This is a genomic window from Verrucomicrobium spinosum DSM 4136 = JCM 18804, assembly GCF_000172155.1.
Lineage (GTDB): Bacteria > Verrucomicrobiota > Verrucomicrobiia > Verrucomicrobiales > Verrucomicrobiaceae > Verrucomicrobium > Verrucomicrobium spinosum.
Window position 1 is genome coordinate 5,989,528 of record NZ_ABIZ01000001.1, and the last position, 57,126, is coordinate 6,046,653.

Genomic DNA, 57,126 nt, shown 5'->3' on the forward strand with positions numbered 1-57,126 from the left:
AGCTCTCTTCACGCCCCAGGATGTCACAGGCCTCCGCCAGGGAGATCACATTGGCGTGCCCGTCCAGCAACCGGCTTACGGGAGTGATGCGGTCATTGAGCACATAGAATCCCAAGCCAAAAATCGACTTGCCCGGCTTGAAGCAGGCGGTGCCCCCTTCAAGACGGAAGGACTCCACCGCGGCCGTGAATTCGGCCACCGTATTGACCTTGATGTAGCGCGAAACAAGCGCCACGTCTTCCGGTATCCTGGCCAGGAACTCAGGTTTGTCTTCGAGCAGCCGGAGAGTATCGGCATCGGCGGCCACCAGCACCTGGGTGCCCAACGCCTCAAACTCCGCGCGCCTGGCTGAGATGCTGGGCCGGGCCCGACCCGGCACCAGCAACTGAATGCGGCGAGTGCGACAGACTTCCAGACACCAGTCCACGTAGGCATCCCCCTGGAGCCCATCGGGTTCTAGGAAAGCCTCATCCGCTCCGCACATGGCGGGAGCGTCCCACTGGGGGTGGCTCACCAGGAGATGGAGCCCGCCCCCCGCTGTGGGTTGCTTGAGCAACCCCAGCAAGGGGTGCAGGCTGGAACTGGCCCTGCTAAACCAGACACAAGGTTTGGTCATCAGAGCTCAGGAAGGTGGGGCGTGGAGCAGAAAACTGGCAGCATGATACTGATGAAAGCCTGTTAGAGGCTGGCCTTCATGGCTGGCAGCAGATCCTGAAAGGTGCGACCGGAGGTATTGTCCCCGATGGCATGCATCTTCCACTCGCCATTGTGGCGGTAAACTTTGGCCATGACCATGGCGGTGTGCGAGCCGTTGCAGCTCAAGTCATACTTCGCCAGTTCCTGGTTGTTCCCCCCGTTGATCACCCGGCAGAAGGCATTTTCAATCTCCGCGAAACTCTGGCCGGTGAAGCTGTTCACCACAAACACCAGGGATTTCACCGAGGGTGAGACCTTGGAGAGGTCCACTACGATCTGTTCGTCGTCTCCGTCTCCAGCTCCTGTGCGATTGTCACCCGTGTGCCGGATCGATCCATCGCGGCTGGCCAGCTGGCCAAAGAAGACGATGTCCACCGGTTGATTCTGCTCGTCGAAAAGCGCACAGCTCGCATCCAGATCGATTTCCTGGTCCTTGCTGCCGAGGCCGAAGAAGGTCTTCTTCTTTTTCGCATCCCAGCCCAGACCCATGATGATCTTGGTGAGGCTGCCACCCGCTTCTTTTTCAAGCGAGATTTTTTGTCCTTTTTGAAGGCTGATGGCCATATGAAAAAATGGTTGAAGGTGATGAAACAAGGTCACTCCCCACGTGATGGAGAGGTGACCCGGGCAGGCACACTGTTACAGTCCTAGATGTTGACACCGTAGTTCTTGGCCATGGCCCCGAGGCCACCCTGGAAGCCCTGGCCCACAGCGCGGAACTTCCACTCACCGCTGTGACGATAAACTTCACCGAAAACCAGTGCGGTCTCAATGCTGAAGTCTTCGCTCAGGTCATAACGCACAATCTCCGTGCCGTCGGCCTCATTGACGACGCGAACGAAGGCCTGGCTCACCATGCCGAAGTTCTGCTTGCGGGCTTCAGCGTCGTGAATCGTCACGGCGACGGAGATCTTGTCCACATCTGCGGGCACACCAGCAAGGTTGACTTTGATCACTTCGTCATCGCCATCCCCAGCACCCGTGGTGTTGTCACCCAGGTGTTTGACCGAACCGTCTGCTGATTCCTTCTGGTTGAAGAAGATGAAATCCGCATCACTGCGCACTTTTCCGTCCGGATTGAGAAGGAATGCGCTCGCGTCAAGGTCGAAACCCGCACCATCCGTGGAGCGGGCATCCCAGCCAAGGCCGATCAGGATGTTCGTCAGACCAGGAGCCGTCTTGGAGAGGGAAACGTTGCCGCCTTTGCTAAGTGAGATTGCCATGGTTTGTATGGATGTATGGTTTGGTCTTGTTTTTGAGGAAACTGTAGGACCGATAACACGAGGATCGGTTCAAAATCAGATGTAGCGACGCGGATTGTTTTTGTTGAACGCCGCAGCCTTGCCGGCAAGGCTGCCCTTGAAGACAGCAGGGCCGTCCATGGTAACCCTCAGCCCACCCTGCGCCGTCCACTGAAGCCAGGGGGTGTTCTCACTGCCCGGCAGAGAAGTGAGGCCGGAGGGTTCAAGGGTAATACCCTCGGCATCGATCACCGCCAGCCCGATGACGTAGCTGTAAACCGTGTCATCCTTCGACGCGGCAATTTTCATGAAGTCAAAGGCGCATTCCACCACCTGGCTCCCGTATTCCATCTTCATGATGGGTCGAAGGGACGCCACGGAGACTGCGCCGTTGGACACTGCGGAATAAACGCTGAACACCATGCCCACCCTGCCGCCGAGGCGCTGGGCGATCGCCGGATTCACCTCCACCGTCTCGGTGGCGGGGGCATGAAGTGACGCCGCTGTCACATCCCCCAGATGGCGGGCGAATGGCATGGAGTCGAAGCTGCCCGCAAAATCGGGAGCCTGAATGAACTTCATTCGCCCATCAGGCAGCAGCATCCCCACCCGCAAATCGAGGTCGTCATTGCTGTCGGAGTCATCGCCGTTGTCCGTCCAGCTCGCCTTGACAATCAGCTTGGCGGGGGCACCAGCACCCTTTTCCAAAGAGACGCGATGAGTCTGCCCGGGTTTGGTCAGCGTGATTTTTGACAGGGACACCTTCGCGGGCAGAGGTGGAGGCACGACAGCTACAGGATTCTGTTTCTCCTCCGCCACTTCACCCCCAAAATGCTTGAGCAGGGCTGCCAGGCCCCCATTGAAACCCTGGCCAGTGGCAGCGAGTCGCCACTCCTCCTTCCAGTAGAGCTCGATCAACATCAGGGCTTTTTCCCCTGCGTAGTCCGTGGGCTGGAGGCGAAATTCCGCAACCGTCCTGCTGGAATCCCCCACCTGAACATACCCGGTGGAAATGTCCTTCATGGTGGCAGCGCCATCAATCGTGGCCGTGAATACCAGCCTTTTGATCCCGGCGGGCAGGGCCGCGAGATTCAACCCAAACGTTTGATCCACGCTGCCTACTGCCCCAGTGGCCCGGATGGAGCCACAAGGCGATGCTGGCTGATTGTAGAAGACGAAGTAGCGCTCGTCTGAAAGACGCCCTTGGGCATCCAGCCCGAAACAGCTCAAATCAACCGTCGAAGGTGCCGGGACTCGCAGGGTCACCTGCACCTTCAACCCTGAAATCCCAACGCCAAGGCTGGAAAGGGTGGATTTTTGGCCGCGCGCAAGGGGGGTCATCGGAACTGGTATAGTCCGTTGCGTGGAGGGTCAACTGAAGGAGGTCACGGGAACCTCCCCGAATGGAATGGCGCTATCTTGTCTAGAGATCGAAATCCGCCGGGCTGATGCCGACAGCAGAGCAGGCCTCTTTGACGGCCTTCTTCTCGTCAGAGTCAAAGTTGCCGTCCGAACCGCCAATGATGATGCCAATCTGAATCACCGCACGAGCCTGATCCGGTTTGCTCTTGAGCTTGGCAATAGCCTGGATGGCCTCAACTTTGCCAAAGTCGTAGTCGGCAGTCATCTTGTCGCAGAAGTGATCAAACTTCTGTTTCAGTTCAGCCGCCGGGAAGATCTTGAGCATCTCATTGTTCGTGATCAGGGTGGCGATTTTGCCCTTCTCCTGACCACTTATCGTGCCGTCTGCCGCCGCGATCATGGCGCACATGGCCATGGTCCCGTTCGCAAAGTCAGCATTTTTGAACTTGCTGATGTTCGTCTGCAGGGATGCGTTCATCCCGGCCACTTTGTCTTTAAGATTGTCCCAGAAGCTCATGTGTTTATGACTTCATCATACAAGTTACAAACCTGTCGAGCAACATTTTGACAAATTTTTAAACAGAACCGTTCTGCAAGATGAGATGGCTGCTCTCAGTATCAAAATCTCGTCCGCCCCAGACCAGATCTGCATAATTTTTTAATTTAAGTATTCAACTGGCACACATGCGTCCCTTTCTCTGCTCCACTTTCGCCATCCTGGCTTCTGTATTGCTCCAGCCTGTGCACAGTGCCCCTCCTCCCAACGTGCTCATGATCGCCATCGACGATCAGAACGACTGGCTGGGGTCCCTGGGCGGGCATCCGCAGGTCAAGACTCCCCACCTGGACGCGCTGGCCGCAAGAGGAACCAATTTTACCACTGCCCACTGCCAGGCCCCATTGTGCAATCCTTCACGCACCAGTCTTCTCACGGGACTGCGCCCCGGCACCACGGGAGTTTACGGCCTGCAGCCGGGATTCCGGCAGGTGGAGTCACTCAAGCATCATATCACCCTGCCACAGGCCTTCATGAGGGCGGGCTACTACACTTACTCCTGCGGTAAGATCTACCACGACGGCTCCATCAAGCCCAAAGACCGCACGGGGGAGTTCACCGAATTCGGCCCCGCCCCAGCCATCCCCAAACCAGAGCAACCGATCGCAAACCTCCCTATTGTGGGCCGTCATCCGGCCATGGACTGGGGCGTGTTTCCCGAGCGGGATGAAGATCAGGCCGACTGGAAAATCGCAGATGCGGCCATCGAGAAGCTCAAAACGGTGCCGCGTGATCGCCCGTGGCTCATTGCGACCGGCTTTCGGCTGCCTCATGTGCCCTGCTTTGCTTCGAAAGCCTGGTTCGACCTTTACCCTACGGCAGACGTGAAACTGCCCCTGGTAAAGGCGGACGACCGCGACGATTTGCCGCGGTTCGCGGGATACCTTCACTGGAAGCTTCCGGAACCTCGCTTGAAGACCTTGCAGGACCTTGAGGAATGGCGCCCCCTGGTGCGGGCCTATCTGGCCTCCATCAGCTTCATGGACAGCCAGGTTGGCCGCGTGCTGGAGGCTCTCCAGGCATCTGGTCAGTTGGACAATACCATCATCGTGGTGTGGGGTGATCACGGCTGGCACCTCGGGGAAAAAGGGATCACGGGGAAAAACACCCTCTGGGAACGCAGCACCCGCGTGCCGTTCATCTGGGCCGGGCCAGGCATCACGAGAGGACAGCGCTGCTCCCGACCGGCGGAACTGCTCGACACCTTTCCCACCCTTCTGGATCTGGCCGGACTGCCTGCGCGGCCGGACCTGGAAGGTCACAGCCTCGTGCCGCAACTCAAGGACGCCCGGGCACCCCGGGAGTTCCCCGCCATCACCACCCACAACCAGAACAATCACACCATTCGCACGGAGCAATGGCGCTACATACGGTACGCTGATGGCAGTGAGGAATTGTACGATGAAACAACTGACCCCAATGAGTGGACCAACCTGGCCCATGACCCTGGCCGGGCCGCCGTCAAACAGGAACTCGCAAGGTGGCTGCCCAAGAACAATGCCCACGCCGCCCCGGGCAGCGCCAGCCGCGTGCTGACCTATGACAACGGCAAGCCAGTGTGGGAGGATGAAGCCATCGAGCCAGACGACGACTTCCCTCTCGATGTCCTCATCAAGTAGCAGTCGCCGTCTATTTCATGACCGGGCCAACCGTGAGGATGCGCAGTTGAAGCTCGATGACGTCATTCACCAAATGTCCGGCGAGTCTGCGGAAATAACGACCAGATCCGTAGAGCACGCCCCACTCCGTCCGGTCCAGCGGCAGTGACGCCTGCAAGGCCGCCTTCCCCTCCGGCGTGAAGCCCGCCGCGGCCGCGATCGTGAGGGGATGCGACTCCCCGCGCAACGTCAGCGTTCCATGCAACTTGAGATTCTGGCAGCCGGGGGCCTCAGCGCAAACCTCCGCGTGCTCGAAGGCAAATACCGCCTCAGGGTGATTTTCCACATCAAAGAAGTCGTCGCTTTCCAGATGGTGAATGAGCACATCATGCAGCGGTCCCCCCGCCAGGTCAGCGCAGGTGATCTCCCGCAGATCCACCGTCACCGCCCCGGACACAGGCACCCCTCCGTGAAAATTGACGTGCCCCTCGCTGATGGCCACATGCCCCCAGTGATGGTTGATCAAGTTTCGCCCCACCCAGACCACCTTGCTTTCCCCCAGATCCAGCGGGAACTTGCCATCCCGGACAATCGGCGTGTCCGACGACACTGAGGGAGCCTCCAGCGGCCGACCTTCCGCCCGCCAGGCCTCCAACCCACCACGAAAGTCATATACCTGCCCGTACCCGGCCCTCTCCAGCTTGGCCGCAGCGGTGGCGGATTCCCGGCTCTCAGGAGCCACTCCATACACGCACACCGGTTGGTCGCGACGCTCGACTTTGCTGGCCAAATCGGTCAAAAACACGACCTCAAACACACACTGATTGATCGCCCCGGGCAGATGCCCCTCCTGGTAGTCTTCCGCCAGCCGGACGTCGAGCAGGGCGAGTTCAGGGTGCAGGGCGCGCAGGGCGTCGAGTTCAGCGGGAGTCTGGATCAACTGGGGCATGGGCGGGAAGAGTCAGGGTCCGTGGTAGTATCACTTCGCACGCCGCGCCTCCCGCGGCCGGGCAAAAGCGGGTGAACCTTGGCGCAAATATTTGCCCCCGCCTCGCGTTTAGTTTGCCTGTGCGGGCAATTCCCGCCAGCATTTCCGCTTTGCCTCACCCACTCATGAAACGCCGTCTCTTCCACATCACCTCCATCGCCGCCCTCGCGCTTTCAGTCGGGCTCGCCCCCTTCTTGACCGGTGCTGAGTCCGCCAAGCCCAAGCCGCTGCGCGTGCTCCTCGTCACCGGTGGCTGCTGCCACGACTACGCCAAACAACGCCTGATCCTCGCCGAGGGCCTCAGCGCCCGGGCCAACATCGAGGTGGAGTTCGCCCACACCGATGACAAGAGCACCAAGGCCAGCTTCGACATCTACAACAAGGCTGACTGGGCCAAGAACTACGACGTGGTCATTCACGACGAATGCTCGGCCGACGTGAAACAGCAGCCGTATGTGGACAACATCCTCAACGCCCACAAGGATGGCGTCCCCGCCGTGAACCTCCATTGCGCCATGCACAGCTATCGTGTGGGCAATTTCCGCGATCCCGTGCAGTCCGGCTCCCCGGATGCCCTGTGGTTTGACCTGATCGGACTCCAGTCCAACGGCCACGGTCCGCAGGAGCCCATCGCCATCACCTTCACAGACAAGGAACACCCCATCACCAAGGGTCTTGGCGACTGGACCACGATCAAGGAAGAGCTCTACAACAACATCAAGATCCTCACCGCCCACCCTCTCGCCTCCGGCAAGCAGACGGTGAAGAACAAAGATGGCACCACCAAGGATGTGGAGACCGTCGTGGCCTGGACCAATGAATACGGCCCCAAGAAGACCCGCACCTTCAGCACCACCATCGGCCACAACAATGAGACCGTGGGCGATGCCCGCTACCTCGATCTCGTGACCCGTGGCGTCCTCTGGTCCGCCGGCAAGCTCGGTGATGACGGCAAGCCCGTCGCCGGCTACGAGGCCAAGCAGAAGTGAGTTGGAAGTTCTCAGTTTCAAGTTTTCAGATCTATGAAACGACGTTTGTTACTTCCCGTGCTGGTAGCTACGGCCACCGGCCTTGGCATCTGGGCGGCAGAGGCCCCAAAGGAAAAGCCCAAGCCCCTGCGTGTGCTCATGGTGACTGGGGGCTGCTGCCATGACTATGAAAACCAGAAACGCATCCTCGCCGAGGGTCTGAGCTCCCGCTCCAATGTGGAGTTCACCATCGTGCATGAGGGTCCCGACCCCAAGGCGAAGGACGCCCGCAATCACAAGGTGAGCATCTATGAAAAAGATGACTGGGCCAAAGGTTACGACCTCATCCTGCACAACGAGTGCTTCGGTGCCGTGGATGATGTGGCCTTTGTCGAGCGCATCGCCAAGCCTCACTTCGACGGCGTACCTGCCGTCATGCTTCACTGCTCCACCCACAGCTACCGTGCTGCGAAGACAGACGAATGGCGCAAGGCACTGGGCCAGACCAGCATGAGCCATGAGAAGAACCGGGACCTCCTGGTGAAGACGGTCAATGCCGAACACCCCGTCATGCAAGGCTTCCCCAAAGAGTGGCTCAACAAGGCAGATGAACTCTACAAGAACGAAAAGCTCTGGGAGAACTTCGTGCCGCTGGCCCAGGCCTATGGTGAAGAGACCAAGAAAGACCACGCCGTCATCTGGGTGAACACGTACGGCAAGGGCAAGGTCTTCGGCACCACCCTGGGTCACGGCAATGCCACCATGGAAGATCCCGTCTTCCTGGACCTCGTCGCCCGCGGTCTCCTCTGGGCCTGCGGCAAGCTCGATGACAAAGGCAAGCCTCTTCCCGGATATGAATCCCAGCAGAAGTAACTGCTGAGTCAAAAGTCATTGGTCAAATGTGAAAAGAGGGGCTTCAGGAGACTGAAGCCCCTCTTTTTCATCAGGCCCAGCCCCCACTTTTTCAACCAAGCCTCCCATGTCCCATTCTCCTTTCCGAATCACCCTTGCCTGCGCCGCGCTGCTCCCTCTCAGTGGTGCCAGCCTCCGGGCCCAGGCCCCAGCACCCCCCACTCCAGCAGCTGCGCCCGCCAGTCAGGCGGAACAGGCGGCCCTTGCCAGCATCCCCTCCTTTACGATGCGCGACGGTCTGCCCAACTTCACCCGGATGGTCGCCAACAAGGAGGAAGTTCGCATCTCCTACTTCGGCGGTTCCATCACCGCCGGGGCAGGATCAAGCAAATCCGAATATTGTTACCGCGAACTCCTCCACTCATGGCTGAAGAAGCAGCATCCCGACACCCGGTTCACGGCCTACAATGCCGCCATCGGCGGCACGGGTTCCTGGCTCGGGGCCTTCCGCTGCTGGAATGATGTCGGCTACCAGCGCCCGCACCTCGTCATTGTGGAGTTTGCCGTCAATGATGGCGGCACGCCGGAAGATCAGGTCATTGCCAGCATGGAGGGGATTGTCCGGCAGCTTCGTCTGAATACGCCTTCCAAGCCTGACATCCTGTTTGTGTACACCCTGGTCAAGGGGCATCTCGACGACCTCAAGGCGGGCAAACTGCCCCCCACCATGCAGTACCATGAGAAGGTGGCTGCCCACTACGGCATCCCCAGCGTTGTGATGGCCAAGAGAGGAGCGGAAGAAATCCTCAGCGGTCGCATGTCCATGGAGGCTTTCGCCAAGGACAACGTGCACCCGACGGATGCCGGATATGCCCTCTACCTGGAGGCGTTGAAGCCCTTCTTCAGCCAGGTCTTCGCCACGCCGGCCCCCGCCACCGCTGTGAACAGCAAAGTGCCCGCTGCACTCTCGCCCAAGGCCATGGAGAAGGCGAAGCTAGTTTCCTATGACTGGACTACTCTCGACGAAGGCTGGCTCGGCTGGCAGCTGAGTTCCACCAGCCAGCTCCCCCATCTGGCTGTGAGCAACAAACCTGGCTCCACCATCTCCTTCAAATTCAAAGGATCCCAAGTGGGCATCTACGACATCATCGGCCCGGATACGGGGAACCTGGAGTTCTCCCTCAACGGAGGCGACTGGCAGAAAAAGGTGAACTTCGACAAATACTGCCTCACCTACGCCCGCCCCCACGCCACCCCTCTGGTGCAGAACCTTGATCCCTCCAAAGAGCACGAAATCAAGATCCGCATCGCCGCCGAAAGGCCGGAAGGCAGCAAGGACATCTACACCCGATTGGGCTGGTTCCTGGTGGACGGCACCGTGGAAGATCCCAACGCTGGAATCGACCCGCTGAAGCGCATTGACAACATCTATGCCTCGATGAAGCCAGTCACCTGGGCAGCCCCGGAAGATCGCTGGACGAATCTGGAGAAGACCCGGGAAAAGCTCGCCAGCGGCCCCGCCTTCACCATGGTATTGCTCGGTGACAGCATCATCGGTGACACCTCCGCTTCCAACTTCGAACTGCTCATGCAGCGGGACTATCCCAAGAGCAGCATCAAGAAGGTGCTCAGCCTCAGGGGTTCCACCGGTTGCTGGTGGTACAAAGATGAAAATCGCGTGGAGAGCTACGTCATCCAGCACCATCCGGATCTGCTCATCATCGGCGGCATCAGCCAGCGCGATGACATCGAGGCCATCCGCTCCGTTATTCACCAGAGCCGGGCCAAGCTGCCCAACCTGGAAGTCCTGCTTCTCACCCCGACATTCGGGTCCAACAACAGCGTCATGTTACAGAATTACACCCTGAACCCGGACGCGAAAGCCTACCCCTACCGGGCCAATCTGCAGAAGCTCGCCCAGGAGGAGAAGTGCGGTTTCTTCGATATGACCGCCCCCTGGTGGGAATACATCAAGTCCAGCGGCTATGCCACAGACTCCTTCAAGCGTGACGTGGTCCACGCCAATGCTCGCGGAAGCCAGATCTTGGGCCGCCTCATGCAAAAGTTCTTTGCGCCCTGAGGCAATCATCAATCCTTCTTGATCAGCCGGCATCCGCCACCGGGAATTCTCTAGTGGCGGATTCTTTATGCCCCACCTCATCCAAATATGAAAGGGTGTGGTTGCCGGAGGTCGCGACATTTGGGAAGATTTCCTCCCGTCCGCGATTTTTTCCCAGGATCAAAGCTACCGCTCCGTCCTTTCTTTTACCTCTCCGGCAATCACACCAGTTATACTTTACAAAAAACGAGAAGAAATGTCGATACTAAATTGGAGGAATTTGCCGGAGGAGATTCGGGATGGAAGTGCAGGAGCCTAAGCTCTCTCCCTCGTGGCCAAAGGGCACCCCTTGGGCGCGCAACCGCACTCCACGAAACAGACGTCGCGTGCGGGGAAGTTGGTGCCTCCTCACGCCGACAACGACGACCGGCACACCCCGACGGCTCACGCCTCTACTCCCCCCCCTGGTGTTTGATCACCAACCATCCAGCGCCCTTGTAGTTGTCGACGTGAGGAGGCACTAGCTGAAGCGTCTGCAAGCTTCGCTATTGCGCTCACCTCACCAAGCACCGACAGACACTGTGCCCCACGGAAAGCGAGCGGCTTCCCGGGCTCACTGCTCCGCTCACTTCACCAGTGGCTTCCCAGGAACTGAATACGAAAAGGGCTCCCGCTCTCCGAACCACACGCGGTAGATGTCATAGTTCGTTTTCATCATCTCCTCCAGCAGAGCCTTCCAAGGACGGTCCGTCACCGAGATCACACCGGAGTTGGATCGTTCCCCATCGAAGCCGGAGAACCAGCGCCCGGTCACGGACTGATCCACCAGGGTGAACCACTCCGTTCCAATCACAAATCCCAGTGAAGCGCTCTGCTCCACATAGTTGCGATACATCAGGCCGCGCTCCTGCTGGCTGCCCACCTCGCGACCACCATCCAGGCCGCTGTCCTTGGGTGAGGACCAGAAGAACTCACTCAGCATCATCGGCAGTCCGCCCGTCCACTCGTACACATTGCGCAGGTGGTCCTTGTCCACGCCATAGGTGTAGTAGTTATAGGACATTACATCCAGATGCGGCCCCATCGCACGGCAGATCCACTCGTGACTGATCGTGCCCGGTTGAAGCCTGCTGCCGATGAGCAGGTGGTTCGGGTCATGCTTGCGGAAGGAGGTCTTCACCAGCTTCAGGTATTCGTCCAGGAAGTGGGTGGCAAAGGCTTCCGCATCCGCCTTGGCTGCGGGAGCCGTCACCGTCAGCCCCACCTCCAGCAGGGCATCAAACGAGGCAGCATTGGCTTCCCAGGCTTTGTTGAACGCCCCTATGGACTGGTACTTGTTCTGGAGCCACTTCACCAGCTCACGTTTGCAGGCATGCTCGCTCCCCTTCAGGGACGGCACCACATGGGGGATTTGCTCATAGATCGGCTCATTCACGATAAAGTACCCGATGATCAACGGATCCTTAGCCTTGGCCGGAAGCTCACGGGCCATGTTCGCCTCGATCATTGCACGCGTATTTTCATCGAACGGGTCAAACGTCTCGTGAATGCCGGAGATCCGCGGCACCCCCTCCCACACGTTGATGGGCAGATGAGCCACCGTGGGGAATTTTGCTGCGGCCCGGGCCTTCTCGCCCCCCGAGGAAAAGGCGCCAATGGAGTTGAAGCCCCACCGCTTCATGCGGCCGATCATCCTGGCTGTATAGGATTCATCGTTGTAGGGCTCGCCATACTTCCTCACTTGATTGATCAGGTGATAGGAAAGAATCGTTCCGTTGCTTCCCGGACGGAATACCGAGGCGTACTCACCCTCCGGTTTGGGCAGCCATTCATACGCCGACTCACGCCCCTTCACCAGGGTGTAATCGTCATTGGGATTCACGACACACAGCCCCAGGTGGAAGAAGGCATTTCCCAATGGGTTCACCAGTATCCAGCGGTCGCCCTTCTTTTCCACCCGGAAATAGCCAGTCGCCTTGAGCCCCAGCTTTTCCTTGCTCCAGGGCAGTCCACCATATTCGTCCGTCACCGGGGGATTTAGACCCTCGTAGTATTTCTTCTCGGCCGCCACATCCGCCTTCAATTCTTCCAGGCTCTTCACCTTGCCCACCCACTCCTCACGGGTGGACTGGCCAAAGCTGTCCACCAGTGGTTTGGCCACCGCTGCCGCCCCTGATTCGACAATGCCGTACACGAACTCCGGCTTGTTCACGTCATAAGGCGTGAAGCTGTGCCAGTGAAAGATCGACCAGTTCCATTCACGGTTGTCAGACAGTTGCAGAAAGCTGTTGTCCGGCACCTGCACCGTGAGCGTGCGACCTTCGTAGTTCTTCAACGCCAGCTCCGGCGCATGCCCCTGGTAGAGATGCGGACTGGCTGGCTTGGATTTGGGAAACTCGCCTGACTTGCCTCCCATTTTCCACGAACCACCCTGGTTGTAGGCGATCGGCAGCTGCAGAGACGTGCCAATGTTCTTCACATCCGCCGGGACCTGAGTCACCTTGCAGGAAAGCCTGCCATCGTTTCCCAGTGTCACCTCGGCCACGCCACCGCCCTCATAGCGGAGTTTCACCGTCTTGCCGCTGATGGTTGTTTCCACCACCTTGTGAAGGGGCTGGTTTCCTGCATCCAGCAGCTGGGGATATTCCAGGGTCAATCTCCCCAGATTGCCCGCGTCGATCTCCAGGCCTTCGTTGACAAACTTGAAGCTGGCGCTGTAGGCGGCACCAGAACACAGGGTGGTCCAGACGAGGAACATGGCGAGAGAGCGGTGCATGGCGGTGGTCCCCTTGAAATGGGCGCGGGCATCTCACCACGCCCCTCCTGAACCCGCAAGTCAAATGACAGCGGTTCCCGGAACGAGATGACTCGAAAGAATGATCCCCCCACGGCCTTAGATGGGAATTCGCCATGCCTCGGATTGTCTGCCTCCTGCCCTTTTTCCTTCTCCCGGCCCTCGGAGCCTGCCTGCTGCACGCTGAGTCTCCCTCGGGCGGACGTCAGTTGCAGGTCAATCCCCGCACCGGGCTGGACACCCATGATGGCATTACCCAACCGGTAAAAACCATCGCTCGCGGTGTGCGCCTGGCACAACCCGGAGACACGCTGCACCTCGCCCCAGGAATTTATCACGAGAGCCTTGACCTCTCCCTCAAGATGGGAGAGCCGGACAACCCCATCACCGTGGATGGCCACGGTGCCGTGCTGGATGGCAGCGAACCCGTACGTGCCGCAGAATGGGAGTCACTCGGCCAAGGCCTCTATCGCAAGATCAAAATCATCCCCTCCATGAATCCCGCGGTAGTCGGACGGTGGTTCTTCCTCTGGAACGGCAGGATGAATCACATGGGCCGCACCTCTAAAGGTCCCAGCGCCGCTTTGAAAAAGCCCGGCGACCTCATGAACGACGAATGGACCTATGTCGCAGAGGAGGATGCCTTCTACCTGAAACTGCCGGAGGGACAGGACCTCGACACGGCCAACATCCGCTATCCCGCCCGCAGCAACGGCGTGGTCCTCGCCGGCAAGGGGGCGCACGTGACCGTCCGGAATGTGACCAGCACCCATGTGTGGAACGACGGCTTCAACGTCCATGGTGCCCAGCGCAGCCTGCGGTTCGAGAACATTGCCGCCATCGAGTGCGGCGATGACGGCTTCAGCGCACATGAAGACGCCCAGTGTGAGATTGACGGCTTTATCAGCATGGGGAACTCCACCGGTCTCTGTGATGTAGGCGAGAGCGTGACGCACTATCGCAATGTATTCATCAAGGACTGCATCGGGCATGATGTTTTTTTCATCGGACTCGATCACTCACTGGAAAATGCGGTGGTGGAGAGCAGCGCCAGCTCAGCCTTCAGCTTTGACGGCGGCCGTCTGCCCGAGGGCAAGAACGCGAATCTCCGCGTGAAGAATCTGCACCTCCGCCGCACGGGGGACGGGATCAAGGAAATACGGCTTGGTTCCCGGGGCAAGTTTAAGGCAGACCGTTGCACCTTCGAGGGGTTGAACATCACCGCCACACCCGGGGCCTCCGTCCGCTTCCAGTCCTCCGTAGTCACCGGCACCCGCAAACCCAACATCGTGATCTGGGCGAACACCATCTGGACGGGCGGCACCAACGTCTATGACATCGCCGGCTTGAGACTGGACAAGGCCACGTTCACAGCCTCCACCTTCAGCGAGTTTCAGAAGCTCGTCTTCAGCGAGACAGACTCAAGATGGGACGCCGCCTCCACCGCTCCCGCCTCTATTGGCGCTGACCCCGCCGTCCTCGCCAAGCTCCGTCGCGAGTAGCCATCCCGTGCGTGATCGACACTCTGGGAGGGGTCCGTCCAGGGATTGATGGAGTACGCACCCCATAGAAGTCCGGCGGGCAGAACAACGCCCGGTTCATGAAACCAGCGCCAGGCCCTTCATCCCCCCCACCCACCATATTGCCTGGCCCGGCCCGCGCAAATGTCACCACAACCCCGCATATTGTCCTCTGCTTGGAACGTTTGCCCCGGCCGGCCCCGTAAGCGATTCCCATGAAGCCACTCCATGCCCTGTGCCTCACGCTCGTCGCCGGCTTGTCCACCAGCGCATTGCTCTGGAAAGCCTCTGCCGCCGCGCCCAGCGTTGCCACCGCAGGAACGAAGCCTTCGCCGGAAGCACTCTCCAAGGTGAAGGCAGGCTTCGCCGAGCGGGACATCACTCCGGCCATCGGCATGGAGCAGCCCGGCGGCTACGGCAAGTCCTACCACACCACGTTCCACGATCCCTGCAAGGTGCGCATCGGCGTCTTTGACGATGGTACCAAGCGGGTCGCCCTCGTCGGCCTGGATGCCCTCATCGTACCCCGCAGCGTGGTCCTGGCTGCCCGTGAGCAGATCACCAAGAAATGCGGCATTCCCGGCGAGGCCATCATGATCGGGGCCTCACACTCCCATTCCTCAGGACCCGTCGGGATGATCCAACCGGGGGAACTCGACTTCGCCAGCGATCTGGTCAAGAAGCTTGCTTACGAAGAGTCCTCCTGCGCCGACCCCGGCTATCTACAGACCGTCATCAAGGCCATCGTGGAAGGCGTGGGCTGGGCCGACAAAAACAAGGTTCCCGCCCAGCTTGGGTTCGGCGTCGGCACAGAGGACAAGGTCGCCTTCAACCGCCGAGTCAAAATGAAGAACGGAGAAGCCTGGAGTCACCCAGGGCCTGGCAATCCCGACAATGTGGACTACGCCGGCCCCATCGATCCCGATGTGGGCGTGGTGGCCGCATGGGACATGTCGGACAATCTCCTTGGCGTCATGGTCAATTTCTCCTGCCATGCCACCACCAACCCCGGTGGTATTTCCGCGAACTGGATCTATGACCTGGAGCAGACCATCCAGGGTGCCCTTCATACCCGGGTGCCGGTGGTCTTCCTCCAGGGAGCCTGTGGCGATGTCACCCAGGTGGACAACTTCAGCAAGTTCCAGCGCCCCGGCCCCGAGGAGTGGAGCCGCCTGGTGGGTGGCCGCGTGGGTGCGGAGACAGTGAAGGTCATCTTCTCCATGCCCAAGACCACCGAGGCCCGGCTCGACGCCAGACAAAAGGTCTGGAAGATCAAACGCCGCATCCCCTCCCCCGAGCGGGTCAAGGAAAGCACGGACCTCGTGCAACAGCCCAAACCCAAAGGCGACACCACCGCCTGGATGTTCGCCAAGGAGATCGTGATGCTCAACGCCCTCGTGCAGAAGGAACCCGAGTGCGAGGTGGAGGTGCAGGCCCTCCAGGTGGGCCCGCTCGTCTGCGTGAGCAATCCTGCGGAATACTTCGTGGCCAACGGGCTGCGCATCAAGAAAGAAACCGGCTTCCCCATGACTTTCCCCGTGGAGCTCGCCAACGGCTGCTCCGGCTATGTGCCCACGGAGGAAGCCTTTGGCCCCAACGGCGGCGGCTATGAAACCCGCCTCACCTATTACAGCAACCTGGAAGTCACCGCAGGCACGCAGATGGCCACCGCAGGCATCGAGCTCGCCCGGCAGATGACGCCAGACAAGATGCCCGAGCGCCTCCCGGCACCGCCCTTTGGCCGGGCGTGGACGTATGGCAATGTGAAACCCGAGGTGAAATAAAGACCGTCCAAAGGTGCCTACCCCAGCTCCGTCGCAGCCTGCTCTATCTGGTTCAGGCCTTCCCGGAGCATCTCCGGCCATTGCTCCACCAGCATTTTCTCCACGAGTTGCAGGAAACCATCCGTGCCATCGGCCCCGGCACTCCAGTCCAGGACCACGTACTTCTCACTGGTAGCCTCCGAGTACCAGTGCAGCGTGCGCATGGGATTGCCCAGCCCCAGCACGTGCCCTGGCTCCGTGGCATCATTTGCCCGGTCCTTCTCCTGCTCCCTGACTGCCGTCACCAGAGCATCCAGCTTCTCCACCACGTGTTCCGTCAGGCAGTTGCCCAGCACGAACACCCCCTGCCGTGCGCTCCGGGTCATGAAGGCGCAGCTGCGATCCCGCAGGTTGGCCCAGATGCGCGGATTGCCGCCTAATTCAACGGTGATGTACTTTCTTGACATAGGTGGATCGAGCGGGGTCAAGCACCTCTCATGCCTCTTCGCGGACGCGATCGCGCTTCGCACTTAGCAACTCCTCAATCCTGCCCAGCGGCAGGCAGTTCACCACATCCGACCGGGTGAGCCAGCCTTTTCGCGCCAGCCTCACCCCGTAGAACACATCGTGAAGTCCCCGGGTCGAGTGGGCGTCGGGGTTGATGGAGCACTTCACGCCTTTCTCCTTGGCGAGCTTCCACCAACGCCAGTCCATGTCGAGCCGCCAGGGGTTGGCGTTGAGTTCGATGATGGTGCCTGTAGCTGCCGCCGCCTCAATGATGGCCGGCACATTCACTGCATACGAGGGGCGCTGCAAAAGCAGACGTCCTGTCAGGTGACCCAGCATGGTCACATGCGGATTCTCAATGGCACGGATGATACGCTTCGTCATCTCCGCCTCCGGAAGGGTGAAGACGTTGTGCACGGAAGCCACCACATAGTCCAGCTCCGCCATCAGATCGTCCGGAAAGTCCAGTGATCCATCCTTCAGAATGTCCACCTCACTTCCGGCAAACAGCCTGAACCCCTCATAGGTGGCATTCAGCCGCCGGATCTCCGCGATCTGTGCGCGCAGCCGTTTTTCATCCAGCCCGTTGGCCTGGAAGGAGGCCTTGCTGTGGTCAGCGATTCCCAGGTACTGTAGCCCGAGCTCCTGAGCCTCCTCCGCCATTTCCTCCAGTGAATTCACGCCATCGCTGGCGGTGGTGTGATTGTGAAACACCCCGCGCAGGTTCGTGATCTCCACCAGCTTGGGGAGGTCACCTTCTTCAGCGGCCTTAATCTCCCCAGTATTCTCCCGCAGCTCAGGCTCAACGAAGTCCAGGCCCAGGGCCCGGTACACATCGGCCTCATCGTAGCATTCGGGACTCTCCCCACCCGGCTGCGTGGGGGTCAGCGCGTATTCGTTGAGCGACAGACCACGTGCCAGCGCACGCTGCCGCAGGGCCACATTGTGCTCCTTGCTCCCGGTAAAGTAAACCATGGCGCAGGCAAATTCCACACTGGTCACCGCACGCAGATCGCACTGCACACCGCTCTGGAGCAGCACGCTCGATTTCGTCTCCCCTTGTGCCAGGATCTTGGCCACCATCGGCATCTTCACAAAGTCCTCCATCACCGGGCCAGGCTTCTTGGTGGCAACGAGGAAGTCCAGGTCATGCACCGTCTCCTTGGCCCGGCGGTAGCTGCCCGCCACCCCGGCACGCGACACGTTGGGATGCTCCCGCAGCATCTCCAGGATCCGTTCCACCGTGGGAGCCACCTGTTCCAGGCGGAACTCGTCCGCATGGCTTTCACGAAACGCCAGGGACTCCAGGATCTTCGCTGCCGTCTTCTCCCCAAAACCCGCCAGCTTGGCCACAGCACCGCTTTCACAGGCCGCCTTGAGGTCCGCCAGCGTGCCCACCTGGAGTTGCTCCCACAGCACCTTGATTTTTTTGCCCCCCAGCCCCTGCACCTCATAGAGCTCCAGGATCCCCTCCGGAAACTCCCCCCGCAGCCTTTCATAGAACTCCAGCTTCCCCGTGCTGGCCAGCTCGTTCAGCTTCTGCTGCAGGGCATCACCCAGGCCTTTTACCCCCTTGAGATCGTTGGCTGCGGCGCGGGCCACAATGTCACCACTAAAGGTCTCCACGATCTCCGCTCCCGTATTGTACGCCCGGGTCTTGAAGGGGTTTTCCCCCTTGAGGTCGAGCAGGAGCGCGATGTTTCGCAATACAGTGGCCATCACTTCAGCAGTCATAGTGCGAAGAGTGGCGATGAACTCCGCCGACGCAACGAAATGTGCGCCACAGCGCAAACCACCACATTTTTATACGTCCGCGCCACGCGTTAGACGCAAATCGAGTGACAATTGGTCAATTTTTAGACCTACACAGCTCTAAAAAATATCACTTTGACCAAAAAACTGCAACTTTCGATTGCTGAACAGACCATTCATGCGAGATTGACCCCCTAATTTCGCACTTTTCAGGAGACCAACTCATGACCACCGAAAAATTGGACGGCGCTCAAGCGCTCATCAAGACACTCGACCAATTGGGGATCGAGTACGTGTTCGGGTATTCCGGCGGGGCCGCCCTGCCCATCTTCGACGCACTGGAAACCGTGAAGTCGAATATCAAGTTCGTCCTGGTGCGTCACGAACAGGGTGCCGTGCACATGGCTGACGGTTATGCCCGCGCTACAGGCCGGCCCGCAGTGGTGCTGGTGACCTCCGGCCCCGGCGCTGGCAACACCGTGACGGGCATTATGACCGCCCAGATGGACTCCGTGCCCATGATCATCGTTTGCGGCCAGACCGTGTCTTGGATGCTGGGCAAGGACGCCTTCCAGGAGGCGGACATTTTCAACATCACCACACCAGTGTGCAAACACAACTACCTGGTGAAGAACACGAATGACCTCCCGCGCATCGCTCGTGAGGCCCATCACATCGCCACCACCGGCCGCCCCGGCCCCGTGCTCATCGACATTCCCAAGGACATCAGCCAGGGCCCCTTCACCGGCGACCTCAATGCGGAGATCGACCTCCCCGGCTACCATCCTGAAGAGTCCCTCAGGATCGACAAGAAGTCTGTGCAAGAGGCCGCCAAGCTCATCATGCAGTCCAAGCGCCCGCTCATCCTCGCCGGCCACGGCGCGATGATCGCCCGCGCTGACAAAGAGCTCATGGCCCTGGCCGAGACCCTCAACTGCCCCGTGACCAACACGCTGCTGGGCAAGGGTGTGTTTCCTGAAACTCACCGTCTGAGCCTGGGCATGCTGGGCATGCACGGCACCGCCTACGCCAACAAGGCCATCTGCGAGTGCGACTGCATCATCAACATCGGCTCACGCTTCGATGACCGCATCATCGGAAAGCCAAGCGCGTTCGCCCGCAATGCCAGCATCGTCCACTTCGATATTGATGAGGCCGAAGCCAACAAGATGATCAAGGCGGATGTGTTCGTGAAGGGCGATGCCAAGGCCGCCCTGAAGGAACTGATCCCTCACCTCAGCCCGATCGACACCGCCGCGTGGAACGAGACGCTGGACGGCTACAAAAAGAAATACCCCCTCAGCTACAAGAAGCAGGGCGGCCTGCGCATGCAGCAGGTGATCGACGAGCTCTACCAGCTGACCAAGGGCAAGGCCATCGTTTCCACCGACGTGGGCCAGCACCAGATGTGGGCTGCCCAGTTCTACAAGAACGATGAAAGCTTCAAGTGGCTCAGCTCCGGCGGTGCCGGCACCATGGGCTTTGGCTTCCCCGCAGCCATCGGCGCACAGCTTGGCTGCCCGAATGACATCGTGGTTTCCATCAGTGGCGACGGCGGCTTCCAGATGACACTGTTTGAACTGGCCACCGCTGCCATCCTCAAGCTCCCCATCAAGATCATCGTGCTCAACAACCACTACCTCGGCATGGTTCGCCAGTGGCAGGAGTTGTTCTTCGACAACCGCGAAAGCGGCGTGGATCTCATCGGCAACCCTGACTTCGTGAAGCTTGCCGAAGCCTATGGCATCAAGGGCTTCCACATCCGCCGCCCCGCCGATGTGGAGCGCGTCCTCCAGCAGGCGCTCGAATACAACGACGGTCCCTGCCTCATTGAAGCCGAGTGCATCAAGACCGAAAACGTGTTCCCCATGATCCCCGCCGGCGCGGCCCTGGAAGACATGTTGATCGAGCCTCCGAAACACAAGATGGAGAAGCCCGTGGGTTCGACTTAGTAGAAAGAGGGAAGAGGGGCGAGGGATCAGGGTTAAGGAATCCCCCTCCTCTTCATGGCACCGCCTTCTGCGAAATGAGCGAGATCAAGAGTTATCGAGATCTGATTGTCTGGCAGAAGGCGATGCAGGCTGCGACCAGCATCTACGAAGCCAGCAGGACCTTCCCCCGGGAAGAACAGTTTGCACTAACTTCGCAGCTTAGGCGCTCAGCGGTTTCCATTCCCTCTAACATCGCTGAAGGCTACGGTCGCGGTTCAAAGCCAGATTACGTCCGCTTTTTGCAAATAGCCCGGGGCTCTCTGTTTGAAGCGCAAACTCAACTCGAACTTGCCATCCAGCTTCGTTTCATTCCCTCCTCTGCATCGCCTGAGATTCAAGATCTGCTCCAAGAGATTGAGCGCATGCTCAATTCCATGATCTCCAAGCTCAGCTGCTAATTCCCTTATCCCTCTCCCCTTAACCCTTTTCCCTCTTTCACCCATGTCCGACCGTACCATCATCACTTCCGACCGCAAACCGGCCCCTCAGCCCGACATTGTGAACGTGCACACCCTCAGCATGTATGTGTCCAACAAGCCAGGGGTGCTCGGCCACATCTGCCAGGTGTTCAGCCGCCGCGGTTTCAATATCGACTCACTCGTGGTTTCCCAGGGGCGTGACCCCCGCTACTCCCGCATGACCGTGGGCGTCAGCGGCCATCCCGAGGGCCTGCACCAGATCATCATGCAGTGCAACAAGCTCATCGATGTGATCCACTGCTATGAGCACACCGACAAGGATTCGGTGGTAAAGGAACTGGTCCTCATCAAGATCCTTGCCACTGCCGAGCACCGCACCGAGATCCTCCAGATCATCGAACACTTCAACGGCAAGACCGTGGACCTGCAGGAGCAGTCCATGGTCATCATGATCACTGGCAATAGTGACAAGGTGGATGCCGCCGTGAATCTGCTGGGTCGCTTCGAGATCATCGAGACCGTGCGTACCGGCAAGGTCGTGATGGCACGTGGCGTGGCCGAGACCTAGGCCGTCAGGCATCGCCAGAGAATTTCTCCTCCCCATCCACTATGCCCCGCCTGCCCCGCGCAAGCGGGGCATTTTTTTGGGCAGGCGCAGCCGCACCACCAAAGGGGTATTCAGAGGGTTCCGGCCCCATCGCCTCGGGTCCCGACCATCCGCCAATACCCAACTACGTCCTTGCCAAGCGGCAAAGCGTTTGGCTAATATTAGCATACGTGGATCAAATTCGGGGGAGATAAGCATTATGAACAGTGACGAAGCCGACCTGAAAAGCTTCTTCGATCACTCGCTGGATCTGATGTGCATCGCCGGGTTTGACGGCTATTTCAAGAGGCTGAACCCTGCTTGGGAACGCACCCTCGGCTACTCCACAGAGGAGCTCATGGCCCAGCCCTACCGTGCCTTCATCCACCCGGATGATTTTGCCCGCACCGAGGCAGAGGCCGCTCGCATCAATACCGGAGCCAACACCATCGCTTTTGAAAATCGCTACCGGTGCAAAGACGGCACCTACCGCTGGCTGGAATGGCGTGCCCGGCCAGACATGGAACGGCAAATCATCTTCGCCGCCGCTCGCGACACCACCCGCTTCAAACAGCTCGAGGATGAACTCCGCGCCAACAGCGCCCTGCAACGCGCCATGCTGGACGGGGCAAATCTTGCCATCATCTCATGCCGTCCCGACGGCATCATTCAAGGGTTTAACGTGGGTGCAGAGCAACTCCTGGGCTACAAAACCGCAGAGGTCATCGGAAAAAACAGCCCCTCCATTTTTCATGATCCGCAGGAGATCGCCCGCCGCGCCGCTTTCCTGACTCAGGAGCTCGGCTACCCCGTGGAGGTTGGCTTCCAAACCTTTGTTGCCAAGGCCCTCCTCGGTCCTCCAGACGAGAACGAGTGGACTTACATCCGCAAGGACGGCAGCCGGATCCCAGTGATGCTCACCGTCACGATCATGAGGGATGACTCTGGCCAGACCACGGGCTATCTGGGCATTGCCAGCGACCTCACTGCCAAGCGACAGGCAGACCGCGCTCAACTGGAGTTGGAAGCCCGCCTTCAAGCCATTCTCGACAACACCACCGCAGTCGTCTTCCTGAAGGACAGGGAAGGAAACTATCAGACAGTGAACCGGCGTTTCGAAGAACTGTTTCATCTGACCAGGGAGCAGATGGCGGGCAAAAACGACTACGACATCTTCCCCCCGGAGTTTGCCCGGGCCTTTCGCGACAATGATGCAAAGGTGCTCGCCACCGGACAGGCCATGGTCCTGGAAGAAATCGCTCCCCATGCCGGTGTGGCCCACACCTATGTCAGCGTGAAGTTTCCGGTGCTGGACTCTGAAAACCAGATCATCGCCCTGGGCGGAATCGCCACCGACATCACGGACCGCAAGCGCGCAGAAATGGAGCTCCGCGACCGCGAAGCTCGCCTCAGCTCCATCCTTGAAACAGCCGTAGAGGCCATTGTCACCATGGACGAGAAGGGGCTCATCCAGTCCATCAATCCGGCTGCCGCCGAGATCTTCGGCTATCAGCGTGGAGAAATCATCGGTCGCAATATCAGCGTCATCGTCCCTGCACCCAATCTGCTCTCCCCCTCCCTCACAAGCCAGAACGTCCCCCCTGCCCCAGACACCGAACGGGCTGGACAGAGCCGGGAGCTCCTCGGACGCCGCAAGGACGGCAGCATCGTTCCACTCATCCTGTCGGTGAGCCAGACCCACACCGGAAACCGGGTCATCTACACCGCCATCATGCACGACATCACGATGCGCAAGCGGTTCGAGGAAGATCTTCGACGTTCCAACAAGGAGCTGGAGCAGTTCGCCTACATTGCCTCCCACGATCTTCAGGAACCCCTGCGAATGATCACCAGCTACCTGCAACTGCTGGAACGCAGGTACAAGGGCGAGCTCAATGAGGAAGCAGGCCAGTTCATTGCCACAGCAGTGGATGGTGCCGCTCGCATGCGCAACCTCATCCAGGACCTGCTCTCCTACTCACGCGTCGGCACACAGGGGCGGGAGCTGGCCCCAGTCTCCTGCGGCCAGCTCATCCAGTCTGTTCTGGGGGATCTTGAAGTCTCCATCAAGGAGTGTTCCGCAGTCATCACCGTAGAGACGCTCCCCACCATAGTCGCAGACGAGCTCCAGCTCCGCCAGGTGTTCCAGAACCTCATCGGCAATGCTCTCAAGTTCCGCAGTGAGCAGACGCCGCGTATTCACATCAGTGCCCAGCCCTGTCGGGGAGAGTGGGTCATCTCCATACGGGATAACGGCATTGGCATTGAGCCCAAGTTTTTTGAGCGCATCTTTGTCATCTTCCAGCGCCTGCACGCCCGGGAGCAATACCCGGGGACGGGCATTGGGCTGGCTCTCTGCAAACGCATTGTGGAGCGTCATCATGGCCAGATCTGGGTGGACTCATCAACTGGAAAAGGAGCAACGTTTTTCTTCAGCCTCCCCAGCTAGATCCCAAACCTTTGATCTTCCATCCACTTATTAAATTGCATTCCTGAATAAATCGGCCATTAATCTCTACACTCCCACGAGCCCCATCCACACTCCATGCTAATGCATCGTTGAGAGGCCAGAGCGCCTTTCTCCACTCCTGGCCCGTCTCCGCGTGCTGCACGGGGCGCTGATTGTTGCGCGTCTCCCGTTGTTTGAGGACTTCCTTTACGTGCTCACATGAACGCAGAAGAAACGTTGACGGAAAGTGCCCAGTTAAAGGCCACGGATCTTGCCCGCCTACCCATCCGCATCCTCTGCATCGAGGACAACGACTCCGACTTCCTCCTCCTCCAGGAGCACCTTAAAGACGCTCCTTTCGAGAAAACTCCTCAATTGATCCACGCCCGCTCTTTGCGCGATGCCAGCGCCAAGCTGGGGCAGGCGGGCGAAGATCCCTTCCACGTCATTCTGCTGGATCTCAATCTCCCCGACGGTCATGGACCGGAGACCTATCACCGGGTGAGAGAACTGGCTCCACTCACTGCCATCACCATTCTCAGCGGCACCACGGATCACGAGCTCGCCCTGACCTTTGTGCAGCAAGGTGCCCAGGACTATCTCCCCAAAGATTCAATCAACGGCGATCTGCTCATGCGCTCCATCCTCTACGCCGTGGAGCGCCAGCGCCACCGCCGGGAGATGGCTGAACTCAACGAACGCCTCCGTGCCGCCAAACTGGAACTGGAGACTGCCCAGATGCAGCTCATCCAGGCGGAGAAGCTCGACTCCCTGGGCCGCCTGGCCGCCAGCGTGGCCCATGAAGTGAAGAATCCTCTCGCCACCATTCAGATGGGGGTGGACTACTTTCAACGACGTCGCACCACGTTGCCAGAGCCCGCCTGCACCATGATCGACTACATGCAGGACGCGATTACCCGTGCTGAACGCATCATCCACGAGATGCTCGACTTCTCCCGTTCAGAGACGTTGCAGATGCGGCCCTGCTCTATGAACGATCTTGTGACTGACGCCATTCACATGGTGCAGCATGAACTTACCCGCCGGAAGGTACGGGTGGAGACGGAACTTACCGAATATGTGCCCGAAATCCGGGCGGATCGGTCCAAACTGGTCCAGGTCATCATCAACGTGATCATCAACGCCGCACAGGCCATGCCGGATGGAGGCGTTGTGCAGGTCCGTACCATGCATGGCGAGCTGATCACCATGCATCGCAACGAAGGCCTGCGTGAGATGGACTTGCCGCGCCCCGGAGACCAGGTGGTTTTGCTGGAAGTGATCGACCATGGGCCCGGCATCCCGCCGGAGGTATTGCGGCGCATCTTCGAACCCTTCTTTACCACCAAGCCCACTGGTGAAGGCACTGGCCTCGGACTTCCCGTTGCCAAACGCATCGTCGAACTGCATCGCGGCCACCTTCAGGTGAAGAATCTTGAAGAAGGCCCAGGGGTGAGAGTGCGAATCATGCTCAAAGCAGACTTCACAAACATCTCCAGGCTCCTGCCCACTGTGGAGCCGCCGGCCGAAGGCGTCGCGCATTGAGTCGCAGGATGAGGTTGCTTTTTTGCATGCTTGAACTCTTGAGCTTCCCAACTTATGTCATTTCCGCCATCCCTTAATGCGGCCAGCAAACAATGGCCGCGGAATAATTGAACTCGTACCATGCTCTGGCCCACCAAGCGCCTCGTCAGGCTCCCCTGTGCGCCCCTGCTGGATTTCTTTCCCTAGGTCGAGCGGGATCTATCCCGGGACCCCGGCAAGGAGGCGGAGCTTGTCATTCGGGGTCGCGAGGTGGAGATGGACAAACGCGTACTGCAGGAGCTCAAAGATCCGCTGCTGTATCTCGTGCGCAATGCCATGGACCACGGGATCGAGGACAAACAAGTCCGTCGCGATCGGTGAAAGCCGCCGGGCGGCAGCCTGGCAATCACCGTCACTCCGCAAGATGGCAACAAGGTGGAGATTCGAGTGGAGGATGACGGTGGCGGCATTGACACCGCCCGCATCAAGTCGGCTGCAGTCTCGGCCGGATACCTGACCAGCGAGCAAGCCACGCTCTCCGACGATGCGACAGCTCGCCAACTGGTCTTCTCAACATGAAAAATGTGGTGGTCCTAAACAATACGAGGAGGAGTTCCTTCTCACTTGCATCCAGTATGTTCTTGCCAATCTCGAACTGCGCCGCCCCTCAGCAGGCTCCCAGGTCAGGGAGAACTCTTTTGCAGGCCACAAGTACGAGCTCAATGCCGGACGAATACACTCCATTGATCTTCTCCTTTCCACCTACGAAACCGCCGTTCAGAAAAACCTCGAACTCATCAACGCCAAAAACAAGCTCGAACAGCAGGCCTGCCAACTGCCGAAAAGAACGCCGAGAGGGAAGCAGTTCTGGAGACGGCGCGCGAGGTCCAGTCGTCTTTCCTGCCACAGCATCTCCAGAACAAAGTGCCATTCAGTTCTGCCATCACCACGCCACCACCACAGAACTCGGAGGGGACTTCTTTGACATCCTCCGCCTCTCTGACCATCAAGCCGGTGTCTTCATCTGCGATGTGATGGGTCATGGGGGCCGAGCCGCCCTCGTCACCGCCATCATTCGCGGGCTGGTGGAGGAGATGGGGGCTGCCACATCCGATCCAGGCAAATTCCTTACGGAGGTGGAGGTGCCAGGCCAGAAGCCATGCCCCGTACTGGGCCTCATGGAAACCACTACTTACCCCAGCCGGCAACGCGACCTCGCCGCCGGAGACCTCCTCATGCTTTTCACAGTTGGGCCCTATGAAATAGAATCACCGGATGACTCCTACTTCGAGCAGGAGCAACTGGCCCGCCTCGTGGCCCGACACGCAAAGCCCACCCCGACTCACCGCCCCGGCTGCGCCCCCAGGGTGAAACGGAACGTCGCCCCCGGTTCAAGGCCCCATCCGCCCAGATCCTTCCTCCGTGGCGGTTGATGATCCGCTGTACCGTCGCCAGACCAATGCCCTTCCCCTCAAACTCATCATCCCGGTGAAGACGCTTGAACACACCAAAGAGCCGGTGCGTCTGGCTCGCGTCAAACCCTGAACCATTGTCTCGGATATAGATCACGTCATCGCCGCCGCACCCGTCTGCCGTGCCAATCTCAATGACCGCACGCTCCTTGAAGCGGGTGTACTTTATGGCGTTGGAAATCAGATTCACAAGCACCTGCCGCAACAGCCCGGGATCCGCCCTCAACACCGGCAGCAGCCCCTGATGCCACTCGATGTTCCGCCCGGCGGTTTCGGCCTCCATCCCCCCCCTCACTTCGCAGCGGTGCCCGCAAATCGTGGGAGACAGAGTATGAGAAGGTCTCCAGCTCATTGTTTGCCGCCTCCAGGCGGGCATTCAGCCGTTGCAGATCCTCCTGGGCCCTCGTCAACTCCCGGTTCCGGTGGATTGCCGCATCATAGCTTGAAAGCAGGAGATTCAGAATCTGCGTCCGGTTCGCGGCAGTTTTATGCCTGCTCCCCGCCACCACGAAATCCACTTCAGGGCTGTCCATGTCCGCGAGCTCGGCCGACCCGGCCGCCAGCACCTCTCTCACCCGCCCCAGCAGGTAAGCCTCATCATAGGGCTTCAGGATGAGGTTGTCTGCGTGACACTTCAGCCCCATGATGACATCCTCCAGGTCAATCACCAGCGTGGGAAGCCAGGAGCGGGCCAACTCGAGGGCCAGTCTGCCGTTGGACTTGGAGGTCTGTGATGCCGCGGCCCGGAACATCAAAAAAACGGCGCAGCTCCAGCACCGGCAGGATCCGCCCGCGCACGTTCACCATGCCAGCGATAAACGAGGGGGCGCTAGGCAAGGGTGACAGGTCCTTCAGGGGATACACCTCACACACAAACTTCGCCTCCACCGCATAGCGCTCTGATGCCAGGGCAAATTCTCCATACACACCACTGACCGCGTGCTTTAGGAACTTGCCATTCACATCGGTGGCCAGGACGCTCACCTGCCATTTCTTCAAGTCAGGCAGCAACTGATTGATCAGAATAGCCAGGGAATACGCCTCCACTCCAGTACAGCAACCCGCGCTCCACACCCTCAGGCGCTGCTCGCTGCCCCGTCGTCCCCGGATGATCGCGGACAGCACCTTTTCCGCCAGATATTGGAACGTTCTGGCATCCCGGAAGAAACAGCTCTCACCGATGGAGAGATCATTCGCCAGCACTTGCAGCTCCTTCTTTTCAGTGGACTCCGAGAGCACCCGTTCGGCAAGAACTCCCGCATGATCCAACCCCAACTCTAGCGCCGCACGCTCCAGTCCATGTTCTTTCCCAGACTAAGTGCCAGGGGTCCCGCCTTCTCCGACAGCGGCCCTGTCCATGCCAGCTCTTCGTCCCGCGTCATGCGCCTTTCCAGATCACAGATGACGATCAAACCGCTTTCCAGCTTCCCCCCCCCTGCACCGCCCCTTTGCCGTCGATCATCTCATCCGCCTTTAAAATCATCTCCTCAGGCACGCTGGTCACTTCCTCCACATCATCCACTAGCAGTGCCAGTGATCTGCGGCTCGAGTGCGCCAGAAAAAAGTGATCCGACACCCTCACCCTCCTGCCTCCCCCGCCCACCTGGCAGAATTTTTGGCGCAGACTCACCACTGGTCTCACTGCACCTGCCACATCTACTGCACCAACAACCACTTCAGGAAGCTCGGGGACGGGGGGGGGGTGACTTCCACGGCTCTCACCACTCTCTCCACATTTTCCAGAGGCAATCCATAATGGGATCCGTCGAGAGAAAAGACCGCAAGCTGGGAGGTGAGACTCATGCGGGATTGCATCCATCCTCAATACGCGGTGGTCGGCCCCTTTCATTTGCCGCCCCTCAGCAGAGACTGCTCAAATCGCCAGATTCCCCCACGCGTTTTCATTTAAAACGATCTCTCCATCATCTGGCAAGGAGTGTTTTTCGGACGATCCAGGATGAACAGCCCAGCATGATTCACACCATTCATTGGATTCATTCAGCTTATACAAAAAAATATCAATCTAATTGGATTGAAGTTTTGCATTACATGCACAATACTTTCATTAGATTATAATTGTGCTGCAACCTGCTCGTTTGCCATGTTGGTACTACTGGTTGAAGACAATCCAGCTGAGGCCCGGCTGACGCAAGAAGCGTTGCAGGAAACCGGATTCACCTATGATCTCAAGATCGTATCCGACGGCGAAATGGCCACGCAGTTCCTTCGCAAAGAATGCGGCTTTTCCGAAATGCCCACTCCAAACCTGATCCTTCTGGATCTGAATCTCCCCCGCAAACACGGTCGGGAGGTGCTCCAAGAGATCAAGTCCGACCCCCTGCTTTCCTACATCCCCGTCATCGTCGTTTCCAACTCCCACGCGCCCGATGACATCAACGAAGTTTACTGTCTCCAGGGAAACTGCTTCCTCACTAAATCTGCCGATCTCGACGAGTTTTTCGCAGCCGTCAAAGCCCTCGCGGAGTTTTGGCTGAGCAAGGCAAAACTTCCTGGGCATATCGGCCCTTAGCTCGAACGCCCCACTCATTCATTCCAATTAATGCTTTTTCCTTTTTCATTATCCAACACCCATTAACCATCCAAGACTCAGTACCTTTCCCGTTATGAACACCAAGCGCATTCTGATCGTTGACGATGACATGCCACTGGCCCAGTCGTTGAAACTGAATCTTGAGGACACCGGCTTTTTCGAGGTCTGGATTGAGAATCACCCTTCCCGGGCGCTCACCACGGCCAGGGCATTTTCACCCGAGCTGATCCTGCTGGACTACATCATGCCGGGCATGGATGGCGGCGATGTCAGCTCCCTCCTGCATCAAGATCCGTATCTCTCTCATGTACCGGTCATCATGATCACAGCACTTATCTCCAACAGCGAGACGGGTGAGGCCGGCGTTGTGCATCGCAACGGACACCACATGGTGGCCAAGCCTATCAAATTCGACAATCTGCTCCATTGCATCGAGACCTCGCTCAAGTCTGTGGCTGCGGCCTGAGCCGATCTTGAACTTTCCCGGCAATTGCGCTGCGCCCATCCTGTCGTAGGATGTCTGCATGTACCGTCGCACCGCTCTCGCCATACTGGTCTGCACGCTCGCCTTGGGCCTTCCGGGCCGGGGTGCTGATCCCAAGTCCGTGTCCCCCCAACCATTAAACGTCGATCCCGCAGCGGCAGAAAAGCTCATCCGTGAAGGAAAAGTCACGGTCATCGATGTGCGGACCAAAGATGAATTTGACGAAGGTCACATCGCCGGGGCCAAGAACATCGATATCAAAAACGCTGATTTTGAAAAGCAGCTCAGCACTCTGGACAAGTCCAAATCCTATCTGGTCCACTGCCAGGCCGGCGGCCGCAGCAAGGCCTCGATGAAGATTTTTGAGAAACTCGGCTTCCATTCCATCTACCATCTCAACGACGGCATCATGGGGTGGGAAGAAGCGGGCAAGCCCCTCCAGAAATAGCGCCAACCCCTCGTGACGCAGACTGCAGACCCGGGCAATTCCTGTCGCCGCTGATCAAACTATCTGCATTCTTCTGGCGCACAGGTCCGCATCTTGCTTGTTGGGATGGTCGGGCAGCGCTCTCCCGCCAGCCCGACTCACCTCTCATTCTATCGATCACGCTTCATGGAAACACTTGTCCAGCCCTGGAAAACTTTCTCCGCAACCCTCGGCCTGGGAGTTCTGAGCGAAGGCTGGAACCTCGCAGAGGCACCCGATCCGGCAATCGCTCGTGTCTTCACCGTTGAGATACCTTTCGCCGAGTCTTTTGCGAACCCACCGGTGGTGCACGCAAGCCTGACCGGATTTGACATGGACCACGCCTACAGCGGTCGGCTCAGCCTGAAAGTCAGCGACATCACCCCTTCCGGTTTTTCTGTGAACCTGCACACCTGGGAAGACACCCGGGTCTATGCCGTCGAACTGAGCTGGTTCGCCATCGGAGCGTAGAGCCCGAATTCAAGCCGTTGCCGGCACCGAGTTGACCTTCAGCCACGCTGAATACTCAGCCTGATCCAGAACGCTGGCGGCCAGTGCCAGCGTCTGGATCACCGCATCCGCTTCGGTCGCGACGAAGGTCCATCCGTTCAGTTCTAGAAACAAAACTGCCACCGTGAAGCCGATGCGTTTGTTTCCGTCTATGAAAGGATGATTCCGCACCAGCCCAAACGCGTACGCTGCCGCGAGGTCACAGATTCCCGCCTGCTCATAAGCGAGCCTGTTCTCAGGACGGGCCAGCGCGGAGTCAAACACTCCCTCGTCACGAAGTCCGGCAGCTCCACCAAACTCGGCCAAAAGTAGTTCCTGCAACGCAAGCACCGTCTCCCGGAACACCCATTGAGGCTCAGTCATTTGGCCAGTTCAGTCAAAGTATTGCGATAGCGCCGGATGATGTCCTCTGCGGTCTTCATCTGGGTGGCAAATTCCTCTTTGCGTGCAGCAGTAAGTCGTACCCCACCGTCTGGAGCATCTGTGAGCACAAGGGTGTCTCCATCTTGTACCTGGAGTTTGGTCAGCGCTTCCTTCGGGAGAATGACCCCGAGAGAATTGCCTATTTTGCGCAGCTTAAGTTCTACGACCATAATTGAGTGTTATTACACAAGTAATAACACACCCAATCTTCGAGTCAAGCCTTCAGCCTTGCCCCCAATCCCGTCCATCTCTCCCGTGCCCCGGCCTGCCGGGCGGCCATACCCAGGGCCTTGGACTCTCCTACTACGACCACGAGCTGCTTGCCCCGCGTCACCGCGGTGTAGATGAGGCTGCGCTCCAGCATGACAAAATGCGCCATGGCGAAAGGGATGACCACACAGGGAAACTCGCTGCCCTGGCTCTTGTGGATCGTGATCGCATAGGCAAGCTGCAACTCGTCCAATTCTCCTGGCTCGTAGGCTACTTGTCGCCCTCCGTCGAACAGCACCGTGATTTTGACCGGCTCACTTTCGATGCTGGCAATGCGGCCGATATCACCGTTGAACACCTCTTTGTCATAGTTGTTCCGGATCTGAATCACCTTGTCCCCCGCCCGATAGACCTGGCCAAATCGTTCGACCTCAAACCCCATCTCGCTGCCGGGATTCAGAGCCTTTTGCAGCACCAGATTCATGGACCTCGTGCCCAGCAGATTCCGGTTCATGGGGCACAGCACCTGGATGTCCCGCACGGGATCGAAGCCATAGCGGGCAGGCAGGCGGTCACGGACCAGAGAAACAATCGTGTCCTGAATCTCCTGGCCTTCCCCCCGTTCGAGGAAAAAGAAATCCCCATCCGCCGCCGGCTTCAGGTCCGGCAGCTGCCCTTGATTGATGGCATGGGCCGCAGTGATGATGCGACTCTCCGCCGCCTGCCGGAAAATCTCCGTGAGCCTCACGCTGGGAATGGCCCCACTGACGAGCAGATCATGCAGCACCGCACCCGGCCCTACCGAGGGGAGTTGGTCCGCATCCCCCACCAGCAGGAGATGTGCCTCCTTGGGCAGAGCCGCCAAGTACTGCGCCATGAGCGGCGCATCCATCATGGAGCATTCGTCCACGACAAAATAATCGCCATCCAGCGGCTTGAGGGCGGTTCGCCCCCAAACACCCTCCCCTTGGAACTCCAGCAATCGATGCACCGTCCGCGCCTCGCGACGCGTGCTCTCCGCCAGACGCTGGGCCGCCCGGCCCGTCGGCGCCGCCAGCACCATCTGCACCTTTTTGGCTCCTAGAACGGTCAGCACCGTGTTCACAATGGTTGTCTTGCCCACCCCAGGCCCGCCGGTCAGGATCAGCACCCGTTCCTGGAGCGCACGCTCCACAGCCTGGCGCTGACTGGGCGCAAGCTGCCGCCCTGTCTTTTCCTGCGCCCACTCCAGGGCCTTTTCCATCTCTATTTCAGGGAACCGTGCCGGACGGGACGCCAGTTCCAGCATCCGTTTTGCGATGGATTGCTCGGCGCGGTACAGGGGTGAGAGGAAGACGCGCAGGCCGTCCTCCGCCTGCTCGGAAACAAGGGCCGGTTCCCGGAGCATCTCGCTAAGGACGTTTTCCACCAGCGCAGGATCCACACCCAGGATCTCTCCTGCCTGCTGCTTCAGCACCGCTTCTGGCAGACAGGTGTGCCCCGCTTCCGACGCCTTTTCCAGCGCAAACATCAGTCCCGCCCGCAACCTCTGCGGAGCCTCCGGAGCGATCCCCATCTGCCCTGCGATCTCATCCGCCGTCTTGAACCCCACCCCGTGAATGTCCATGGCGAGCCGGTAGGGATTCTGTCGCAAGACCTCCACCGCCTCCTCGCCATAGGTCTTGTGGATGCGCAATGCCCGCGCCGTGCTGATGCCCCGTTCATGCAGGAACACCATGATGTCATGGATGGACTTCTGCCTCATCCACGAATCCCGAATCTCCTGCCGGCGCTTTTTGCCGATGCCCTCCACCTCTTCAAGCCGGGCGGAATAGTTCTCGATGATGTCGAAAACTTCACTGCCAAACTTCTCCACCACCCTTTGAGCATACTTGGGACCAATCCCGTCGATCAGCCCGCTCCCCAAATAGCGCACCAGACCATCCGACGTGTCGGGTCGAGAAAGGCGGATGCTGCCCGCCTTGAACTGCCGGCCATAGTCGGCACTCTGCACCCACTCTCCCGTGGCCTCAATCCGCTCCCCAGCCACCACCCGGGGCGTCTTCCCCAGCACCGCCACCACTTCATTGCCCCGGTCCGGCCGGACCTTGAGCACGCAGTACCCAGACTCCTCCGTGTGATAAGTCACCCTCTCCACCAGCCCGCGAAGCCGGGCATGCTGCGGGTGCGAAGTTTGGGCGGGCATGGCCAGACCTTTCCGCATCCCATTTCCAGATTCCAGAGAAACTTCACGTCCCCCGGCACAACATCTGCCCCCAGTTTTGGCTATCCAAGGATTTCTCCGGGTAAGTTTTCAGTTTGTCGTTTGCAGTCTGCATCATCTTCCCTACTCTCGCGCGCATGGATCTCCTGGCAGCCCTCCCCCTCTTCGACTTCTCCTGGGTTTCGCAACCCGAAGCATGGATCGCCCTCCTGACGCTCACGGTGCTGGAGATCGTGCTCGGCATTGATAACATCGTCTTCATCAGCATCCTGGTGGACAAGCTGCCAGCAGCTCAGCAGCCCCGCGCCCGTTTCATTGGTCTCGCCCTGGCAATGGTCACCCGCATTCTCCTGCTGTTTTCCATCACCTGGGTCATGTCGCTTAAGGACGAGCTATTCAGCGTCTTCGGTCATGGCATCTCGGGCAAAGACCTCATTCTCATTGGTGGCGGATTGTTCCTCCTCTTCAAGAGCACGCACGAGATTCACGCCAAGATCGAGGGTGACCCTGAAGGAGATGTGGAGAAGAAGGCGGCAAAGGGTGCTGCTTTCGGCATGATCCTGTTCCAGATCGCCATGCTGGACATTGTGTTTTCCCTGGACTCCGTCATCACAGCCGTCGGGATGGCTAAGTCGATCATGGTCATGGTCATCGCCGTGGTGATCGCCGTGGGCTTCATGATGGTCTTCGCTGGAGCCGTTAGCAACTTCATCAACCGTCACCCCACCATCAAGATGCTGGCGCTGAGTTTCCTCATCCTGATCGGTGTGATGCTCATGATCGAAGGCCTCGCCCCCGCCAAGGCGCATGACCTCCACCTCAAGAACTACATCTACTTCGCCATGGCCTTCTCAATCATGGTGGAGCTGCTCAATATCCGCGCCTCCCGTAAAAAAGGCCACGCCGCCAAGCACCCGGAAATCCCCCACAAGTCGGCTTAAACCAGGCTTCCCTGGCGGCGGACTTTCCGATCGTCCTGCCACATCAGATCCCTCACGGCGGCAATTCGGAGTTCGAGCGCACATCGAACTCCATGTCCCGCTAACGATTTCCTCCCCATTCGGAATAGGGATGCTCCGCCAGCCGGGAGTTAAAGTACCTGGGGTCGTGGGAGACTTCTGCCCCCGCCCAGGAAGGCTTGTCGAATGGAGCGTCCTCTGACGGCAGCTCAATCTCTGCCACCACCAGTCCGGCATTGTCCCCGTGAAATTCGTCAATCTCCCAAATAAACCCTCCATGTGCCCGGAGGTACCGGGTCTTCTCAATGAGGGGAGGCAGACACATCTGTAGCATCAGTTCCGCATCTGCTAGAGGCACGGCGTACTCAAACTCCGCCCGGGAAAGTCCGGAGCGGGCACCTTTGATCGTCAGGTAAGCTTGAGAGCCCGCCAGACGGACTCTCACCGTACGCTCCTTGTCGCGGCACAAGTAGCCCTGCCTGTAGGCCACCCCAGGAGGACCGGACCGCCAGAGATTGGAACAAACAAGGAACTTTCTCTCGATCTCAACTCCCATGTTCGGGCCCTACTTCTTGGGCAGCTGCTCCTGCACCACGAGGGAAAGCAGCTTGGCCTTCTCCTGCAAATCCTTCACCTCGGGGAGTGTGAAGGCCTTTCCTTCCGGCACATCCAGCAGGGGCAGCATCGCCGCCAGCCCGTCGTGCAAGTCTTTAATGTAGGGCTGTTCCTGCACATTGGGGTGCAGAGACTCCAGGCTGGCCAGGAAATACTCCACGATGTCTGCCCGCCCCAGGTTGCGACTTTTCTCTTCGCTGTAATTTGAGGCCACCGCCTGCGTGCTGATCTCAAAGGCTCTGAGCCACCCTCCCAAGGAAATCAGATGAGCCACGTCGGCATCACGGAGGAGCACCATTTCCGCTTCCACATCCGCTTGGGTGGACGCCAGTTCTTTGCGCAGCGTGTCCCAGTCGCCCTTGATGCTGTTCTCCAGCAGGCTCTGGCTGTGCTTGTTGATCCGCATGCCTGCCCCCAGGGCTTTGGCGTACTTCAGCAGGGCCCGGCCCACATTGTCCATCTCCTCGATCTTTTCACACTGCACCACCAGAAAGCCGTCCCCTATCAACACACCCAGCCCGAGAGCGATGAGCACGCGATCCGATGGTGCCTTGTCACTGATCGGGCGTTTGAGCTGGTCATAGGGCAGCGTGCCCAGGGCGTCCAGCTGGTCAAAAATCTTTCGGATAGAAGGCGTGGTAAACTCGTTGACGCCAAATTCCTCGCGGATGTGCTCGTTGCCCACCAGATCCTCAGGAACCGCAGCCTTGGTTTTGGCTGGTTTGCCAGCTGCCTCCTCTTTGCCCTTGCCCGTCTTGGCCTTATCCTTCTCCTGGGCCTGTACCATTCCGCCAAGCGCCACTGACGCCATCAGCAGACCGCCTACGAAGCGCTGACTGACGTTGCCTTCAAACCATGTTCTCATGCCGCGCATCCTAGGCGGACTTTTCAGGATTGCCAATTTTTCTGCATGGCAGGCAGGGGATGGCGGACGGCCAGTGTGAAGCATAGCTGCATTCGACACGGCTCGCCTCGAAGTGTTGTCGAAGTCTTGGCCAAAATCGAGAACTACCCCAACCTGTGCACAGTTCCTGCTGGAGGGAGGGGTAGCCACCCCCGACGGGGCAATTTGTTGCGTCGGAAATGCCACTTGACGACGCCTCAGCCCTTAACATCCTTCCGTTTCCGTTTTTCGTGCTCTGCCTCAACGACTAAATCTCTTTATGACCGATTGGAATGTGACCCTCTGGCTCGTGTGCTATGTGGCCGTGTTCCTGGGATTGAGTATTTTCGGAGCCCATCGTTTGCGCATCCTCTGGCTGTACTGGCGTCACCGCAAGGCTGAGCCCCAGGTCACCAGCACCTTTGAGACACTTCCTCGCGTCACCATCCAGCTCCCGCTGTTCAATGAGATGCACGTGGTGGACCAGTTGCTGGATGCTGTTAGCCAGATCGACTACCCGCAGGACCTCCTGCAAATCCAGATCCTGGATGACTCCACCGACGACACCACCCAGGTCTGCGAAGACGGTGCCTCCCGTCTCCGCGCCCGCGGCTTCGATGTGGAATACCGCCACCGCGACAATCGGACGGGGTTCAAGGCAGGCGCGTTGGAAGAGGCCATGCCTACCGCGAAGGGCGAGTTTCTCCTGATTTTCGACGCCGACTTCCTTCCGCCTGCGGACCTGTTGCAGAAGATGATCCACCACTTCAGCGACAAGAAAGTGGGCATGGTGCAGGCACGCTGGGGACACATCAACAAGCGCGACAGCCTGTTGACCCGCCTTCAGGCCATGATGCTCGACGGCCATCTGGTGCTGGAGCAGACTGCCCGCAGCCGCGGTGGATTTTTCCTCAATTTCAACGGCACCGCAGGCATCTGGCGCAAGTCCACGATTCTCGACGCTGGCGGCTGGGAGCATGACACGCTCACAGAGGACATGGACCTCAGCTACCGGGCCCAGATGAAGGGCTGGCGCTTTGTTTATCTCAAAGACATCCTCGTCCCCGCCGAGCTCCCGCCAGATATGGATGGCTTCAAGAGCCAGCAGCACCGTTGGACAAAGGGCAGCATCCAGGTGTGCAAGAAGATCCTCGGCACCGTCTGGCGCAGTGAGGAACCCCTCTCCGTCAAACTGGAGGCCACCGCTCACTTGGCCGCCAATTTTGCCTACCTGCTCATGTTTGGGGTGGTCATCCTGATGTACCCCGCCAATTTCATCTTCCAGAACTCCTGGCAGAAAGCAGTCTTCCTGGACCTCCCCGTCTTCTTCTTCGCCAGCCTTTCGGTCATCTTATTCTACCTCACCGCCCAAGGTGCCCAGCGCCCTTGGGGCTGGCTCAGAGCCCTCCCCTACCTGCCCCTCCTGCTGGCACTGGGCATCGGGATGTCCATCAACAATGGCAAGGCCGTTCTGGAGGCGCTCTTCAACCAGCAGTCCGAATTCGTTCGCACGCCCAAGTACGGTCAGCAGACCGCTCCGGTGCGCAAACGCAGCAAATACAAGGCTGCCCGCTCCGTCACCTTCTGGATCGAGTTTGCCCTTGCCGGGTACTTCTCATTCCTGGTGGTCATGGCCTTGATCAAAGGCCAGTGGATGTCAGTCCCCTTCCTGGCCATGTTCCAGTTCGGATTCCTCTATGTCGTGGTCGGATCCATGAGCAAATGGTGGAGCTTCCCCACTCTGTTCCCACCCACGCCGCCGGAGGAACCCTCCCAAGATCCCGCAGTTGCTTGAAGTTGGCACAAATTTCGCTATCGTATTTAATCACGGGAGCGGTGGTGCGAAATTGATGGAAAAATTGAGCAACTTTTGCTTCCGGAGCACTTATCCGCCGCCATTCATTCCTATGGCGCAGGTTGGAAGCCAGTCGTCCAGCTTGCAATTCCATTAACTTCGCTTAACTAGTTTACCGCCCCCCAGTTGTGAATTACCGGCCCTCGTGCATGAACTTCTGTCGCCTGTCTTCCAAACTGACCCGTTCACTCTGGGTTGTAGGAACAGCCACTCTGCTGAGTCAGTGCACGACCAGCAAGGTGGACCGGAACGCCAATGTGGTCGTAAGCGTGAAGGAACAGAAGCTCGCTCTCTACTCCAGCAATGGGACGCGTCTCAAGGAATATCCGGTTTCCACTTCCAAGTTTGGACTAAATGACAAACCCGGAGCCTACGGAACCCCCCTCGGGCGGCATGAGATTGTAGCCAAGATCGGCCAGGGTGTGAAGCCCGGATCCGTCTTCAAGAGCCGCCAGCTCACTGGGGAAGTGCTCAAGCCTGACGCCCCGGGCCGTGATCCCATTGTCACCCGCATCATGTGGCTGCGCGGGATGGAATCCCAGAACAAGAACGCCTACGGACGCTGCATTTACATCCACGGCACCGCTGAAGAACGCAACATCGGCAAGCCCGTCAGCTACGGTTGCATCCGCATGAAATCCAGAGATGTGATGGATGTCTTCGACCGCACCAGCATTGGTTCCAATGTCCTTGTGGTGGAAGGCAAGCTTCCTGGCCATGTCCCGGCGGCCATGCCGTCCCCTCTGCCAGCCTCCCCGGAGAACGCCCCTCCCATTTTCCTGAGCCCGAATCCCAACATGCAGGGACCCCTTGGCAAGCCTGAGGGTTCAGAGGCCATGCTCGCCCAGTCGAAGCAGACTGCGCCTGCCCCAGCCTCAGTCGCTCCAGCCAGCTCTCTGGCTCCTGGGAGTCAGGCGGCCCCCACCAGCCCTGCTCCGGTGTTGGCGGCCCACAATGCCCCCCCCGCCAAGCGGTCTCTCTTTAACTTTGGCAACATGCTGCGCCGCAGCAATGCGGAAGATGATCTCGTAGCACCTTCTTCACCTGACCCAGCGTCAGCCGCTTTTGCTCACGCCCCAGCAGTCCCCGCAACTCCCAGCAATGGGTCCCCCTCACCCGTCCTCGCTTCTGAAGAAGAAGCTCCCGTCCCCGGCAGCGAATCCAGCGCGGGCAACTTTGCCTCCCGTCGTCTCCAGAGCGGGGCTACAGTCATCTACTCCGCAGCCAGCGGTACTCCCGCCACCCCGGTGGTGTTGAAATCCAAGCGTACAACGCCCCAGAAGAAGGTCGCCGCCGCCACGCCCTGATTAGGGCTCAACTTCGGCACTGCCACAGATGCGTTCGTGGCTGCGTTTGTAAAAACGCGGTCAGGCCCCGCGCCACCCAGCGCCCCCGCTCACCCCACCAGGCCACGTCGCCCTCCGCACTTTCACAAGTGCAGCCACAATCTCCCTCTCACAGCCCCCTCAGTCGTGGCTGCGTTTGTAAAAACGCGGTCAGGCCACTCGCCACCCAGCGCCCCCGCTCACCCCACCAGGCCACGCCGCCCCTCTGCACTTTCACAAGTGCAGCCCCATACTCCCTTTCACGGCCCCCTCAGTCGTGGCTGCGTTTGTAAAAACGCGGTCAGGCCCCGCCGCGCCACCCAACCCCCTCGCCCCCCCTCACCAGTCCACCTCGCCCCCCGCACTTTCACAAGTGCAGCCCCAAACACCCTTTCACGGCCCCCTCAGTCGTGGCTGCGTTTGTAAAAACGCGGTCAGGCCCCGCCGCGCCACCCAACCCCCTCGCCCCCCCTCACCAGGCCACCTCGCCCCCCGCACTTTCACAAGTGCAGCCCCAAACACCCTTCCTCGGCCCCCTCAGTCGTGGCTGCGTTTGTAAAAACGCGGTCAGGCCCCGCGCCACCCAGCGCCCCCGCTCACCCCACCATGCCACGCCACCAGGCCACGCCGCCCCTCCGCACTTTCACAAGTGCAGCCACAAGCAAGCTCGCCCACGCCCGCCCACCTACTTCTCCGCTGCCGCCGTCTTCCCCGCTTCCACCACCCCATCCCTTGCCAGCACCATCCGAAAGCCAATTGTATCCCGCCGGGCATTGACCGGTGTGGCCATCCTGGCTGAAGACAGCAGCTCATCGGGATTCGAAGTGCGCCAGTTACCTCCTCGCACCGTGCCCATCGGGGGCACCCCCGCCTGCTTCGCCGCGGCGTTGTCGTAGTCAGTGTCCACCCACTCGCTGACGTTACCAGCCAGCCCGGTGAAACCCTTCTTGTTCATAGGCAGCGACGTCACCACGCCGAGCGCCGGATAGCGATCATCATAGTTGGGAATCGTCGCCGTGAGGTTCATGCGACGCGCCCCGGCCTCGTCGGCAAAGTTGTCGATCCCACGCGGAGGCGGCCAGTCATAGCCCCAGGGATAGACGCCGCGGATGCGGCTATTGCGCTCCGCGGGATCACGTCCGCGCTCGAGCGGCAGGCCCACTGCCCGGCTCCATTCTTCGTCCGTCGGGAGGCGATAGCGGTCACGCTTTTCGATCAACCCCAGCTCACGTTCCTTCTGGGTGAGCCATTCGCAAAAGCTGCGTGCTTCAGCGCGGTCCACTGCCACAACGGGGAAGGCCGCCCCCTTCTGCTGCTCGGGGGTCGTGCCCGGCCGACGCGCATTGGTCGCTTTCACAAATTCGGTGTAGTCACGCCGCCGCGTTTCAAAGGCGGCCATCAAGATGTCTCCGAGGGGGATGAACTTCAGGCCCATCGAGTTCCGCCACTCCCGCCCATAGGTCACGTTGCGGCGAGCCTCCATGTCGGCATAGAGTTCGAGGAGCTCATTTTCACTGACGTTCCCCTCCAGCACAAAATCGGTCAGCCCCTCACCCTTGAGCTCGTACTCGACATCCCCCGTTCGCACGCGAGGCAGCTCCAACGGGGTAATACCCAGCAATTCGTCGCGTTGAAAAACCCTCACCCCGCTGGGATTGGTGCGCACCAGCACACTGCCATACCCCTGCCGCTCCACGCGCAGGGAGAACGCCAGCCCCTCCCGCAGCTCGTCCCGGTTGTTGTCCACACCCGGCACGCCATCCAGATCTGGCGGAGTCCCCCCGCCTTCCGCATACGGCAGGGGTTCGATCTCGTAATGATGTTCGTTGGCCAGAAATCCCTTGGAGCGGTCCGCATCCGCCAGCCAGTAGCGAAACGCCTCAATATCGCCGGGGGGCACCACCACGATGTAGATCGGATTCTTCTCTCCCCGCAGCAGATACGGCACCACCCGACCCTCAAAGGGGCGTCCTGTGGCCTTGAGGAAGGCATCGAAGGCCTTCATCTCCACCGGCCGCTCACTCGCATGCCCCGCCTGACGCGGCAAAAAGGCCATGCTCAGACTGTTCACCCACCGCTCACCCGGTTGCGGCAGCTTGGAAGGCTCGAGCTTCAACTCATAGGTGGTGGGCGCTTTCTTGTCCGCCCGATGCTCCACCTCTTGCAATCGGAAGCCCGCCAGTCGCAGTTGATAGATCGCCGGCACGCCTTCGGATGGGTTCAGCGACAAAGGCGTGACCCCCAGCTTGAGCCCGTTCGAGTACACCTCCGCCCCCGACGGATCGGTGCGCAGATTCAGCAACGGCTCCGCCCGGCGCAAGGAGGCCTTCACAGGCTCCTGTCGTGCCACCCAAGCTCCCAGCCCCACCAACAGCAGGGCCAGCGCTGCCCCCGCCATCATCAGTTGTTTGCGCCTCGCGCCGCGTTCGGGCACGCGCTGCCCCTGAAGCGCCAGCACCATATCCTGGGCAGAGGCATATCGTTCCGTCGCATGCTGAGCACAGGCCCGGCAGATCACCCGATGAAGGAGACGCCACTGCTCCATGCCCTCACCCGACTCCTCAGCGCTTGGCAGATCCGGAAAGTCCAGCCGGTCTTTCCCGGTGCTGGCTTCGTACAACACCATTCCCAGCGAGAAAATGTCCGATTGCGCTGTCCCCGGCCCTTCCGGTGCGACAAAGCCCTCCGTGCCGACAAAGCTGCGTTGCCCCAGCAACGCCACCAGCCCGATGTCTGCCAATCGGCAGACCCCATCGATGAAAATCAAGTTCGACGGCTTCACGTCGCGATGGATGAGCCCGTGCTCATGCATAAAGTGCAACGCATCCGCCACCGTCTCCCCCAGCTTCAGGCACTCCGCCGCCTTGAGCCGCTTCGTCTTGTGCATGCGGGCTGTCAGCGTGAGGGAGCGGTAAGTCTCAGGATTGATGTCCCTCCCCCGCTCCACGTCATCAGCCAGCTCCATGACATAGTAGTAGAAACCCTCCTGATCGTTTCGTCCGACCTGAAGGATCGGCACCAGCCCAGGGTGCCGTCGAGAGACAGGCTCATAGCGCTTGATCGCCTCGAACTCACGCTCGAAGGCTTCGGGATAATCGTAGTCTGCCCGCCAGACCACCTTCACCGCCCGCAGTGCCCCGGTCACCCCACGGGCCAGCCACACCTCGCCATAGGCTCCGCGCCCGATCAGACGGAGGGTCTCATGGTCGTGGATGCGGGGGCGGCTGCGATCGCTGGAAGTAGTTGGGTTCACAATTCCTTGGTCACATTACGCAGCCGCATGCGAGTTTGTTCAACACCGGCCCACAGGGCAAGTTGCCCTCAGCCCGCAGGATCTTCAATCTCCAGGTAGGTGATGCCATTCACCTTGTTCTTGTCCGTGTCATATGACTGCACCCGCATCTGTTTCAAGATATAGGCGTCCTTGTACTTCTGCCCTTTACGGACCAGAAACTCCTTTTGAAGTTTCCCCTGCTGGTCATAGGCCCGCATTTTCATCATCGCGCCGCTCTCCTGATCCACCCAGATGCGCACCTGGCGGTAAGGTCCACGATTGTCAGGATTCACGACGTGGACCACCCAGCAGGTTTGAAAGCTCACCTTCTCCGCCCCGACCAACTCCGGCTTGGGCCAGTACAGGAAGCGCATGGAAAGGTCTTCGTAGTTCAGATGGGTGCCTTTCACCGTCTCTGAATAGAGCGAGACCGGCATCTCCACCTTGCCGGAGCTGTTGGTACGGGTCAGCTTGGTGCCATTCTCCTTGAGATCCAGATTGATGATCTCCTTAGATCCGCCCATGAAAGAAAAGCGGATCACATTGTCAGACATGGTCAGATCAAAGGGAACTTCTTCACCCGTGTCGTTGTTGCGCAGCTTGCCTTTGAGATTCTTCAGGTCCTGGAGAGCCTGGCTCATGCGGACGAGGCGCAAGATGTCTTCACCCGCCTTGACCTTGTCGGCCCCGTCTGCGGCGGCAGGTTGCTGGGCACGGACGTTGCCCACAGGCAACATCACCCCCAGACTACAGGTCAGGATGGCAATTAACGGCGCGAGAAAGAAGATTCGGGGGGTCATGGATACTTTTGTTGGAGGCGGCTTTTGACAGCCAGCCGTGAGCATTTACTCAAAGACAAAGGCCCTGCCAGAAAGTCTGCACGTGAACGCATGAACCGCCAACGTTTTCTCCTGCCTGCCATGGTCATCCTGACCCTGGCGCGGAGCCTGTTGCTGCCCATGTCCGGCCTCACGTCTCTGGAAGAGTATGTGCTGCGATGCGCCCATGAGCCTCTGGCGTGGCATGAGGGGCTCGGCCCACTGCTCCCATGGCTGGTGAAGATCAGCACCACCGCCTTTGGAGCGGGGTCCTTCGGCGTGCGGTTCTTCTCCCCCTTGATCATCTTTGCCGCTGGCTGGCTGCTTTGGGAACTGGCTCGCGGCCTTTTCGACAACACCACGGCGTCTTGGGCCCTGCTCCTCTTCCAGGTAGTTCCCGCCGTCAACATCGCCGCCACCACCATGACCCCCACCACCCTGGGGCTGGCCGGGTCGGTGGGCGTGCTCGCAGCGCTCAGACTAGCCCTGCATCGCACCCACCCCTGGCACCTGTACTGGTGGATTCTGGGCTGCGGTCTGCTTGCCCTGTCGCTTGTGGACTGGCGCTTCGCCATGCTCGGCGTCGCGGGCTGCGCCAGCATGGCGCTCACCCAGCGGGGCCGCCGGGCCCTGACCAAGTGGCCGGTGCTCCCCGTTCTCAGCGGCTTTCTCGTGGTGGCGATCATATTGTTCTATCTGGGAAACTCCCGGAATGGATGGGCCGGTCTCAACCCATTGCCCATGGCACCCGCTTTCGATGGAGTGGACATTGTGCTGCACCTGCTCGTAGCCTGCACCCCTCTTCTGCTCATCGCCTTCGGCTGGGTGCTCGTGCGCAGTGCCCAGAGGCGCAGCATGACCTACCACATGGCCTTTGTTTATGCCTTCATGTGGCCTTTGCTCACTCTGGACATGCTCATCTGGCGCAGCCTCCCATGGCCTTGTAGCGGCAGCGGTGCCTGGCTCGCCCCCGCCTGCATGCTGCTGGCTTACCTGTCGCTCACCTATGAGCCCGCCCCTCCCCGCCTGAAAGTGGGAATCCGCAGCTTCACCGTGCTGGCCGCAGCAGCCCAGTCTTGCTGGCTGGTGAAGGGCACCTGGCTCATCCTCCCCTTTTGATCAGAGCCGCATCCTCAGGTCACCTCACAAGCTTGTCATGTTCCAGGGCTTACGCATGAACAGAGTGAGAAAACTTAACATCTCTTAACGATATGATTTTTCTACAGGGCACCGCTGTTTAAGCTGGGAGAGTGACCCACTCCCTTCCTCCTCAAGGCACTTTGGAAGCCCTCCGGGCCAAATTTGCCCAGATTCATGATCCCCGCCAGGCTGGCAAAGTACGTCATCGCATTGATGAGGTGCTCATCATCGCTTTCTGTTCGACTCTCTGCGATGGCGAAAGCTATTTGGATATGGGGGATTTTGCCCAGAGCCAGCTGTCGTGGCTGCAAAGCTTTCTTCCTCTGAAGCATGGGGCTCCGTCCCACGACGTGTTTCGCAATGTGCTCATGGCCATACAACCGCAGGCCCTGCTTGAGGTGCTCACGGGCTGGTGTGGCGACCTTGAGGGCAGACATATTGCCATAGATGGCAAAGCTCTGCGCGGCACTCACAACGCTGAAACCGGCAGGCACTTGGTCCATTTACTACGGGCCTGGGTGGACGACTACCACCTCAGCGCCGGGCAGATCACCTGCCATGAGAAGAGCAACGAAATTGAGGCCATTCCCCGTCTGCTGGAAAGCCTGCAACTCAAAGGGGCCACCGTCACCATTGATGCCATGGGCACCCAAGCTCACATTGCCGAGCAAATCACCGGGGCAGGGGCCGATTATGTCCTGGCACTCAAGGCCAACCACCCAACGGCTCATGAGACTGTAAGAAAGCACTTCACGGAAGCCGAGCGCCTGGACCTCAGCCCCTCCCACCATCGCAAAAGCGTGACGCTGGAACTCTCCCACGGGCGCTGTGAAAGACGTGAGTACACCATCACTGAGGAACTTGACTGGTACCACAAGAGCTGGAAATGGGCCGGACTGCAAAGCGTGGCACAGGTGCGCCGCCAGGTGCAGCGCAGCCACGATGGGCCGCCGTTGGAAGAGGTGCACTACTTCCTGTGCAGCTTCAAAGCCGATGTGGAACGCCTTGCCAAACTGGTGCGCGGACACTGGAGTGTTGAAAACCGCTGCCACTGGGTGCTGGATGTGACCTTCAATGAGGACCACTGCCAGGTGAGGGACCGCAACGCGGCCCACAACCTCACCATCCTGCGCGAAATGGTCATCACCACCCTGCACCGGCACCCAGCAAAAGTCAGCCTGCGCAGGAAGCGCAAAATCGCCACCATGGACCCGGCCTTCAGGCTCCAAATGCTAGGCCTCCTTCATGCGTAAGCCCTGGTCATGTTCAGGGTGCAACGAACTTTTCGCTTGCCTCCGCCTTCCCGCACGGCAGGGATAGCCGCCCATGCCAGACATCCAGCCGCAGATTTCCGTCGTCGTCCCCCTCTACAACGAGGAGGAGAACGTCGCCGAACTTCAGCGACAGCTCAGCCAGGCCCTGGCAGGCCATTCTTACGAACTTGTCTTTGTGGATGACGGGAGCACCGACGCGACGTCCGCGCACGTGCAGAAGTCCGATCAGGTGCGCCTCATCTGTTTCCGCAAGAACTCAGGCCAGAGTGCCGCCATGTATGCCGGGATCATGGCCGCGCGCGGGGAGGTGATCGTCCTCATTGACGGCGATCTCCAGAATGATCCCGCGGACATCCCCGCTCTGGTAGGCAAATTGCAAGAGGGTAGCTACGATCTCGTCTGCGGCTACCGCGCCAAGCGGAAGGACACCGCCTTCAAGCGCCTCCAGAGCCGGATCGCCAATGCCGTGCGCAGCCGCTTCATCGGAGATGGCGTGCGCGACACCGGATGCTCACTCAAAGCCATGCGTCGTGAGTGCCGCCGCGCCCTGCTGCCCTTCAACGGCATGCACCGCTTCATCCCCGCGCTCATCCGGCACTCCGGTTACAAGATCACAGAAGTGCCCGTGAATCACCGCCCCCGCATTCATGGAGTGAGCAAGTACACCTTTGCCAACCGCGCCTGGCGCGCCACCAAGGACATGGTCGGCGTGAGCTGGCTTCTGAGCCGGATGGTAAAAATTGATGCCGAGGAGAGATAACCTCCTCCATCACAGCGTTAGTGCCAGTGCCGATGCTCCCTGTGCCCACAGGAGTTGATTGACTGCATCGTTGGATTCGTTCTTGACTCAACTCCAGCAGTCAGCATTCTCGGCAATAGTTTGTTCCAATCCATGAGCCTACGTGAACAGCTGCGGGAGATCCTGCCGCAAATCCTTCCTTCAGATCCCGCGGAGGCCATCAAAGGCACCGAGTTGATCCGTCTTGTCCGGTTCCGCCTGGGGGATGAGTACAGCGACGCCACCCTGCGCTACCACTTCTCCATCCTCTCGTATGATCCGGCCTCCCCAATCGCGAAGGTGGACCAGGGGCAGGGGTATTACATGCGGCTCGGCAAAACAGAGTCGCGTTCCGGAGCACCTCATCTGGGCATGTTTAGTCAGATCGATGATGTGCAGGATCTACAGAGCATGCGCTTTGCCCGATTCCGGGCCATTGTGGAAAGGCACTGCGTCAACGGAGCCCGCTACCCGTACCTCCTCACAGAGCCTCCGGGAAACAACTGGGAGCTGCCGGACGTGGTGGTGACGGACTGGGACTTTGAGACGGACAACGACGACACGCCTCGTCTGGATGAGACGATGCTCAGCCTCAAGCGGCACCTCGGGGTCACCACCGTGCGCCTCTCCGCCGTGCAGTTGAAACTGGAGGCCACGCTGGCCACTTGCAACGCGGACTTCTTCCAGGCCATGAGCGCCACCCGCTGGGCCAACCACGGTGAGATCTGGATCGCAGACAAGGTGAGCGATGAAGCCCTCGTGGAAAGTTTGCGCGTCCTCGGCCACCAGTATGGCGTGGGCGTGACCAGCTTCGGGCTCGATCTCACCCTCCTGGACGAGCTGCCCGGCCCCGATGAGATCCGGCGTATGACGGCATCAGAGTTTGAGTCGCTCCAGACCCTGCTCAAGTTTCAGCGGCTCTCCGTGGGCACCTCCCGTCCGCACCTGGACTGGCTGCACCTCGCCGCCCTGAAGAAAAAGCACGAAAGCCTCGCCGGCATGCTGGCCTGGCTCAACAGCTGCCTGGAGAACCGCAAACCGGTCTGGCCGGGGCGGGAGTAAGTTCCACGAACTCCCCACCCCTGCCCCCTACCGGGCCGCCTTCCGAATGTCACCGGCCATCGCCTCCAACTCTGACAGGGTCGTTTTCGCCGTCACCGTGACTTTCGTATAGGGCACATCCTTCCAGACCTCCGGCAGACGAAACGGCTCCGGCGGATTCCCTGAAGTCAGCGCAATGATCTGGGTGAACTTCAGGTCGCTGATCGTCACATGATTCGCTGCCTGCCAGCATCCGTTCGCATCATCGCGGGTGGACAGTCCATTGGGCGCGGCCAGAAACACGATCGTGCGAGGCTGGGGATCCCCTGCGAAGCTGTGAGCAATGCCGAGGAGGGCGGCCGGTGGGGCCGCTTCATCAGGAGCATTGGCTTCGGTGGTGTCCAGCGGTGCCAGTACCAGCACCGCCTCATCCGCTTTGGTCTTGCCCATCAGCGGCACCATGATGTTTTCCAGCGCCTGGCCACCCGCCGTGAATTCCTGCCTGACGACCGCGTGCCCCATGTTGTCCGGTCCCATGGTGGACTCCATAAAGGCAGCCGCCGCCTCCAGATTTTCGACGTGACGCAGGGAACGCTCTCCCAGATCCCGGCCCAGGATGCGCTGGTATCGCTCAAAGTCTGGCGTGTTCAGATCCCGTCGCAGAATGGCCGCAAACTGCGAGGGCTGGATATCGGGCTTGTTCTTCTTGTTGAAGTAAAAGACGAAAGACAAGGCCCCCATCAACACGAGCCCCCAGGGCAATCCGCTGACAAAAAGACGCACCAGACGTCCCGAAGGGGTGATCTGGGAAACTGAATCTGATTCTTCCTGGTTCATGAATTCGCGGAGGCTCGCTGAAGAGGCACTTTGATCTTACGCTTTTGGATGGGCATGGGCCACCTGTTCCCAGACAGCTTTCGCCGCCCGCTGGTAGGCCCCACCCTCTCCCAGGCGTCCCACGGTCTCCCGCAGGTCTTGGAGAAGCAGGTGTCGGGGCTCCCCCTCGTCCATCAGTTCCAGCACGCCTGCGGCCAGAGGCTCGGGGCGGAAATCGCCCTGCACCATCTCCTTCACCACCTGACGTCCCGCCAGGATGTTCACGATCCCGAGGAACTTGATGCGCATCACCGCCCTACCCACCACATAAGTGAGCGGGTTGACTTGATAGACCAGAATATAGGGCATGCCAAAACAGGCAGACTCCAGCGTGGCCGTGCCACTGGCCACCACGCCCACCTGCACCTGTTGCATGAGATCATACACGGTGCCGATCTCAATCCACTCCTTCGCTTCCGGAAAGCCCGCCGCGTCTGCCAGCTCCTGCATGAGCCCGGCCAGCCGGGCATTGGCAGCACTCACCACAAACCGCGTCCCAGGGCGCTGCGATTGCAGGCGTCGGGCCGTCTGGATCAGGGTCGGGAAAAGACGCCGCACTTCATTGGCACGGCTTCCGGGAAAGAAACCCACCAGGTCCGGCTGCCGTGAGATGTTTTTGGTCAGGGCTTTGACGCGATCCACCATGGGATGTCCGGCAAACTCCGTCTTGAGACCGCTCTTCTCATACAGCTCCTTCTCAAACGGGAAGATGCAGATCATCAGATCCAGCAGTTGAGCCATCGTCTTCACCCGGCCCTTCTTCCAGGCCCACACCTGCGGGCTGATATAGTAGATGATCGGGCGGTCGTAGCCGGCGTCGCGGAGAGACTTTGCCAGACGCAGATTGAAGCCGGGATAGTCCACCAGGATCACCGCATCCGGTTTCTCGCGGGCCACAATGGCCAGGGCATCGGCCATCTTTTGCTTGAACCAGCCGTACACCTTGAGCACCTCCCACAGCCCCACCACACCGGCGTCCTCCACCCAGTCCAGCATGGAGTCACCGCCCACCTCCTTCATCTGGGGGCCGCCATAGCCGTAGAACCGCACGTCCTCCCCACCTCCGAGTTCGAGGACACTGCGCATCAATCCGGAGCCGTGAGTGTCCCCGCTGATCTCGCCCGCCAGGAGAAAAAGCTTTCTCATGACAGATGGACCGGCTCGTTCTTCTCAATGGCCTGCGTGATCAGGATCGCCAGCTTCAGCGCCTCTGTCCCCTGCTGCCCACTCACCACTGGTGTCGCACCCTGTCGGGCACAATCCACAAAGGCGGCGAGTTCCAGCTTGAGAGGCTCATCCTTCTCCACCGGCACATCCTCACGGGCGATGCCCATGCCCTCGCGACGGTACATGTGGCCGGATTGTTCTTGATAGTCGAGCGAGATGTAGCCTTCCCCGTGGAAGACCTGGATCTTCCGCATCTTCTTGTCACTCACACGGCTGGAGGTGACGTTGGCCACACAGCCGTTGGCGAAGCGCAGGCGCGCGTTGGCGATGTCCTCCCGCCGGGTCAGCACCGGCACCCCCACAGCGTCAACGCTTACCACGGGCGAGCGCACGAGGTGCAGAATGATCTCAAGGTCATGGATCATCACATCCAGCACCACGCCGATGTCCATGCTCCGGTTCGGGAACGGGGAAAGCCGGGTGGCCTCGATGAAGCGTGGCTGCTGCATCCGGCTCTCCAGTTGCTTCATCACCGGATTGAATCGTTCAATGTGCCCCACCTGCAGCACCAGCCCCTTCGCATCCGCCAGAGCCACCAGTTCTTGAGCCTCGGTGAGGGATTCACTGAGTGGTTTCTCCACCAGCACATGCTTCCCTTGTTCGAGCAGGAAGCCCGCCACCTGACGGTGGGCAATGGTCGGCACCGCCACCGCAGCCGCATCCACTTCCGCGGCGAGTTCTTCCAGAGTGGTCACCGCCTTGGCCCCGTAAAGGGAGGCCAGTTCCTCGGCACGGGCCCGGTCCAGATCATAGATCGCTGTCAGTTGCGCCCCGGGCAGGCCAGACAGCACTCGGGCGTGGTTCTTCCCCATGGCACCGACTCCGGCGACTCCAACTTTGATGCGATCACTCATGTGTCGCGCATGTTGGCCAGCGGGGGATGCAGCCGCAAGTGAAAAGGGGTGCGGCGAAAGGCCGCCCTTCTCCTTACTGCTCAAGCAGCCCGGCCAGATAGCGCTTCAGTTCCTCACGCATGTCTTCACGCTGCAGCCCCCACCAGAGATTTGCTTTCACGAAATCGAGCTTGTTGCCGATGTCGTGACGTCGGCCTGCATAGCGCACACCATAGAGTGCCTCCCGCTGCATCAGTGCCGCCATGGCATCGGTCAGTTGCAGTTCTCCGCCCTTGCCAGTTGGGGTCTGATCCAGCTGCTCGAAGATGGAAGGTGAAAGGATGTAGCGGGCCGACACCGCCAGCCGGGAGGGTGCCTCCGCAGGACTGGGCTTCTCCACGAACTTGTCAGCTTTAAACACCCCGGGCTCGATCTCAGCGCCACCCAGAATCCCATACCGGCTCACCTTCTCTGCCGGCACTTCTTCCAGCGCCACGGTAGAGCCGCCATGACGCTCATGCACATCCAGCAACTGCCGCAGTACCGGCTTCGCACCATCTGCCGGCGAGACCAACGCGTCTCCCAGCAGCACCGCGAAGGGTTCACCCCCCACATGCTCCCGGGCGCAGCGCACGGCATCTCCCAGACCGCCCATCTTGGGCTGAAAAACATAATGGATCCGTGCCAGGGACTGCAGTTGCCGCAGTTCCGCGAGTGTCTCGTGACGCCCCTTCGACTCCAGATCTGCCTCCAGTTCAGTGTTGGCGATGAAGTGCTCCTCAATGGACCGCTTGCCCCGGCTGATGATTAGCAGGATATCGGTGATGCCACTCGCGACAGCTTCCTCCACCACATACTGGATCACCGGCTTGTCCACCACCGGGAGCATCTCCTTGGGCACCGCTTTGGAGATGGGGAGGAAACGGGTGCCGAACCCGGCGGCCGGGATCACGGCTTTGCGCACTTTAGCAGTCATGATGAATCGTTCTCGGTCTGACGTGAAAGGTTGCTGGGATCAGGGGAGGATTTTGGGATTGATCACCTCGATGTCCCGGCTGCGGAATGCCTCCACCAGCCTGCCAAACATGGCTTCATCCTCAAAGGTGCCCACAATGGCTCCACCGCTCCCGGTGAATTTGGCGCTGGCACCCACATCGCGGGCGATGTCCACCATCTCCAGGTTTCCGGGACTGATCTTGTAGAGCCGCCGGCGCAGGTCGAAGTTCTCATTGAGAAGCGGACCGATTTCCCGCCCTCTTCCCGCGAGCAGCATCTCCTTCACCCGTTCGGCAAGATTCGCCCACTGGTACATGGCAGACACCACTTCCCGTTCTCCGCGATTCCAGCGGCTGCGAATGTCGTTGTGAAAGACTTCCGTCCCCTCGCTCAGTCGCTTGGTGTAGGCCACATACACGTTCGGCAGGAGAGTCGGATCCAGCTCCTCGTAGATGCCGTGACCATAGGTTTCCATGTGACCGCGGTTGAAGTCCATGAAGACCACCCCCTCATACACCTGGATGACACGATCCTGCAGGCCCGCCGGGATACCCAGTTCATCATTCTCCACGCTGAGCACTAGACTGGGCTGAATGTGCTTGGGAATCTGCTCCTCCACCCCGTAGAACTCCATCAAGGCGCGCAAGCACGCGCAGATGATCGCACTGCTGCCCGCCATGCCCACCTGTGGCGGAATGTTGCTGCTGTAGCGGAGGGTGAAGTTGCGGTCATGCAAGGTGATGCCTTCCTTCGAGCAGTAGTCGTGGAAGCGTTTCACCGTCGCCTTGAGCAGGCGGATACCACCATAGTAACCAAACTGGGCCACGTCTCGCGCCAGCTGACCGATGCTGGGGAAGACCGAATGGTCACGGTCACTCGGCTCAATGGTCAGCTCCGGCGTTTCGAAGAGGACGATCTCAGCCTCGTAGTTCCGGATTACGAAGGAAATGGTCTTCCCAAAATATCCGTCGGATGGATTGCCGACCAAGCCGGCGCGCGCGTGTGCTTTTTTACGAATGACCATGTGGGAGAAGAAACTGCTGTCTGGCGGAGAGGGGCGCGATGCTATAGCCGCGCCGCTCCGTTTGACAACCGCAAAGCAGCGCCTCCGCGCCCTCTCCCCTCCACGGGGAGAGCGCACCGCTCACTCACGAAACCACCTTGACCCCCAGCTTTTGTCACCCTAGGTATCGGCCCGCTCCGCCCTGGCCACCAGGTTTGTCCGCAGCCCTACCCCTTTTTCACCATGAAATATTGCTACGAAGACCTCGCCGGGATGATTGACCACTCCCTGCTCCATCCCACGCTCACAGACGCTGAGCTGCAGGCGGGTTGCAAACTCGCTGCCGAATACCAGGTGGCTTCCGTCTGCATCAAACCTCATGCCGTGAAACAGGCGGCAGCCTGGCTGGCCGGGACCGGGGTGAAGGTGGGCACCGTGGTCGGCTTTCCCCACGGCAACAGCCTCTCCGAGGCCAAACGTTATGAGACCGAACTGGCCTGCCGTGACGGGGCGGTGGAGATCGACATGGTCATCAATCCCGGCAAGGCCATCGGTGGTGCCTGGGATGAAGTAGAACAAGAAATCCGCACCATCTGCGACACCGCCCACCAGCAGGGTGCCAAGGTGAAGGTCATTCTGGAAACCGACTACCTCCGCACCGGCGGGGCTGGACTCTCCAGAGACCACTTGATCGCCAAGCTCTGCCAGCTCTCGGAGAGCGCCGGAGCCGACTGGGTGAAAACCTCATCCGGCTTCGGTTTCGTAAAACAGCCTGGCGGCGGCTACAACTACTGCGGCGCGACCGAGCATGACTTGGAACTGATGCGCGCCAGCGTTTCCGACAAGGTGCAGGTAAAGGCGGCCGGCGGCGTTCGCGATCTGGACGCCCTCATCAAGGTGCGCGACCTCGGAGCGACCCGCTGCGGAGCCTCCGCCACCAAGGCGATGCTCGACGAGTACCGCCGCCGCGAGAAGTCCGAACGGGCTGGCGTCGCCCCCATCCCCACCGCCGGCGTGCTCGGCGCAGGGGGGTATTGAGTTCCTTCCTCTGCTTGCTCTTACCCTCCGCATTCCTCGCTGTGGTAAGCGCCCCCATGGATTCGAACCCGGAGGGTTCACCATGAATAGCCATGTGGTGCAACGAGCGTAGCGAGTGAAACCCATGGAACACGTGGGTCAGAAACTTCTACCGCGGAGCGGTAGGCCATCATCGCAATCAAGCACATCAGGCAGGCGCTTCCCGCTCAGGGCCTACCGCTCCGAAGCAGCACACTGTTGACGTGATTCCACGGGTTTGGCTCGCTAGACGCCTAGGCTCCTGTGTTTCGGGAGAATGGAAAATACCAAAATCCGTTTGCACCCCCAACACACTTTGTGATACAAAGTGAACCCATGGCCTCCGCGTCTCCCCATGACACTGCCTTGGAACATCTCCGGATCATCCGGACGCTGATGGAGCGCTCCCACATCTACCGGGCCGTCTCCGCCCCCGCTGCCTTGATCGGCGGCATCCTGGCGCTCTTCGTCAGCGGCTATGGCATCTGGCAGGAGTACCTGCGGGAGGCAGTCACTGGCGGTGATCCCGGTTTTCGCGGGACCCGTTTCCTCGTCGTGTGGCTGGCGCTGCTCGTTCTGGCCAGCGTCATCAACCTGTTCCTCCTGATGAGGGAATCCAGCGACAAAGGCGAACCGGTTGTCACCGATGGCTTAAAGATGGCGCTCCGAGCCGTCGTGCCGCCGCTCTTGACCGGTGGCATTCTGGGGATCTGCCTCATCGTCTATGTTCAGCAGATTGAGCTGGCGGCCCTGGTCTGGGTCCTCTGCTACGGACTAGCCCTCCAGGCTACGGTCAGCTTCGCTCCACGTTCCATCATCCATCTAGCCCGGGCCTTTCTCATCACAGGCCAGGTGCTCACCCTTCTCTGGTTCGCGATGGGTGGCCCCGGTCTGGCCATCTGGAATGGCGCGGTCGCTTCGGCATTTCTGGGGCTGACGTTTGGCCTCTTTCATGTCATCTATGCCGTGGCCGTCTTCTTCAAGTCGTCCACCGCCACCGGCCCGCTTGTCTGAGCCCAGCCCGCCGCCCGCCACGGAATAATGATCGACTTCTCCCAGCTTGACCGCGTCATCCATGAAAAGGGGCGGCTCGCCATCATGACCGTGCTGGCCTCCCGCAGCCCGCGGGCCTTCCAAGACCTCAAATCTGAACTCGGCATGAGCGATGGCAACCTCATCTCCCACTTGCGAACCCTGACCAAGGAAGGCTACGTCCGTGAACTCAAAACCACCGCCGCGGACAGCTCACGCCCCTGCACCAGCTACGAGATCTCCGGGGCCGGGAAGAGCGCCTTCAATGCTTACCTCAAAGTGCTTGAAGCCATCGTGAAGCAATCGCGTCCCTCTTGAGTTTTTTTGCCCACTAACTTTGCCACACAAAGTAAAACCACCCCCACGAACCCCATCTACAGTATGAACATCACCTTGGCCAAACATCACGGCATGTGCTTCGGCGTCCGCCAGGCCCTGCGCTCTACGCACGACGCCGCCAAACGCGGCCCCGTCACCCTGCTGGGCCAACTGGTCCACAATCCTCTGGTGGATGCCCACCTGCGCACCCTTGGGGTACAACAAGGTGCCTTGGACCGCCCCGGCAGTGCTCCCACTGACGAAGTCATTATCTCCGCTCACGGCGCATCCGACCGCGACAGGTCTGCCTGGAAGGACAAAGGTCATCAAGTCACAGACACCACCTGCCCCTTAGTCCGCAAGGCCCACGATGCCCTGGCCACCCTGGTGGAAGGTGGCTACTTCCCGGTGGTCATTGGTCAATCCACGCACGTGGAAGTAAGAGGACTGGTGGGAGACTTCCCTCATGCCCAAGTCGTGCTGGAAGATAGCGACCTGGATCATCTGCCCCATCATCGCCGCTACGGTGTCATCAGCCAGACCACCCAGCCCTTGCTTCGCGTGCTCCGCTTGGTGGAGGCGCTAAAACAGCATCATCCCCAGTCGGAAGTGCGCTTTGTGGACACCGTTTGCCACCCGACCAAACAGCGTCAGAGCGCCTTGGAAGACCTGTGCCGGAAGTGCGAGGTCATCATCGTGGTCGGCGGTCGTAACAGCAACAACACCCGCCAGCTCACAGAAGCTGCCCGCCAACTTGGCTGCACCGCCCACCAGATCGAGCGTCCCTCAGAGATCGACCCCGCCTGGTTTTCGCAAGGGCAGGAAGTCGGTGTGACGGCTGGCACCTCCACCCTGGACGAGACCGTTCGCGAGGTGGTGGACCGCCTGAAGAGCATCGCCGCAGAGCTCCCCCAACCCGGCCTCTTCCAAGGTTTGCTGAGGCAGAAAAGCTGATCCCCACTCCATCCTCCCAAACACAGCCCCTAAAAATCCCATGAACATTCCCAGCTGGATCCAGTACTTCGAACGCAATCGCTCCAACTTTGATGAACCTCCGCTCGCCCCGGACGCAAGCCCGCTACCCGATGGCCTGCGCCTGCCTCTGGCCGCCTCACTGGCCGTTTTCCAGCTTGGCGAAACCGGCGGTGGCACCCGTCTCATGCGTTACGTAAGACGAACCCTCCGCCACCAACCGGAAGCTCTTGAGGGGTACGACCTGGCGGTGCGCCTGTTCATAGCAGAGGAACATCGCCACGCCCAGCTGTTGGAAAAGCTGGTGACCTACCTCGGCGGCACCTTGTTGCAGAGGCACTGGTCAAACACCATCTTCCGGCGTCTCCGCACCCTTTTCGGCATGGAGTTCAATATTCAGATCCTGCTTACTGCCGAACTCATCGCCGAGGCTTACTACGGCCTGATTTACCGAAAGACCACCGATGAGGAGGTCAGGTCATGCTGCCATAAAATCCTACAGGACGAAATGCGCCACATTGCCTTCCACACCAGCTTTTTCCAGCAGCGGCTCACTAGCATGCCCCGCCCGCTCCGTAAAATGTGGCGCGTGGGCTTCAGAGCATGCCATGCCATCACCGCCACCATCGTGGCCTGGGATCACCGTCGGCTCTTGAAATCTCTGGGCATTGGCCAAGGGGAATTCGTCCGGCTTACCCTGAAGGCTGGACAACGCTTCCTCCGACGGCTTGACTCTCGCTCCTCTTCCTGGCAGCCTGACATTTCTTTGCGTTCCTGCCAAAAAGCTTCGCAACTTGCCACCCCCCGCTAAGTTTCATCGCGACCACACGTTACGGCAACATGTCCCTGCACGACACCATGAAACGGTTTCTCACTCCCGCATTGCTCTGCGCTCCGGTGCTGGCCC

54 protein-coding genes and 1 pseudogene (2 of these 55 cut by a window edge) are annotated in these 57,126 nt (G+C 59.7%); 30 read left to right on the forward strand and 25 right to left on the reverse strand.

What is annotated here, in order from left to right; translation table 11 throughout:
- From VSP_RS37225 to VSP_RS24270, 5 genes are all read right to left on the reverse strand, one after another.
- Positions 1-616, reverse strand: partial view of an ATP-grasp domain-containing protein gene (locus VSP_RS37225; protein ID WP_009963957.1) — the 5' portion only. The gene continues 467 nt to the left of window position 1, outside the view; only the first 616 of its 1,083 coding nucleotides appear in the window; its start codon is at positions 614-616; its stop codon lies off the left edge, out of view.
- Between the two features lie 62 nt (positions 617-678).
- Positions 679-1,260, reverse strand: a complete 582-nt coding sequence (locus VSP_RS24255; protein ID WP_009963958.1) for a TerD family protein — start codon at positions 1,258-1,260, stop codon at positions 679-681.
- Between the two features lie 83 nt (positions 1,261-1,343).
- Positions 1,344-1,919, reverse strand: a complete 576-nt coding sequence (locus VSP_RS24260; RefSeq protein ID WP_009963960.1) for a TerD family protein — start codon at positions 1,917-1,919, stop codon at positions 1,344-1,346.
- Positions 1,920-1,994: 75 nt separating this feature from the next.
- Positions 1,995-3,278 (reverse strand): TerD family protein, encoded by a 1,284-nt coding sequence (locus tag VSP_RS24265; RefSeq protein ID WP_009963962.1) that lies wholly within the window; start codon positions 3,276-3,278, stop codon positions 1,995-1,997.
- An 82-nt stretch (positions 3,279-3,360) separates the two neighbouring features.
- Complete coding sequence (locus VSP_RS24270; protein ID WP_009963963.1) at positions 3,361-3,816, reverse strand: tellurite resistance TerB family protein; 456 nt, start codon at positions 3,814-3,816, stop codon at positions 3,361-3,363.
- A 167-nt stretch (positions 3,817-3,983) separates the two neighbouring features.
- Between VSP_RS24270 and VSP_RS24275 the strand changes: the two genes are divergently transcribed.
- Complete coding sequence (locus tag VSP_RS24275) at positions 3,984-5,474, forward strand: sulfatase (RefSeq protein ID WP_009963964.1); 1,491 nt, start codon at positions 3,984-3,986, stop codon at positions 5,472-5,474.
- Between the two features lie 10 nt (positions 5,475-5,484).
- Here VSP_RS24275 and VSP_RS24280 read toward each other — a convergent pair whose 3' ends face one another.
- Positions 5,485-6,402, reverse strand: a complete 918-nt coding sequence (locus tag VSP_RS24280; RefSeq protein ID WP_009963965.1) for a YceI family protein — start codon at positions 6,400-6,402, stop codon at positions 5,485-5,487.
- A 164-nt stretch (positions 6,403-6,566) separates the two neighbouring features.
- On the opposite strand from VSP_RS24280, the gene VSP_RS37230 reads away from it, so the two are divergent.
- From VSP_RS37230 to VSP_RS39965, 3 genes are all read left to right on the forward strand, one after another.
- A complete protein-coding gene (locus VSP_RS37230; protein WP_009963966.1) occupies positions 6,567-7,430 on the forward strand; it encodes a ThuA domain-containing protein in 864 nt (287 codons plus the stop codon).
- 33 nt (positions 7,431-7,463) lie between these two features.
- A complete protein-coding gene (locus VSP_RS24290; RefSeq protein ID WP_157211032.1) occupies positions 7,464-8,282 on the forward strand; it encodes a ThuA domain-containing protein in 819 nt (272 codons plus the stop codon).
- A gap of 106 nt (positions 8,283-8,388) precedes the next feature.
- Positions 8,389-10,341 (forward strand): SGNH/GDSL hydrolase family protein, encoded by a 1,953-nt coding sequence (locus VSP_RS39965; protein WP_009963970.1) that lies wholly within the window; start codon positions 8,389-8,391, stop codon positions 10,339-10,341.
- A gap of 604 nt (positions 10,342-10,945) precedes the next feature.
- Here VSP_RS39965 and VSP_RS37240 read toward each other — a convergent pair.
- A complete protein-coding gene (locus VSP_RS37240; protein WP_009963972.1) occupies positions 10,946-13,096 on the reverse strand; it encodes a beta-galactosidase in 2,151 nt (716 codons plus the stop codon).
- 134 nt (positions 13,097-13,230) lie between these two features.
- Here VSP_RS37240 and VSP_RS24305 point away from each other — a divergent pair, with 134 nt between their 5' ends.
- Positions 13,231-14,616: a hypothetical protein gene (locus VSP_RS24305; protein WP_009963973.1), complete on the forward strand. Its 1,386-nt coding sequence runs from the start codon at positions 13,231-13,233 to the stop codon at positions 14,614-14,616.
- 233 nt (positions 14,617-14,849) lie between these two features.
- Entirely contained in the window at positions 14,850-16,418 is a 1,569-nt protein-coding gene (locus VSP_RS24310; RefSeq protein ID WP_009963974.1) for a hypothetical protein, read from the forward strand.
- Between the two features lie 17 nt (positions 16,419-16,435).
- Here VSP_RS24310 and VSP_RS24315 read toward each other — a convergent pair whose 3' ends face one another.
- Both VSP_RS24315 and polX read right to left on the reverse strand, forming a co-directional pair.
- Positions 16,436-16,864: a hypothetical protein gene (locus VSP_RS24315; RefSeq protein ID WP_009963975.1), complete on the reverse strand. Its 429-nt coding sequence runs from the start codon at positions 16,862-16,864 to the stop codon at positions 16,436-16,438.
- Between the two features lie 28 nt (positions 16,865-16,892).
- On the reverse strand, positions 16,893-18,638 hold the full coding sequence (gene polX, locus VSP_RS24320; protein ID WP_009963976.1) for a DNA polymerase/3'-5' exonuclease PolX: 1,746 nt from the start codon (positions 18,636-18,638) through the stop codon (positions 16,893-16,895).
- Positions 18,639-18,880: 242 nt separating this feature from the next.
- Between polX and ilvB the strand changes: the two genes are divergently transcribed.
- The 7 genes from ilvB to VSP_RS43470 all read left to right on the forward strand — a co-directional run bounded on the left by ilvB (position 18,881) and on the right by VSP_RS43470 (position 27,058).
- Positions 18,881-20,608 (forward strand): biosynthetic-type acetolactate synthase large subunit, encoded by a 1,728-nt coding sequence (gene ilvB / locus VSP_RS24325; RefSeq protein ID WP_009963977.1) that lies wholly within the window; start codon positions 18,881-18,883, stop codon positions 20,606-20,608.
- Between the two features lie 74 nt (positions 20,609-20,682).
- The gene (locus VSP_RS24330; protein ID WP_009963978.1) at positions 20,683-21,045 is read left to right on the forward strand and encodes a four helix bundle protein; all 363 of its coding nucleotides are present in this window, start codon (positions 20,683-20,685) and stop codon (positions 21,043-21,045) included.
- Between the two features lie 43 nt (positions 21,046-21,088).
- Positions 21,089-21,634: an acetolactate synthase small subunit gene (ilvN, locus tag VSP_RS24335; RefSeq protein WP_009963980.1), complete on the forward strand. Its 546-nt coding sequence runs from the start codon at positions 21,089-21,091 to the stop codon at positions 21,632-21,634.
- 238 nt (positions 21,635-21,872) lie between these two features.
- A complete protein-coding gene (locus tag VSP_RS41370; protein WP_009963981.1) occupies positions 21,873-24,101 on the forward strand; it encodes a PAS domain S-box protein in 2,229 nt (742 codons plus the stop codon).
- A 219-nt stretch (positions 24,102-24,320) separates the two neighbouring features.
- Complete coding sequence (locus VSP_RS24345) at positions 24,321-25,646, forward strand: sensor histidine kinase (protein ID WP_009963982.1); 1,326 nt, start codon at positions 24,321-24,323, stop codon at positions 25,644-25,646.
- 523 nt (positions 25,647-26,169) lie between these two features.
- Positions 26,170-26,610, forward strand: a complete 441-nt coding sequence (locus tag VSP_RS41375; protein WP_232289506.1) for a hypothetical protein — start codon at positions 26,170-26,172, stop codon at positions 26,608-26,610.
- 1 nt (position 26,611) lies between these two features.
- Entirely contained in the window at positions 26,612-27,058 is a 447-nt protein-coding gene (locus tag VSP_RS43470) for a PP2C family protein-serine/threonine phosphatase (RefSeq protein ID WP_269724139.1), read from the forward strand.
- A gap of 7 nt (positions 27,059-27,065) precedes the next feature.
- Here the strand turns inward: VSP_RS43470 and VSP_RS44010 are convergent.
- From VSP_RS44010 to VSP_RS44015, 4 genes and pseudogenes are all read right to left on the reverse strand, one after another.
- Positions 27,066-27,326 (reverse strand): annotated as a pseudogene (locus VSP_RS44010) (sensor histidine kinase); the annotation flags it as partial.
- Entirely contained in the window at positions 27,229-27,765 is a 537-nt protein-coding gene (locus tag VSP_RS43475) for a phytochrome family protein (protein WP_009963989.1), read from the reverse strand. The gene VSP_RS43475 and the pseudogene VSP_RS44010, both read right to left, overlap by 98 nt.
- Entirely contained in the window at positions 27,758-28,336 is a 579-nt protein-coding gene (locus VSP_RS39975; RefSeq protein ID WP_009963991.1) for a CheR family methyltransferase, read from the reverse strand. Before VSP_RS39975 ends, VSP_RS43475 begins: the two co-directional genes overlap by 8 nt.
- A 169-nt stretch (positions 28,337-28,505) precedes the next feature.
- Entirely contained in the window at positions 28,506-28,946 is a 441-nt protein-coding gene (locus VSP_RS44015) for a chemotaxis protein CheW (RefSeq protein ID WP_081452695.1), read from the reverse strand.
- A gap of 252 nt (positions 28,947-29,198) precedes the next feature.
- On the opposite strand from VSP_RS44015, the gene VSP_RS24390 reads away from it, so the two are divergent.
- The 4 genes from VSP_RS24390 to VSP_RS37255 all read left to right on the forward strand — a co-directional run bounded on the left by VSP_RS24390 (position 29,199) and on the right by VSP_RS37255 (position 31,069).
- Complete coding sequence (locus VSP_RS24390; RefSeq protein WP_009963994.1) at positions 29,199-29,627, forward strand: response regulator; 429 nt, start codon at positions 29,199-29,201, stop codon at positions 29,625-29,627.
- Between the two features lie 94 nt (positions 29,628-29,721).
- On the forward strand, positions 29,722-30,114 hold the full coding sequence (locus VSP_RS24395) for a response regulator (RefSeq protein WP_009963995.1): 393 nt from the start codon (positions 29,722-29,724) through the stop codon (positions 30,112-30,114).
- A gap of 58 nt (positions 30,115-30,172) precedes the next feature.
- Positions 30,173-30,580 (forward strand): rhodanese-like domain-containing protein, encoded by a 408-nt coding sequence (locus VSP_RS24400; RefSeq protein WP_009963996.1) that lies wholly within the window; start codon positions 30,173-30,175, stop codon positions 30,578-30,580.
- A 165-nt stretch (positions 30,581-30,745) separates the two neighbouring features.
- A complete protein-coding gene (locus VSP_RS37255) occupies positions 30,746-31,069 on the forward strand; it encodes an H-type lectin domain-containing protein (RefSeq protein ID WP_009963998.1) in 324 nt (107 codons plus the stop codon).
- Positions 31,070-31,078: 9 nt separating this feature from the next.
- On the opposite strand, the gene VSP_RS24410 is transcribed toward VSP_RS37255, so the two are convergent.
- The 3 genes from VSP_RS24410 to recD2 are packed head-to-tail and all read right to left on the reverse strand — an operon-like array spanning position 31,079 to position 33,926.
- On the reverse strand, positions 31,079-31,471 hold the full coding sequence (locus VSP_RS24410) for a type II toxin-antitoxin system death-on-curing family toxin (RefSeq protein ID WP_009963999.1): 393 nt from the start codon (positions 31,469-31,471) through the stop codon (positions 31,079-31,081).
- Entirely contained in the window at positions 31,468-31,701 is a 234-nt protein-coding gene (locus VSP_RS24415) for an AbrB/MazE/SpoVT family DNA-binding domain-containing protein (RefSeq protein WP_009964000.1), read from the reverse strand. Before VSP_RS24415 ends, VSP_RS24410 begins: the two co-directional genes overlap by 4 nt.
- A 44-nt stretch (positions 31,702-31,745) precedes the next feature.
- Positions 31,746-33,926, reverse strand: a complete 2,181-nt coding sequence (recD2, locus tag VSP_RS24420; RefSeq protein ID WP_157211034.1) for an SF1B family DNA helicase RecD2 — start codon at positions 33,924-33,926, stop codon at positions 31,746-31,748.
- Between the two features lie 155 nt (positions 33,927-34,081).
- Here recD2 and VSP_RS24425 point away from each other — a divergent pair, with 155 nt between their 5' ends.
- Complete coding sequence (locus tag VSP_RS24425; protein WP_009964002.1) at positions 34,082-34,885, forward strand: TerC family protein; 804 nt, start codon at positions 34,082-34,084, stop codon at positions 34,883-34,885.
- 100 nt (positions 34,886-34,985) lie between these two features.
- Here VSP_RS24425 and VSP_RS24430 read toward each other — a convergent pair whose 3' ends face one another.
- Positions 34,986-35,459: a CYTH domain-containing protein gene (locus VSP_RS24430; protein ID WP_009964003.1), complete on the reverse strand. Its 474-nt coding sequence runs from the start codon at positions 35,457-35,459 to the stop codon at positions 34,986-34,988.
- Between the two features lie 9 nt (positions 35,460-35,468).
- The gene (locus VSP_RS24435; RefSeq protein WP_157211035.1) at positions 35,469-36,383 is read right to left on the reverse strand and encodes a hypothetical protein; all 915 of its coding nucleotides are present in this window, start codon (positions 36,381-36,383) and stop codon (positions 35,469-35,471) included.
- A gap of 298 nt (positions 36,384-36,681) precedes the next feature.
- On the opposite strand from VSP_RS24435, the gene VSP_RS24440 reads away from it, so the two are divergent.
- Together VSP_RS24440 and VSP_RS39980 are read left to right on the forward strand one after the other, a co-directional pair.
- Positions 36,682-38,196, forward strand: a complete 1,515-nt coding sequence (locus tag VSP_RS24440) for a glycosyltransferase (RefSeq protein ID WP_009964006.1) — start codon at positions 36,682-36,684, stop codon at positions 38,194-38,196.
- A gap of 209 nt (positions 38,197-38,405) precedes the next feature.
- Positions 38,406-39,563 carry a L,D-transpeptidase gene (locus VSP_RS39980; protein ID WP_009964007.1) on the forward strand — a complete coding sequence of 386 codons (1,158 nt, stop codon included), beginning with the start codon at positions 38,406-38,408 and terminating at the stop codon, positions 39,561-39,563.
- Between the two features lie 703 nt (positions 39,564-40,266).
- Here the strand turns inward: VSP_RS39980 and VSP_RS24450 are convergent.
- Both VSP_RS24450 and VSP_RS24455 read right to left on the reverse strand, forming a co-directional pair.
- Positions 40,267-42,834, reverse strand: coding sequence for a bifunctional serine/threonine-protein kinase/formylglycine-generating enzyme family protein (locus tag VSP_RS24450; protein WP_009964008.1), 2,568 nt, complete (start codon positions 42,832-42,834; stop codon positions 40,267-40,269).
- Positions 42,835-42,902: 68 nt separating this feature from the next.
- Entirely contained in the window at positions 42,903-43,655 is a 753-nt protein-coding gene (locus VSP_RS24455; RefSeq protein WP_157211036.1) for an outer membrane lipoprotein-sorting protein, read from the reverse strand.
- Positions 43,656-43,745: 90 nt separating this feature from the next.
- Here VSP_RS24455 and VSP_RS24460 point away from each other — a divergent pair, with 90 nt between their 5' ends.
- From VSP_RS24460 to VSP_RS24475, 4 genes are all read left to right on the forward strand, one after another.
- Positions 43,746-44,792, forward strand: a complete 1,047-nt coding sequence (locus tag VSP_RS24460; RefSeq protein ID WP_009964010.1) for a glycosyltransferase family 39 protein — start codon at positions 43,746-43,748, stop codon at positions 44,790-44,792.
- 131 nt (positions 44,793-44,923) lie between these two features.
- A complete protein-coding gene (locus tag VSP_RS24465) occupies positions 44,924-46,066 on the forward strand; it encodes an ISAs1-like element ISVsp7 family transposase (protein WP_053332335.1) in 1,143 nt (380 codons plus the stop codon).
- A 73-nt stretch (positions 46,067-46,139) separates the two neighbouring features.
- Complete coding sequence (locus VSP_RS24470) at positions 46,140-46,847, forward strand: glycosyltransferase family 2 protein (RefSeq protein WP_009964012.1); 708 nt, start codon at positions 46,140-46,142, stop codon at positions 46,845-46,847.
- 132 nt (positions 46,848-46,979) lie between these two features.
- Positions 46,980-47,927, forward strand: a complete 948-nt coding sequence (locus VSP_RS24475) for a hypothetical protein (RefSeq protein ID WP_009964013.1) — start codon at positions 46,980-46,982, stop codon at positions 47,925-47,927.
- A gap of 27 nt (positions 47,928-47,954) precedes the next feature.
- Here VSP_RS24475 and VSP_RS24480 read toward each other — a convergent pair whose 3' ends face one another.
- From VSP_RS24480 to VSP_RS24500, 5 genes are all read right to left on the reverse strand, one after another.
- Positions 47,955-48,743 carry a hypothetical protein gene (locus tag VSP_RS24480; RefSeq protein ID WP_009964015.1) on the reverse strand — a complete coding sequence of 263 codons (789 nt, stop codon included), beginning with the start codon at positions 48,741-48,743 and terminating at the stop codon, positions 47,955-47,957.
- Positions 48,744-48,779: 36 nt separating this feature from the next.
- On the reverse strand, positions 48,780-49,928 hold the full coding sequence (gene lpxB, locus VSP_RS24485) for a lipid-A-disaccharide synthase (protein ID WP_009964016.1): 1,149 nt from the start codon (positions 49,926-49,928) through the stop codon (positions 48,780-48,782).
- Positions 49,925-50,863: a Gfo/Idh/MocA family protein gene (locus tag VSP_RS24490; protein ID WP_009964017.1), complete on the reverse strand. Its 939-nt coding sequence runs from the start codon at positions 50,861-50,863 to the stop codon at positions 49,925-49,927. Before VSP_RS24490 ends, lpxB begins: the two co-directional genes overlap by 4 nt.
- A gap of 73 nt (positions 50,864-50,936) precedes the next feature.
- On the reverse strand, positions 50,937-51,818 hold the full coding sequence (galU, locus tag VSP_RS24495) for a UTP--glucose-1-phosphate uridylyltransferase GalU (protein WP_009964018.1): 882 nt from the start codon (positions 51,816-51,818) through the stop codon (positions 50,937-50,939).
- Positions 51,819-51,857: 39 nt separating this feature from the next.
- Entirely contained in the window at positions 51,858-52,862 is a 1,005-nt protein-coding gene (locus tag VSP_RS24500; protein WP_009964019.1) for a mevalonate kinase family protein, read from the reverse strand.
- A gap of 222 nt (positions 52,863-53,084) precedes the next feature.
- Between VSP_RS24500 and deoC the strand changes: the two genes are divergently transcribed.
- The 6 genes from deoC to VSP_RS24530 form a co-directional block, all read left to right on the forward strand.
- Positions 53,085-53,879: a deoxyribose-phosphate aldolase gene (deoC, locus tag VSP_RS24505; RefSeq protein ID WP_009964020.1), complete on the forward strand. Its 795-nt coding sequence runs from the start codon at positions 53,085-53,087 to the stop codon at positions 53,877-53,879.
- Between the two features lie 354 nt (positions 53,880-54,233).
- On the forward strand, positions 54,234-54,911 hold the full coding sequence (locus VSP_RS24510) for a hypothetical protein (RefSeq protein ID WP_009964021.1): 678 nt from the start codon (positions 54,234-54,236) through the stop codon (positions 54,909-54,911).
- Positions 54,912-54,938: 27 nt separating this feature from the next.
- Positions 54,939-55,247 (forward strand): transcriptional regulator, encoded by a 309-nt coding sequence (locus VSP_RS24515; protein ID WP_009964023.1) that lies wholly within the window; start codon positions 54,939-54,941, stop codon positions 55,245-55,247.
- 63 nt (positions 55,248-55,310) lie between these two features.
- Positions 55,311-56,201 carry a 4-hydroxy-3-methylbut-2-enyl diphosphate reductase gene (gene ispH, locus VSP_RS24520; protein WP_009964024.1) on the forward strand — a complete coding sequence of 297 codons (891 nt, stop codon included), beginning with the start codon at positions 55,311-55,313 and terminating at the stop codon, positions 56,199-56,201.
- Between the two features lie 40 nt (positions 56,202-56,241).
- Positions 56,242-57,030, forward strand: a complete 789-nt coding sequence (locus VSP_RS39985) for a ferritin-like domain-containing protein (RefSeq protein ID WP_009964025.1) — start codon at positions 56,242-56,244, stop codon at positions 57,028-57,030.
- Between the two features lie 47 nt (positions 57,031-57,077).
- Positions 57,078-57,126: the beginning of a hypothetical protein gene (locus tag VSP_RS24530; RefSeq protein ID WP_157211037.1), read on the forward strand. Its footprint extends 1,013 nt past the window's final position; the window shows 49 of its 1,062 coding nt (coding positions 1-49); it begins with the start codon at positions 57,078-57,080; its stop codon lies beyond the right edge, outside the window.

Excerpts from the sequence above, each read along its gene's own strand:
- polX (WP_009963976.1), bottom strand. The coding sequence starts at position 18,638 with ATGACTGCTGAAGTGATGGCCACTGTATTGCGAAACATCGCGCTCCTG.
- VSP_RS37255 (WP_009963998.1), top strand. The coding sequence starts at position 30,746 with ATGGAAACACTTGTCCAGCCCTGGAAAACTTTCTCCGCAACCCTCGGC.
- VSP_RS24440 (WP_009964006.1), top strand. The coding sequence starts at position 36,682 with ATGACCGATTGGAATGTGACCCTCTGGCTCGTGTGCTATGTGGCCGTG.
- VSP_RS24400 (WP_009963996.1), top strand. The coding sequence starts at position 30,173 with ATGTACCGTCGCACCGCTCTCGCCATACTGGTCTGCACGCTCGCCTTG.
- VSP_RS24415 (WP_009964000.1), bottom strand. The coding sequence starts at position 31,701 with ATGGTCGTAGAACTTAAGCTGCGCAAAATAGGCAATTCTCTCGGGGTC.
- VSP_RS24510 (WP_009964021.1), top strand. The coding sequence starts at position 54,234 with ATGGCCTCCGCGTCTCCCCATGACACTGCCTTGGAACATCTCCGGATC.
- VSP_RS24475 (WP_009964013.1), top strand. The coding sequence starts at position 46,980 with ATGAGCCTACGTGAACAGCTGCGGGAGATCCTGCCGCAAATCCTTCCT.
- VSP_RS24310 (WP_009963974.1), top strand. The coding sequence starts at position 14,850 with ATGAAGCCACTCCATGCCCTGTGCCTCACGCTCGTCGCCGGCTTGTCC.
- VSP_RS24410 (WP_009963999.1), bottom strand. The coding sequence starts at position 31,471 with ATGACTGAGCCTCAATGGGTGTTCCGGGAGACGGTGCTTGCGTTGCAG.
- galU (WP_009964018.1), bottom strand. The coding sequence starts at position 51,818 with ATGACTGCTAAAGTGCGCAAAGCCGTGATCCCGGCCGCCGGGTTCGGC.
- VSP_RS37230 (WP_009963966.1), top strand. The coding sequence starts at position 6,567 with ATGAAACGCCGTCTCTTCCACATCACCTCCATCGCCGCCCTCGCGCTT.
- VSP_RS24480 (WP_009964015.1), bottom strand. The coding sequence starts at position 48,743 with ATGAACCAGGAAGAATCAGATTCAGTTTCCCAGATCACCCCTTCGGGA.
- VSP_RS24255 (WP_009963958.1), bottom strand. The coding sequence starts at position 1,260 with ATGGCCATCAGCCTTCAAAAAGGACAAAAAATCTCGCTTGAAAAAGAA.
- VSP_RS39965 (WP_009963970.1), top strand. The coding sequence starts at position 8,389 with ATGTCCCATTCTCCTTTCCGAATCACCCTTGCCTGCGCCGCGCTGCTC.
- VSP_RS39985 (WP_009964025.1), top strand. The coding sequence starts at position 56,242 with ATGAACATTCCCAGCTGGATCCAGTACTTCGAACGCAATCGCTCCAAC.
- VSP_RS24280 (WP_009963965.1), bottom strand. The coding sequence starts at position 6,402 with ATGCCCCAGTTGATCCAGACTCCCGCTGAACTCGACGCCCTGCGCGCC.
- lpxB (WP_009964016.1), bottom strand. The coding sequence starts at position 49,928 with ATGAGAAAGCTTTTTCTCCTGGCGGGCGAGATCAGCGGGGACACTCAC.
- VSP_RS24500 (WP_009964019.1), bottom strand. The coding sequence starts at position 52,862 with ATGGTCATTCGTAAAAAAGCACACGCGCGCGCCGGCTTGGTCGGCAAT.
- VSP_RS24425 (WP_009964002.1), top strand. The coding sequence starts at position 34,082 with ATGGATCTCCTGGCAGCCCTCCCCCTCTTCGACTTCTCCTGGGTTTCG.
- VSP_RS24460 (WP_009964010.1), top strand. The coding sequence starts at position 43,746 with ATGAACCGCCAACGTTTTCTCCTGCCTGCCATGGTCATCCTGACCCTG.
- VSP_RS24275 (WP_009963964.1), top strand. The coding sequence starts at position 3,984 with ATGCGTCCCTTTCTCTGCTCCACTTTCGCCATCCTGGCTTCTGTATTG.
- VSP_RS24305 (WP_009963973.1), top strand. The coding sequence starts at position 13,231 with ATGCCTCGGATTGTCTGCCTCCTGCCCTTTTTCCTTCTCCCGGCCCTC.
- VSP_RS24455 (WP_157211036.1), bottom strand. The coding sequence starts at position 43,655 with ATGACCCCCCGAATCTTCTTTCTCGCGCCGTTAATTGCCATCCTGACC.
- deoC (WP_009964020.1), top strand. The coding sequence starts at position 53,085 with ATGAAATATTGCTACGAAGACCTCGCCGGGATGATTGACCACTCCCTG.
- VSP_RS24490 (WP_009964017.1), bottom strand. The coding sequence starts at position 50,863 with ATGAGTGATCGCATCAAAGTTGGAGTCGCCGGAGTCGGTGCCATGGGG.
- ilvN (WP_009963980.1), top strand. The coding sequence starts at position 21,089 with ATGTCCGACCGTACCATCATCACTTCCGACCGCAAACCGGCCCCTCAG.
- VSP_RS24345 (WP_009963982.1), top strand. The coding sequence starts at position 24,321 with ATGAACGCAGAAGAAACGTTGACGGAAAGTGCCCAGTTAAAGGCCACG.
- recD2 (WP_157211034.1), bottom strand. The coding sequence starts at position 33,926 with ATGCCCGCCCAAACTTCGCACCCGCAGCATGCCCGGCTTCGCGGGCTG.
- VSP_RS24470 (WP_009964012.1), top strand. The coding sequence starts at position 46,140 with ATGCCAGACATCCAGCCGCAGATTTCCGTCGTCGTCCCCCTCTACAAC.
- VSP_RS24260 (WP_009963960.1), bottom strand. The coding sequence starts at position 1,919 with ATGGCAATCTCACTTAGCAAAGGCGGCAACGTTTCCCTCTCCAAGACG.
- VSP_RS37240 (WP_009963972.1), bottom strand. The coding sequence starts at position 13,096 with ATGCACCGCTCTCTCGCCATGTTCCTCGTCTGGACCACCCTGTGTTCT.
- VSP_RS24430 (WP_009964003.1), bottom strand. The coding sequence starts at position 35,459 with ATGGGAGTTGAGATCGAGAGAAAGTTCCTTGTTTGTTCCAATCTCTGG.
- VSP_RS24265 (WP_009963962.1), bottom strand. The coding sequence starts at position 3,278 with ATGACCCCCCTTGCGCGCGGCCAAAAATCCACCCTTTCCAGCCTTGGC.
- VSP_RS24395 (WP_009963995.1), top strand. The coding sequence starts at position 29,722 with ATGAACACCAAGCGCATTCTGATCGTTGACGATGACATGCCACTGGCC.
- VSP_RS24330 (WP_009963978.1), top strand. The coding sequence starts at position 20,683 with ATGAGCGAGATCAAGAGTTATCGAGATCTGATTGTCTGGCAGAAGGCG.
- VSP_RS41370 (WP_009963981.1), top strand. The coding sequence starts at position 21,873 with ATGAACAGTGACGAAGCCGACCTGAAAAGCTTCTTCGATCACTCGCTG.
- VSP_RS24515 (WP_009964023.1), top strand. The coding sequence starts at position 54,939 with ATGATCGACTTCTCCCAGCTTGACCGCGTCATCCATGAAAAGGGGCGG.
- VSP_RS44015 (WP_081452695.1), bottom strand. The coding sequence starts at position 28,946 with ATGAAAGGGGCCGACCACCGCGTATTGAGGATGGATGCAATCCCGCAT.
- VSP_RS24315 (WP_009963975.1), bottom strand. The coding sequence starts at position 16,864 with ATGTCAAGAAAGTACATCACCGTTGAATTAGGCGGCAATCCGCGCATC.
- ilvB (WP_009963977.1), top strand. The coding sequence starts at position 18,881 with ATGACCACCGAAAAATTGGACGGCGCTCAAGCGCTCATCAAGACACTC.
- VSP_RS24390 (WP_009963994.1), top strand. The coding sequence starts at position 29,199 with ATGTTGGTACTACTGGTTGAAGACAATCCAGCTGAGGCCCGGCTGACG.
- VSP_RS24435 (WP_157211035.1), bottom strand. The coding sequence starts at position 36,383 with ATGAGAACATGGTTTGAAGGCAACGTCAGTCAGCGCTTCGTAGGCGGT.
- VSP_RS24270 (WP_009963963.1), bottom strand. The coding sequence starts at position 3,816 with ATGAGCTTCTGGGACAATCTTAAAGACAAAGTGGCCGGGATGAACGCA.
- VSP_RS39980 (WP_009964007.1), top strand. The coding sequence starts at position 38,406 with ATGAACTTCTGTCGCCTGTCTTCCAAACTGACCCGTTCACTCTGGGTT.
- VSP_RS41375 (WP_232289506.1), top strand. The coding sequence starts at position 26,170 with ATGCGACAGCTCGCCAACTGGTCTTCTCAACATGAAAAATGTGGTGGT.
- VSP_RS24290 (WP_157211032.1), top strand. The coding sequence starts at position 7,464 with ATGAAACGACGTTTGTTACTTCCCGTGCTGGTAGCTACGGCCACCGGC.
- ispH (WP_009964024.1), top strand. The coding sequence starts at position 55,311 with ATGAACATCACCTTGGCCAAACATCACGGCATGTGCTTCGGCGTCCGC.